This is a genomic window from Mesobaculum littorinae (genome assembly GCF_004011175.1).
In the GTDB taxonomy this organism is placed as follows: domain Bacteria; phylum Pseudomonadota; class Alphaproteobacteria; order Rhodobacterales; family Rhodobacteraceae; genus Tranquillimonas; species Tranquillimonas littorinae.
The window spans coordinates 505334-561432 of sequence record NZ_RQXX01000001.1; the positions used below are offsets into that span (position 1 = coordinate 505334).

At 67.9% G+C, this 56099-nt stretch carries 51 protein-coding genes (1 of these 51 cut by a window edge); 33 read left to right on the plus strand and 18 right to left on the minus strand.

The window, feature by feature from the left end:
- From ctrA to EKE94_RS19030, 4 genes are all read left to right on the plus strand, one after another.
- A protein-coding gene (ctrA, locus tag EKE94_RS02355) for a response regulator transcription factor CtrA (RefSeq protein ID WP_127904987.1) crosses the window boundary here: on the plus strand, positions 1-514 show its 3' portion. 203 nt of this gene lie to the left of the window's left edge; 514 of the gene's 717 nt are visible here — the last part of the coding sequence; its start codon lies beyond the left edge, outside the window; it ends in the stop codon at positions 512-514.
- Between the two features lie 146 nt (positions 515-660).
- Positions 661-2937, plus strand: coding sequence for an NAD-dependent DNA ligase LigA (ligA, locus tag EKE94_RS02360; protein ID WP_127904988.1), 2277 nt, complete (start codon positions 661-663; stop codon positions 2935-2937).
- A complete protein-coding gene (recG, locus tag EKE94_RS02365; protein ID WP_127904989.1) occupies positions 2934-5021 on the plus strand; it encodes an ATP-dependent DNA helicase RecG in 2088 nt (695 codons plus the stop codon). Before ligA ends, recG begins: the two co-directional genes overlap by 4 nt.
- Before the next feature lie 91 nt (positions 5022-5112).
- Entirely contained in the window at positions 5113-5235 is a 123-nt protein-coding gene (locus EKE94_RS19030) for a hypothetical protein (RefSeq protein ID WP_268878268.1), read from the plus strand.
- A 203-nt stretch (positions 5236-5438) separates the two neighbouring features.
- On the opposite strand, the gene EKE94_RS02370 is transcribed toward EKE94_RS19030, so the two are convergent.
- Positions 5439-5900 carry an iron-sulfur cluster assembly scaffold protein gene (locus tag EKE94_RS02370; RefSeq protein ID WP_127904990.1) on the minus strand — a complete coding sequence of 154 codons (462 nt, stop codon included), beginning with the start codon at positions 5898-5900 and terminating at the stop codon, positions 5439-5441.
- A 64-nt stretch (positions 5901-5964) separates the two neighbouring features.
- Here EKE94_RS02370 and hisI point away from each other — a divergent pair, with 64 nt between their 5' ends.
- Positions 5965-6324, plus strand: a complete 360-nt coding sequence (gene hisI, locus EKE94_RS02375) for a phosphoribosyl-AMP cyclohydrolase (RefSeq protein ID WP_127904991.1) — start codon at positions 5965-5967, stop codon at positions 6322-6324.
- Positions 6325-6327: 3 nt separating this feature from the next.
- On the opposite strand, the gene gluQRS is transcribed toward hisI, so the two are convergent.
- The 6 genes from gluQRS to gyrA all read right to left on the minus strand — a co-directional run bounded on the left by gluQRS (position 6328) and on the right by gyrA (position 13713).
- The gene (gluQRS, locus tag EKE94_RS02380) at positions 6328-7215 is read right to left on the minus strand and encodes a tRNA glutamyl-Q(34) synthetase GluQRS (protein WP_127904992.1); all 888 of its coding nucleotides are present in this window, start codon (positions 7213-7215) and stop codon (positions 6328-6330) included.
- Positions 7212-7829: a class I SAM-dependent DNA methyltransferase gene (locus EKE94_RS02385; RefSeq protein WP_127904993.1), complete on the minus strand. Its 618-nt coding sequence runs from the start codon at positions 7827-7829 to the stop codon at positions 7212-7214. The genes gluQRS and EKE94_RS02385 overlap by 4 nt, the downstream gene beginning before the upstream one ends.
- A 98-nt stretch (positions 7830-7927) precedes the next feature.
- Entirely contained in the window at positions 7928-9292 is a 1365-nt protein-coding gene (trmFO, locus tag EKE94_RS02390; RefSeq protein WP_127904994.1) for a methylenetetrahydrofolate--tRNA-(uracil(54)-C(5))-methyltransferase (FADH(2)-oxidizing) TrmFO, read from the minus strand.
- Positions 9293-9392: 100 nt separating this feature from the next.
- Positions 9393-9785, minus strand: coding sequence for a hypothetical protein (locus EKE94_RS02395; RefSeq protein WP_127904995.1), 393 nt, complete (start codon positions 9783-9785; stop codon positions 9393-9395).
- 72 nt (positions 9786-9857) lie between these two features.
- Positions 9858-10694, minus strand: coding sequence for a LysR family transcriptional regulator (locus EKE94_RS02400; RefSeq protein ID WP_127904996.1), 837 nt, complete (start codon positions 10692-10694; stop codon positions 9858-9860).
- A 187-nt stretch (positions 10695-10881) separates the two neighbouring features.
- Positions 10882-13713 (minus strand): DNA gyrase subunit A, encoded by a 2832-nt coding sequence (gene gyrA, locus EKE94_RS02405; RefSeq protein WP_206615000.1) that lies wholly within the window; start codon positions 13711-13713, stop codon positions 10882-10884.
- A 198-nt stretch (positions 13714-13911) separates the two neighbouring features.
- Here gyrA and EKE94_RS02410 point away from each other — a divergent pair, with 198 nt between their 5' ends.
- Positions 13912-14175 carry an usg protein gene (locus tag EKE94_RS02410; RefSeq protein ID WP_127904998.1) on the plus strand — a complete coding sequence of 88 codons (264 nt, stop codon included), beginning with the start codon at positions 13912-13914 and terminating at the stop codon, positions 14173-14175.
- 111 nt (positions 14176-14286) lie between these two features.
- On the opposite strand, the gene speE is transcribed toward EKE94_RS02410, so the two are convergent.
- Positions 14287-15156: a polyamine aminopropyltransferase gene (speE, locus tag EKE94_RS02415; RefSeq protein ID WP_127904999.1), complete on the minus strand. Its 870-nt coding sequence runs from the start codon at positions 15154-15156 to the stop codon at positions 14287-14289.
- A gap of 139 nt (positions 15157-15295) precedes the next feature.
- On the opposite strand from speE, the gene EKE94_RS02420 reads away from it, so the two are divergent.
- Entirely contained in the window at positions 15296-16021 is a 726-nt protein-coding gene (locus EKE94_RS02420; RefSeq protein WP_127905000.1) for a dienelactone hydrolase family protein, read from the plus strand.
- A gap of 44 nt (positions 16022-16065) precedes the next feature.
- Here the strand turns inward: EKE94_RS02420 and speD are convergent, their stop codons facing one another.
- Together speD and EKE94_RS02430 are read right to left on the minus strand one after the other, a co-directional pair.
- Positions 16066-16575, minus strand: a complete 510-nt coding sequence (gene speD / locus EKE94_RS02425) for an adenosylmethionine decarboxylase (protein ID WP_127905001.1) — start codon at positions 16573-16575, stop codon at positions 16066-16068.
- 190 nt (positions 16576-16765) lie between these two features.
- A complete protein-coding gene (locus tag EKE94_RS02430; RefSeq protein ID WP_127905002.1) occupies positions 16766-16993 on the minus strand; it encodes a DUF1127 domain-containing protein in 228 nt (75 codons plus the stop codon).
- A 92-nt stretch (positions 16994-17085) separates the two neighbouring features.
- Between EKE94_RS02430 and EKE94_RS02435 the strand changes: the two genes are divergently transcribed.
- From EKE94_RS02435 to EKE94_RS02455, 5 genes are all read left to right on the plus strand, one after another.
- A complete protein-coding gene (locus EKE94_RS02435) occupies positions 17086-18483 on the plus strand; it encodes an aminotransferase-like domain-containing protein (RefSeq protein ID WP_127905003.1) in 1398 nt (465 codons plus the stop codon).
- Positions 18484-18668: 185 nt separating this feature from the next.
- On the plus strand, positions 18669-19130 hold the full coding sequence (gene rplM, locus EKE94_RS02440; protein WP_127905004.1) for a 50S ribosomal protein L13: 462 nt from the start codon (positions 18669-18671) through the stop codon (positions 19128-19130).
- Between the two features lie 2 nt (positions 19131-19132).
- Entirely contained in the window at positions 19133-19636 is a 504-nt protein-coding gene (gene rpsI, locus EKE94_RS02445; protein ID WP_127905005.1) for a 30S ribosomal protein S9, read from the plus strand.
- 183 nt (positions 19637-19819) lie between these two features.
- The gene (locus EKE94_RS02450) at positions 19820-20920 is read left to right on the plus strand and encodes a rhamnan synthesis F family protein (RefSeq protein WP_127905006.1); all 1101 of its coding nucleotides are present in this window, start codon (positions 19820-19822) and stop codon (positions 20918-20920) included.
- 49 nt (positions 20921-20969) lie between these two features.
- Positions 20970-21296 carry a tryptophan synthase subunit beta gene (locus EKE94_RS02455; protein ID WP_127905007.1) on the plus strand — a complete coding sequence of 109 codons (327 nt, stop codon included), beginning with the start codon at positions 20970-20972 and terminating at the stop codon, positions 21294-21296.
- A gap of 58 nt (positions 21297-21354) precedes the next feature.
- Here EKE94_RS02455 and mnmH read toward each other — a convergent pair whose 3' ends face one another.
- Positions 21355-22413 carry a tRNA 2-selenouridine(34) synthase MnmH gene (gene mnmH / locus EKE94_RS02460; RefSeq protein ID WP_127905008.1) on the minus strand — a complete coding sequence of 353 codons (1059 nt, stop codon included), beginning with the start codon at positions 22411-22413 and terminating at the stop codon, positions 21355-21357.
- Between the two features lie 311 nt (positions 22414-22724).
- On the opposite strand from mnmH, the gene EKE94_RS02465 reads away from it, so the two are divergent.
- The 7 genes from EKE94_RS02465 (at position 22725) to selD (ending at position 31710) form a co-directional block, all read left to right on the plus strand.
- Positions 22725-23645: a DMT family transporter gene (locus EKE94_RS02465; protein WP_235855866.1), complete on the plus strand. Its 921-nt coding sequence runs from the start codon at positions 22725-22727 to the stop codon at positions 23643-23645.
- Entirely contained in the window at positions 23623-24570 is a 948-nt protein-coding gene (locus EKE94_RS02470) for a lysophospholipid acyltransferase family protein (RefSeq protein WP_127905009.1), read from the plus strand. Before EKE94_RS02465 ends, EKE94_RS02470 begins: the two co-directional genes overlap by 23 nt.
- A gap of 139 nt (positions 24571-24709) precedes the next feature.
- Positions 24710-25363, plus strand: a complete 654-nt coding sequence (locus tag EKE94_RS02475; protein WP_127905010.1) for an ABC transporter ATP-binding protein — start codon at positions 24710-24712, stop codon at positions 25361-25363.
- Positions 25360-27927 carry an ABC transporter permease gene (locus EKE94_RS02480; protein ID WP_127905011.1) on the plus strand — a complete coding sequence of 856 codons (2568 nt, stop codon included), beginning with the start codon at positions 25360-25362 and terminating at the stop codon, positions 27925-27927. The genes EKE94_RS02475 and EKE94_RS02480 overlap by 4 nt, the downstream gene beginning before the upstream one ends.
- Positions 27911-28972 (plus strand): lipocalin-like domain-containing protein, encoded by a 1062-nt coding sequence (locus EKE94_RS02485; RefSeq protein ID WP_407940858.1) that lies wholly within the window; start codon positions 27911-27913, stop codon positions 28970-28972. Before EKE94_RS02480 ends, EKE94_RS02485 begins: the two co-directional genes overlap by 17 nt.
- Positions 28965-29510: a PNPOx family protein gene (locus EKE94_RS02490; RefSeq protein ID WP_127905012.1), complete on the plus strand. Its 546-nt coding sequence runs from the start codon at positions 28965-28967 to the stop codon at positions 29508-29510. The genes EKE94_RS02485 and EKE94_RS02490 overlap by 8 nt, the downstream gene beginning before the upstream one ends.
- A gap of 4 nt (positions 29511-29514) precedes the next feature.
- The gene (gene selD, locus EKE94_RS02495; protein WP_127905013.1) at positions 29515-31710 is read left to right on the plus strand and encodes a selenide, water dikinase SelD; all 2196 of its coding nucleotides are present in this window, start codon (positions 29515-29517) and stop codon (positions 31708-31710) included.
- A 95-nt stretch (positions 31711-31805) separates the two neighbouring features.
- On the opposite strand, the gene purF is transcribed toward selD, so the two are convergent.
- Entirely contained in the window at positions 31806-33359 is a 1554-nt protein-coding gene (purF, locus tag EKE94_RS02500) for an amidophosphoribosyltransferase (protein ID WP_235855868.1), read from the minus strand.
- 121 nt (positions 33360-33480) lie between these two features.
- Positions 33481-34176, minus strand: coding sequence for a TIGR04283 family arsenosugar biosynthesis glycosyltransferase (locus tag EKE94_RS02505; protein WP_127905014.1), 696 nt, complete (start codon positions 34174-34176; stop codon positions 33481-33483).
- Between the two features lie 95 nt (positions 34177-34271).
- On the opposite strand from EKE94_RS02505, the gene ygfZ reads away from it, so the two are divergent.
- The gene (ygfZ, locus tag EKE94_RS02510; RefSeq protein WP_127905015.1) at positions 34272-35087 is read left to right on the plus strand and encodes a CAF17-like 4Fe-4S cluster assembly/insertion protein YgfZ; all 816 of its coding nucleotides are present in this window, start codon (positions 34272-34274) and stop codon (positions 35085-35087) included.
- A 181-nt stretch (positions 35088-35268) separates the two neighbouring features.
- On the opposite strand, the gene efp is transcribed toward ygfZ, so the two are convergent.
- The gene (gene efp / locus EKE94_RS02515) at positions 35269-35832 is read right to left on the minus strand and encodes an elongation factor P (protein ID WP_127905016.1); all 564 of its coding nucleotides are present in this window, start codon (positions 35830-35832) and stop codon (positions 35269-35271) included.
- Between the two features lie 218 nt (positions 35833-36050).
- On the opposite strand from efp, the gene EKE94_RS02520 reads away from it, so the two are divergent.
- Positions 36051-36368: a DUF6280 family protein gene (locus EKE94_RS02520; protein WP_127905017.1), complete on the plus strand. Its 318-nt coding sequence runs from the start codon at positions 36051-36053 to the stop codon at positions 36366-36368.
- A gap of 194 nt (positions 36369-36562) precedes the next feature.
- Here the strand turns inward: EKE94_RS02520 and EKE94_RS02525 are convergent, their stop codons facing one another.
- Positions 36563-36994, minus strand: a complete 432-nt coding sequence (locus EKE94_RS02525) for an Lrp/AsnC family transcriptional regulator (RefSeq protein WP_127905018.1) — start codon at positions 36992-36994, stop codon at positions 36563-36565.
- A gap of 251 nt (positions 36995-37245) precedes the next feature.
- On the opposite strand from EKE94_RS02525, the gene EKE94_RS02530 reads away from it, so the two are divergent.
- The 3 genes from EKE94_RS02530 (at position 37246) to EKE94_RS02540 (ending at position 42070) form a co-directional block, all read left to right on the plus strand.
- The gene (locus tag EKE94_RS02530) at positions 37246-38388 is read left to right on the plus strand and encodes a type III PLP-dependent enzyme (protein ID WP_127905448.1); all 1143 of its coding nucleotides are present in this window, start codon (positions 37246-37248) and stop codon (positions 38386-38388) included.
- Positions 38389-38604: 216 nt separating this feature from the next.
- Complete coding sequence (locus EKE94_RS02535; protein WP_127905019.1) at positions 38605-40911, plus strand: xanthine dehydrogenase family protein molybdopterin-binding subunit; 2307 nt, start codon at positions 38605-38607, stop codon at positions 40909-40911.
- Between the two features lie 115 nt (positions 40912-41026).
- A complete protein-coding gene (locus EKE94_RS02540) occupies positions 41027-42070 on the plus strand; it encodes a DUF2235 domain-containing protein (protein WP_407940867.1) in 1044 nt (347 codons plus the stop codon).
- Positions 42071-42292: 222 nt separating this feature from the next.
- On the opposite strand, the gene metF is transcribed toward EKE94_RS02540, so the two are convergent.
- Complete coding sequence (gene metF / locus EKE94_RS02545) at positions 42293-43153, minus strand: methylenetetrahydrofolate reductase [NAD(P)H] (RefSeq protein WP_127905021.1); 861 nt, start codon at positions 43151-43153, stop codon at positions 42293-42295.
- Positions 43154-43261: 108 nt separating this feature from the next.
- On the opposite strand from metF, the gene EKE94_RS02550 reads away from it, so the two are divergent.
- Positions 43262-44179, plus strand: a complete 918-nt coding sequence (locus tag EKE94_RS02550) for a LysR family transcriptional regulator (protein ID WP_127905022.1) — start codon at positions 43262-43264, stop codon at positions 44177-44179.
- Positions 44180-44236: 57 nt separating this feature from the next.
- Positions 44237-45022 carry an inositol monophosphatase family protein gene (locus tag EKE94_RS02555; RefSeq protein WP_127905023.1) on the plus strand — a complete coding sequence of 262 codons (786 nt, stop codon included), beginning with the start codon at positions 44237-44239 and terminating at the stop codon, positions 45020-45022.
- A gap of 272 nt (positions 45023-45294) precedes the next feature.
- Here EKE94_RS02555 and EKE94_RS02560 read toward each other — a convergent pair whose 3' ends face one another.
- Positions 45295-46530 (minus strand): lytic murein transglycosylase, encoded by a 1236-nt coding sequence (locus tag EKE94_RS02560; protein WP_127905024.1) that lies wholly within the window; start codon positions 46528-46530, stop codon positions 45295-45297.
- A gap of 328 nt (positions 46531-46858) precedes the next feature.
- Here EKE94_RS02560 and EKE94_RS02565 point away from each other — a divergent pair, with 328 nt between their 5' ends.
- The 4 genes from EKE94_RS02565 to EKE94_RS02580 all read left to right on the plus strand — a co-directional run bounded on the left by EKE94_RS02565 (position 46859) and on the right by EKE94_RS02580 (position 52214).
- Entirely contained in the window at positions 46859-47428 is a 570-nt protein-coding gene (locus tag EKE94_RS02565; protein WP_127905025.1) for a copper chaperone PCu(A)C, read from the plus strand.
- 433 nt (positions 47429-47861) lie between these two features.
- Positions 47862-49652 carry an ABC transporter transmembrane domain-containing protein gene (locus EKE94_RS02570; RefSeq protein WP_127905026.1) on the plus strand — a complete coding sequence of 597 codons (1791 nt, stop codon included), beginning with the start codon at positions 47862-47864 and terminating at the stop codon, positions 49650-49652.
- A gap of 149 nt (positions 49653-49801) precedes the next feature.
- Positions 49802-50170 carry a cupin domain-containing protein gene (locus EKE94_RS02575; protein ID WP_127905027.1) on the plus strand — a complete coding sequence of 123 codons (369 nt, stop codon included), beginning with the start codon at positions 49802-49804 and terminating at the stop codon, positions 50168-50170.
- Positions 50171-50318: 148 nt separating this feature from the next.
- Positions 50319-52214, plus strand: coding sequence for an acyl-CoA synthetase (locus tag EKE94_RS02580; protein ID WP_127905028.1), 1896 nt, complete (start codon positions 50319-50321; stop codon positions 52212-52214).
- Positions 52215-52261: 47 nt separating this feature from the next.
- On the opposite strand, the gene EKE94_RS02585 is transcribed toward EKE94_RS02580, so the two are convergent.
- The gene (locus EKE94_RS02585; RefSeq protein ID WP_127905029.1) at positions 52262-52564 is read right to left on the minus strand and encodes a DUF6476 family protein; all 303 of its coding nucleotides are present in this window, start codon (positions 52562-52564) and stop codon (positions 52262-52264) included.
- Between EKE94_RS02585 and EKE94_RS02590 the strand changes: the two genes are divergently transcribed.
- The 3 genes from EKE94_RS02590 (at position 52554) to EKE94_RS02600 (ending at position 55787) form a co-directional block, all read left to right on the plus strand.
- Complete coding sequence (locus EKE94_RS02590) at positions 52554-53594, plus strand: RluA family pseudouridine synthase (RefSeq protein ID WP_164870798.1); 1041 nt, start codon at positions 52554-52556, stop codon at positions 53592-53594. The genes EKE94_RS02585 and EKE94_RS02590 overlap by 11 nt on opposite strands.
- A gap of 204 nt (positions 53595-53798) precedes the next feature.
- A complete protein-coding gene (gene rpoH / locus EKE94_RS02595; protein WP_127905031.1) occupies positions 53799-54698 on the plus strand; it encodes an RNA polymerase sigma factor RpoH in 900 nt (299 codons plus the stop codon).
- An 84-nt stretch (positions 54699-54782) separates the two neighbouring features.
- A complete protein-coding gene (locus EKE94_RS02600; RefSeq protein WP_127905032.1) occupies positions 54783-55787 on the plus strand; it encodes a Gfo/Idh/MocA family protein in 1005 nt (334 codons plus the stop codon).
- The last annotated feature ends 312 nt before the right edge of the window (positions 55788-56099 follow it).

Genomic DNA, 56099 nt, shown 5'->3' on the forward strand with positions numbered 1-56099 from the left:
GGCGCGTATCGATACGCCGATCCTTATCCTGTCGGGCATTGACGACACCGAGAACAAGATCAAGGGGTTCGGGTTCGGCGCCGACGACTACATGACCAAGCCCTTCCACCGCGAAGAGTTGGTCGCCAGGATCCACGCGATCATTCGCCGGTCCAAGGGCCATGCCCAGTCGATGATCCATACCGGCAAGGTGACCGTCAACCTCGATGCCAAAACGGTCGAGGTCGAAGGTCAGCCGGTGCACCTGACCGGCAAGGAATACCAGATGTTCGAGCTGCTTTCCCTGCGCAAGGGGACGACGCTCACCAAGGAGATGTTCCTCAACCACCTCTACGGCGGCATGGACGAGCCCGAGCTCAAGATCATCGACGTGTTCATCTGCAAGCTGCGCAAGAAGCTGACCCAGGCGACCGGCGGCGACAGCTACATCGAAACGGTCTGGGGCCGCGGCTACGTGCTGCGCGATCCCGAGGCGGTGCCGGCGGCAGCCCCGAAGATTGCCGCGACGGGCTGACCGCTCCGACGCGGTGGCCAGTGAAAGAGCATCCTGCCACCTGATCCGGAATCACGCTGGGTCAGGTCGCAGGACGCGGTCGGGTGGATCTGGATTCCCGACCCTCGTCCGCCTATCACTTCGTAAAGGTGAAGGCGGAGTAGAAGATGGCAGAAGAGACGCCGGTCGAGGCGCTGACGGCAGAGGCGGCGCAGGCTGAGCTTGTGCGCCTTGGTGAAGAGCTTGCGCGCGCCAACCTCGCCTATCATCGGGATGATACGCCCGAGATAGATGACGCCACTTACGATGCCCTGAAGCGCCGCAACGCGGCTATCGAGGCGCGCTTCCCGGACCTGAAACAACCCGGATCGCCATCGGACCAGGTCGGTGCGGCGCCGGCCGAGGGGTTTGCAAAGGTCACCCATGCGGTTCGCATGCTGTCGCTTGCTAATGCCTTCGACCCCGAGGATCTGGAAGAGTTCGTTCGTGGGGTCCGCAAGTATCTGGGTATTTCCGAAGACTCGAAATTGCCGTTCACGGCCGAACCCAAGATCGACGGATTGTCACTGTCGCTTCTCTATGAAAACCGCCAGCTTGTCCGGGCCGCGACACGGGGAGACGGGGCCGTCGGCGAAAACGTCACGGCGAATGCCGCGACGATCGAAGAAATTCCGGAACAGTTGGATGACGCGCCCGACCGGCTGGAAGTGCGCGGTGAAGTCTACATGTCGCATGCCGATTTCGAGGCGCTGAACGCCCGGCAGGCTGCGCGGGCGGGGCGAAGTTTCGCCAACCCGCGCAATGCCGCGGCCGGATCGCTCCGCCAGCTCGACCCCGAGATCACGCGAAGCAGGCCGCTCAAGTTCTTCGCCTACGCCTGGGGGGAGACCTCCGAGCCCTTGTCTGAAACGCAGTCCGGTGCCGTGGCGCGGCTACGTAAGATAGGGTTTCAGACCAACCCCTTGACCGAGCTCTGCGAAGATGCCGCCCAAATGCTCGACGCCTACCACCGGATCGAGACCCAGCGCGCGACGCTCGACTATGACATCGATGGCGTCGTCTACAAGGTCGACGAGCTTGCGTTGCAGCACAGGCTGGGCTTCCGTTCGACCACGCCCCGTTGGGCGATTGCGCACAAGTTTCCCGCCGAACTGGCCTGGACATGGCTGGAGCGGATCGAAATCCAGGTGGGTAGGACCGGCGCGCTCAGCCCCGTGGCGCGCCTGTCCCCGTTGACCGTCGGTGGGGTCGTCGTGTCGAATGCGACATTGCACAACGAAGACTATATCGCCGGGCGGGATGCCAAGGGCGGTGAGATCCGCGGCGGCAAGGACATCCGCGAAGGGGACTGGGTTCAGGTCTATCGCGCTGGCGACGTGATCCCGAAGATCGCCGATGTCGACCTGTCCCGCCGTCCGCCCAAGGCGCAGCCCTACAAGTTCCCGCAGGTCTGCCCCGAATGCGGGTCGGACGCGGTCAGGGAAGAGGGTGATGCGGTGCGGCGTTGCTCAGGAGGCCTTATCTGTCCCGCACAAGCCGTTGAAAAAATGCGTCATTTCGTGTCTAGGTCTGCCTTTGATATCGAAGGGCTTGGCGCAAAACAGGTGGCGCAGTTCTACACGTTGGGCTGGCTTCGCACCCCGCAGGACATCTTTACGCTCGCGGCCCGGGATGCGGCGGGCGAAAAGGCGCTGCAGGAGATCGCCCCCCTTCTCGACCGGTTGGAACGCGAGGAGCATAGCGACGCGCATGCCCGGCTGGCTGATGCGCTGGGACTTGAAACCTTCGACGCTCAGACGGCCCGCAAGGCCTATGAGCAGCGTAGTCGCACGCCCCTGGAAGATCAGCACGGGTGGGGCGAAAAGAGTGCCAAGAACCTCTTCCAAGCTATTGAAGGGAAGAGAAATATACCCCTGGACCGGGTTATTTTCGCCCTTGGCATCCGGCATGTCGGGGAAAGCGGTGCCGCGCTTTTGGCTGGGCATTATGGCACGTGGCAGGCTTTTGAGGATGCTATGCACATGGCGAGCCCCGATGCAGAGGGGGCGGCCAAAGAGGCGTGGGACGATCTCGTGTCGATCGACGGTGTCGGCAGCGTGATGGCTGGCGCGATCGTCACGACTTTCGCGCAGCAGGCCGAACGTGCGTCGATCGACGGCCTCGTTGCGCAACTCGATATTCAGCCCTTTGCACGGCGCGTGGTGCAGGACAGTCCGGTGGCCGGGCAAACCGTCGTCTTTACCGGCACGCTTGAGAAGATGACGCGCGCCGAGGCCAAGGCCCGGGCGGAGGCCCTGGGGGCAAAGGTTTCCGGCAGCGTTTCGGCCAAGACCGACCTTCTGATCGCGGGCCCCGGCGCCGGCTCCAAGGCAAAGAAAGCCGCCGAGCTTGGTGTCAGAACGATCGACGAAGATGGCTGGTTGGCGCTGATCGGGGCCCTATGAGCCGCCCTGAGGTCCTTTTTCCATTATTCTCCAGCCTGACCCGTCTGGACGGGATCGGGCCGAAGACGGCGCAGGCGCTTGCGCCGATGGGAATCGAAACGCCGCGCGATCTGCTGTTCACCTTGCCCTATAGCGGGATCGATCGCCGGCGACGGGCCTCGATCCAGGGGGCTGGGGCGGGCGAGATCGTCACCGTTGAGGTGGAGGTAATCCACCATGTCGCTCCTCGCTCCAAAGGACGTCCGTGGCGAGTTGAGGTTCGAGATGCAAGCGCAAGATTTCACTTGGTATTCTTCCATGCGCGCGACGCGTGGCTGACGTCGAACCTTCCCGTCGGATCGCGTCGCCTGATCTCGGGCAAGGTCGAGATGTTCGATGGAAGCCCCCAGATCGCGCATCCCGACCACATTATTGCGCCGGAGGTCGGCGACCGTATCCCCGCCTTCGAACCTGTCTATCCACTGACCTCCGGGGTCACGCTGCGGATGATGACGCGGGCCGTCCAGTCTGGCCTGACCGATGTGCCGGACCTAGAGGAGTGGATCGACCCATCCCTGATGTCGCGCGAGGGCTGGCCCGGATGGGCGCCGGCCTTGCAGGCAGCCCATGCGCCCGTTGGACAGGAGGATTTGGCTCCGACGGCGCCTGCACGGCAGCGGTTGGCTTATGATGAGCTTTTGGCGCATCAACTGACTCTTGCTCTGGCGCGGCAAGCCCGCGGGCAGGCGCGGGGACAAAGTTCATCTGGTAATGGGAACATGCGTACTAAGGTGCTGAGGTCGCTGCCTTATAGGCCAACCGCAGCCCAGGCGCGGGCGATGTCAGAGATCGACGCCGACCTTCTGTTGCCAGAGCGCATGAACCGGCTCCTGCAAGGTGATGTAGGATCAGGAAAAACCTTGGTCGCGTTCATGGCGCTACTGACCGTGGTCGAGGCTGGTGGGCAGGGCGTCCTGATGGCCCCGACGGAGATCCTGGCGCGTCAGCATCTGGAGGGGCTCGCCCCCTTGGCGGATAGCGCCGGCGTGCGTCTCGATTGTCTGACCGGACGCGACAAAGGGGTGGACCGCGATCGCAAACTAGCCGATCTGGCGGAGGGGCGGACGCATATCCTCGTGGGGACCCACGCCGTATTTCAGAAGGATGTCGCGTTCCGGGACCTTCGCCTTGCCGTGATAGACGAACAGCATCGCTTCGGGGTGCGTCAGCGGCTGGAGCTTGGGCGGAAGGGGGCGCGCGCGGATATCCTTGTGATGACGGCCACGCCCATCCCGCGCTCCCTCGCGCTCGCGCAATATGGCGACATGGACGTGTCGGTGCTGGACGAAAAGCCGCCCGGGCGGACGCCGGTCAAGACCGCGTTGGTGTCGACCGCGCGGATCGAGGAGGTCGTCACGCACCTCCGGACGGCGGTGGCCGATGGGCGGCAGGCCTACTGGGTCTGCCCGCTGGTCGATGAGAGCGAGACTAGCGACCTGACCTCAGCGACCGAACGGTTCCAGCACCTGCGCGCTGCCTTGGGCGATGCGCAGGTGGGGCTGGTTCACGGCCAGATGCCGACCGCCGACAAGGACGCGGCGATGGCGGATTTCGTCGCTGGGCGTACCAAGGTTCTGGTGGCGACGACGGTGATCGAGGTCGGTGTGAACGTGCCCGAAGCCTCGATCATGGTGGTGGAGCGGGCCGAGATCTTCGGTCTGGCTCAGCTGCACCAGTTGCGCGGGCGCGTCGGGCGGGGGGCGGCGGTCAGTACCTGCCTGCTGATGTATCAGTCCCCGCTCAGCGAGAGTGGCCGCAGGCGGCTGGAGATCCTGCGCGATACCGAAGACGGCTTTCGCATCGCCGAAGAGGATCTGGCGATGCGTAGTGCAGGCGACGTGATCGGCGTGGCACAGTCGGGCCTGCCACGGTTCCGGATCGCGGATCTCGAACGGCAGGCGGCCCTGATGGCGCTGGCCCAGAGCGATGCGCGCAAGCTGTTGCACGACGATCCCACGCTGGAGGGCAAACGCGGAAAGGCCGCGCGCGTCCTGCTGTGGTTGATGGAGCAAGACAAGGCGATTCAGCTTCTGCGGGTCGGCTGACTCGTTTCGTTCTCACATGTTCTTAAAAAGTTCTTTACACGAAGAACAAATTATGAGAACAAATGAGCAACCAGACGAAAGGAGCCTTCGGATGTTGCATCAGATCCTCGATACCCTTGACCGGTCCCGCGCCACCTTGGCGCAGGATTTCGCCGGCGCCATCGCCTTGGCCGGGCTTCTTCTTGCTGCGCTTTATCTTCCGGGACTGGTCTGACAGCCCCGGGTCCCTGTTTCTGCCTGCGGTCTGGTTCGGCCCGGTGGCGCTCGCTCTTCTGCCTGTGAGCGGCGCCCATTCCTCTGATCCCCCGGTGTCGTTGCCTCGACGCCGGGTGGGTCGAACGTAACAAGACGCGCACCCTCCGCCGCCATCCAATCGGATGTGCGGCGGTTTTTTCTGTCGAAACGTAGAGTTAGGGGTCAGCCTTGCTGCGCGGTATCGCGGTTGCGGGCCTCGTCCATCGCCTCGGCGGTGGCTTCGATCGCGAGAAGGATCGAAGCGTGGCGGTTCTTGTAGTCCCGCGCGGGTTCAAGGACGGCCAGCCCGTCGAACGGGGCAGATGGGGCTTCACCTTCTGCCTTCAACATGGCGCGCAACTCATCACGAGCACGCAGGATTTCCTCCTCAGACCGGCCGATGGCGTTCGCCGCCACGACCGAGGCCGAAGCCTGGCCCAAGGCGCAGGCCTTGATGTCGGCACCCCAGTCCGCGATCCGGCCATCGGGTTGCAACGCAACGTCTACCGTCACGGTCGATCCGCAGAGCGGCGAGCGTTTCTTGACCGTGGCATCGGGCGCCTCCAGCCTGCGGGTTTTCGGCAGATCCGCCGCCAGCGTCAGGATCCGCTCGGAGTAGAGTTTGATGAGGTCGCTGTCGGCCATGGCTTCCGCTTTCCGTTGCACCGACCTAGATAGGCCCCGCACCCCGACTTGGAAAGGTGATGACATGAGCTTTGATCCCGAAACCCTGACCTACGACAAGGCCGGCCTGATCCCCTGCATCGCGCAGGAGGTAGGTACGGGTGAAGTCCTGATGATGGCGTGGATGAACGCGGCCTCGATCCGCCGCACCCTGGAAACCGGCCGCATGACCTATTGGTCGCGGTCACGGGGGGCGTTCTGGGCCAAGGGAGAGACCAGCGGGCATGTGCAGACCTTGGTCGAGTTGCGCATCGATTGCGACCGCGATTGCCTGCTGGCCTTTGTCGAGCAGGTGGGCCCGGCCTGCCATACGGGGCGGAAATCCTGCTTTTACACCTCGGTTCGCGACGGGGCCGAGGTCGAGGTTATGGCGCCCATGGGCTAGGCCTCAGGCCAGCCCGACCATCGCGCGGATGTCCTGCGGGGTCGCGCCCTCGTCGCGATAGCGGGCTATGGCGCGGGCATCCTCGCGCTTGGCCAGGCGGCGTCCGGTGTCGTCGCGGATCAGGCGGTGGTGGTGGTAACGGGGCTGGGGCAGGCCCAGCACCCGCTGCAGGACGACATGGATCGCGGTCGCGTCGAACAGATCCTGCCCGCGCGTCACCTCGGTCACGCCCTGATGGGCGTCGTCCAGCACGACCGAGAGGTGGTAGGAGGTGCCCATGCCGCGCCGGGCCAGCACCACGTCACCGATACGATCGGGCAGGGTGGCCGCGTCGATCCGCACTCGCCCGGTTTCGCCCGCGGGGCCCGTACCGGTTTCCTCGAACCACAGGTCTCCGTCGGGCGCGGCGATTTGCAGCGCGCGATCCATCCGCAGCCGCAGCGCGGCATCCACGGGGAATGGGCGGGTGCCCTGCTGCGAATCGCGATGGCGGCAGGTGCCGGGATAGACCACGCCGTCGGGCCCGATCACCGGCGCCACGCCCTCTTGCGGGGCCGAGGCGGCGTCGAGGATATCGCGCCTGTTGCACCGGCATTCGAAGATCAGCCCCACCTTCCACAGGTGTTTCAGGACAGCTGTATAGGCGGGCAGGCGCGTCGACTGGCACAGGACGGGGCGCGGCCAATCCAGCCCGAGCCAGGCAAGATCCGTGTCGATCTGATCCCGCCACTGCGGCTTTGCGCGGGACTGGTCGATATCCTCGATCCGCAGCAGAAAGGTTCCGCCTTGCCGGGTGGCGCGATCATGCGCCAACAGGGCGGAAAAGGCGTGGCCCAGGTGCAGCGGCCCCGTCGGCGACGGGGCGAAACGCGTCGTTAAGCCGGACGTCACTGGCGTTCGAAGACGTAGATCATCGCCCGCAGGCCCAGCCCGGGAAGGTGTGCGCCCATCTCTTGCCGCAGCGGCGCGATGTCGCGATCCCCGATCAGGCGGTCGATCTCGCCCGTGTATTCCGGGTCGGCTAGCGTGTGGTCGTTGTAGGACAGCAGCAAAAGCCCGCCGGGTGCCAGCGCCTGCACCAGCCGCCCTAGGGCCGAGGCCGGGGCGGCACCCTTCGATATCGCGCCGCAGGCGACGATCGCGTCGTAAGTGCCTGTGCGTCCGGGCAAACGGGCGCCCGCCTTGCTGGTCCAGAGGTTGCGGTAAATCCCGCGGGCGCGGGCATGGCTCAGCATCTCTTCGGACAGGTCGCAGCCGTCGATGGTGCGAAAGCCGGCTTTAGACAATGCCGCCCCCGACAGGCCCGTGCCACACCCGAAGTCGAGTACGGGCGCGGCCCGATCGCGCAGATACTCCTTAAGAGTCGACGCCATCCGCAGCGGGGTGGCATAGCCCTGGCGCGTCAGCTCGGCCTCGTAGTCCGCGGCCCAGTCGTCGTAGAGCTTTCGGGTCTCGTCGACAGAGCCGAGCGTATAGGCACGAGAGAGGAAATCGGGCTTGGACATGTCATGACGCTAACCCGCTTTCCGAAACTTAAAAAGACATTTCGCAAGGACCTTTGAAGAGAGCCGCAGGTCCTTGAAACTCTTGGTCTTCCTTGGGGTCAGGCAGGTGCGGGATCGGCCGGGGCAGGCTGCGGTGTAAGCCACGCCTGCCAATCGGCCTTGGCCCTGTCGGTATATGCCTTGTAGCGATCCTTGCGACCCCGGCGGCCGCCCTTGGCGTCGACGGGGGGGAAGAGACCGAAGTTCACGTTCATCGGCTGGAACGTCTTGGCATCGGCGCCGCCGGTGATGTGGGTCAGCAGGGCGCCCATCGCCGTCGTCTCGGGCACCGGGGGCAGCTCGGCCCCGGCGATCTCGGCCGCGGCCAGACGGCCCGCCAGAAGCCCCATCGCGGCGGATTCGACATAGCCCTCGACACCGGTGATCTGCCCGGCAAAGCGCAGGTTCGGCCGCGCCCGCAGCCGCATCTGCGCATCGAGCAGGCGGGGCGAGTTCAGGAAGGTGTTGCGGTGAATGCCGCCCAACCGGGCAAACCGCGCCTCGTGCAGGCCGGGGATCATCCGCAGCACCTCGGCCTGGGCGCCATAACGCATCTTGGTCTGGAACCCGACGATGTTGTAAAGCGTGCCCAGCTTGTTGTCGCGGCGCAGCTGCACCACGGCATAGGCCTTGTCCTCGGGCCGGTGCGCGTTGGTCAGGCCCACGGGCTTCATCGGGCCGTGGCGCAGGGTTTCGCGTCCGCGGGCGGCCATCACCTCGATCGGCAGGCAGCCGTCGAAATAGCCCGCCGTCTCGCCTTCGTGGAACTGGGTGGTGTCCGACGCGATCAGCGCGTCGATGAAGGCCTCGTACTGGTCGCGCGTCATCGGGCAGTTGATGTAGGCGCGGCGCTCGTCTTCGGTGTCACCCTTGTCATAGCGCGACTGCTCCCACGCCACCGACATGTCGATGCTGTCGGCGTGCACGATGGGGGCGATCGCGTCGAAGAAGGCAAGCGCCTCGGCCCCCGTCGCCGCGGCGATGGCCTGCCCCAGCGCGGGCGAGGTCAGCGGCCCGGTGGCAAAGATCCAGTGCCCGTCCTCGGGCAGGTGATCGATTTCGCCCGCCTCGACACGGATGCGCGGGTGCGCGTGCAGGCGTTCCGTCACGGCACGGGCAAAGGGATCGCGATCGACCGCCAGTGCGCCGCCCGCCGGCAGGCGATGCGCGTCGGCCATCGCCATGACCAGGCCGCCCGCGGCGCGCATTTCCCAATGCAGCAGCCCGACGGCATTCTGTTCGTCGTCGTCCGAGCGGAACGAGTTCGAACAGACCATCTCGGCCAGATCCCCGGTCTTGTGCGCAAAGGTACTGGTTTCGGGGCGCATTTCGTGCAGGACCACGTCCAGTCCGGCCTCGGCGGCCTGCCACGCGGCTTCGGAGCCGGCCATGCCGCCGCCGACGATATGTAGAACATCACTCATGCCGCCCATGTAACTCCGCGCGCCGGGCTTGGGAAGGACCCGCGACGTCATGCCTGCGCCTACTGACCGGCGCATCCGGCATGGCAGGAAAGCGAAAGGGTCAGAGGAACCCCCGGCGGCGCGGATTGCCGCGCGGATCCGTCCAGGACATCAGGAACAGGGTGCAGAGCGCGAGTATGGCAAGGCCGAGGCCGCGCGCGGTGTCGCCACCGAAATCGGGGGCCACCACCGTTGCGCCGGCATATATCGCGGCGCTGATGCCGGCTGCCACACGCGGCCTGCGGTTCAGCAGCAAAAGCAGGCCCGACAGCACCAGGATGCCGTGCAGCACCAGTGTCGCGGTGGACAGATCGGCATGCAGCGGGGCGCCGTACGTCGTCATCGCGTCGGCGGTGATCTCGGGCAGAACGACCGCGTCGGCCGCCTCGCTCATGATCAGGAAGGACGCACCTATCCTGACCGCGCCCCGCAGGCGCGACGATAGATAAAGCATTGCTCGGCCTCAGTTTTTTTATAGGCTGTTGGCCAAGTGTCCCATGCCGGCCCCGAGTCGCGCAAGCCCCGATCAGCGGCTGCGCGCGGTCTCGAAGGCAGATGTGATCCAGCCCGTCACGGCGGCGAGCGCCGGGTCGCCTCGGCGGCTTTCATGGTAGCACAGCCAAAAGGGCACCTCGGTCGGGGGCTCGTTGGTATCAACGGGCACAAGCTCGGGCCGGCTGTCGCCCAGAAGCGCGGGCAAGGGTCCGGCGAGGGCCGAGGTGATGATCGCCTGCGCCACGAAGTCCAGACCGTCGAGCCGCAGGATCGGCGGCCGGCCAAAGTGGCGTTCGGCCGATTGCATCAGGGCAGTATCGTCCATCCCCGCTTCCAGTCCCACCCAGTCCTCGGACGGCGGGGCGCCGCGCAACGCGTAAAACCCAATCCGAAGCGCGCCGATCCCCCGGGTCAGAAGTCGCCCCTTGTCCGGCAGCCGTGGCGTGATCAGAAGATCGTTTTCCCCCAGCGCGTTCGATGTGCGGTGATGCGAGATGGTCAGCCGCACCCCGGGCAGCACCTCTTGAAGCTGGGACAGGCTGGGCAGGAGGATCAGCGAGGTCATGATCGGCGGACAGCCCAGCCGCAGCGGAACGGGGACGTCGTGGCGCGCCGCGCGGGTGGTGTTCATCGCGGTCGTCAGCTGACTTTCGAAGGACAGCGCCGCCTCTATCAGTGGCGCCATGTCCGGGTTCGAGGTCCAGCCCTCTGGGGTCTTGAGAAAGGGAGACGCGCCCAAAACTTCCGTCAGCTTGTCGATCCGGCGCGACACCGTTCCGACATTTGCCCCGAGCAACCGCGCCGCCCCGGACATCGTGCCCGTCTTGTGAACGGCAACGAGATAGCGCAGATCGTCCCACCGCTCCATCCGCGGCTCCCTTCAGATCACGGCCCCCTGGAGCTAAGTGTACCTGCGATCTGCAACCTCGCAATTGCAATTTCTTCGGGCGGGGCGCCTTTGTGGTTCAACTCTGATTGACCTGAACGGCGACGCGCCCCGCAGGGGATCCCCGGGGGCGCGTCGGATAGTGTCATTCGGGGCGGGGCCGGGCGCGTCAGTCGGCGTCAGTCTCCGCGCCGGATCCGGTGGCGTCGGGACCCGCGTTGTCGGGGCCCGCGTCGTCGGGGCCGGGCTGCGAGCCCTCGTCCTCGGGGCCGTCTTCGTCACCCTGGTCCGCGATCCACGCGACCGACACGACCTCTTCGCCTGCGCCGGTGTTGAACACACGCACGCCGCCCGCTCCGCGCGAGCGGAACGAGATGCCGTCGACCGGCACCCGGATCGACTGCCCGCGCGACGTGGCAAGCATGATCTGGTCGCCGGTTTCGACCGGGAAGCTGGCGACCAGGCGGCCGCCGCGCATCGCCGCATCCATCGCCCGCACGCCCTGGCCGCCGCGTCCGCGCACGGGGTAGTCGTGGCTCGACGACAGCTTGCCCGCGCCGCCGGTCGTGACGGTCAGGATCAGGTCCTCGGCCGCCGACATCTCGACATACCGGCGCTGGTCGAAGTCCTGCGCCGCCTCGGCGCCGCTGTCGTCGTCCTCATCGGGGTCGCTGTCGTCGGACAGCCCGGCCACGGCGCGGCGCTGCTTGAGGTAGGCGGCGCGTTCCTCGCTGGTCGCGTCGAAGTGGCGGATCACGGCCATCGACACGACGGTGTCGTCGCCGTTCAGCCGGATGCCGCGCACGCCGGTGGAGTCGCGCCCGCGGAAGATGCGCACGTCGGTCACCGGAAAGCGGATCGCCCGGCCATTGGCCGTCACCAGCATGACGTCGAAGCTGTCGTCGGCGATGCGCGCATTCACCAGGCTGACGCCCTCGGGCAGCTTCATCGCGATCTTGCCGTTGCGCATGACGTTGGTGAAGTCCGACAGCTGGTTGCGCCGCACGTCGCCCGCCGAGGTGGCGAAGACGATCTGCAGTTCGTTCCAGTCGGCCTCGTCGCGGTCGACGGGCATGATCGCGGCGATACCGGTCCCGGTTTCAAGGCCGTCGATCACGTTCGACAGGGCCCGCCCGCGCGAGGCGCGGCTGCCCTGAGGCACACGCCACGTCTTCAGCTTGTAGACCATGCCAGTGTTGGTGAAGAACAGAAGCGGCGTGTGCGTGTTGGCGACGAACAGCGTCGTGACGACGTCGTCTTCCTTGAGCCCGCCGCCCGCCGACAGGCCCTTGCCGCCGCGCTTTTGCGACCGGAACTCGGCCAGTGGCGTGCGCTTGATGTACCCGCCCTGGGTGACGGTGACGACCATGTCCTCCCGCTCGATCAGGTCCTCGTCCATCATGTCGCCGGCCCAGTCGACGATCTCGGTCCTGCGCGGCACGGCGAAAAGGGTACGCACTTCGGTCAGCTCGTTCGAGATGATTTCCATCACCCGTTCGCGCGACCGCAGAATATCTAGGTAATCCTTGATCTTGGCAGCAAGCTCTTCAAGTTCGTCGGTAACTTCCTTGACGCCGATCTGGGTCAGGCGCTGCAGCCGCAATTCAAGTATGGCGCGGGCCTGGATCTCGGACAGGTTATAGGTCCCGTCCTCGTTCACGGTGTGGCTGGGGTCGTCGATCAGCCGGATGTAGTCGGCGATCTCGTAGGCCGGCCAGCGCCGCTCCATCAGGCGGTGCCGCGCTTCGGCCGCATCCGCCGACGAGCGGATCGTCGCGACGACCTCGTCGACATTTGATACCGCGACGGCAAGGCCGCACAGGATATGGCTGCGCTCGCGTGCCTTGCGCAGGTCGTAGGCGGTGCGGCGGGTTACGACCTCTTCACGGAAGGTTATGAAATGCGTCAGGAAATCGCGCAGGGTCAGCTGTTCAGGGCGGCCGCCGTAAAGCGCCAGCATGTTGCAGCCGAAAGTGGTCTGCATCGGCGTGAAGCGGAAGAGCTGGTTCAGCACCACCTCGGCGGTCGCGTCCTTCTTTAGCTCGACCACGACGCGGACACCGACCCGGTCGGATTCGTCCTGCACCGACGAGATGCCCTCAAGCTTCTTCTCGCGCGCGAGATCTGCGATGCGTTCGACGAGGTTGGCCTTGTTGACCTGATAGGGCACCTCGTCGATGACGATGGCCTGCCGGTCGCGGCGAATATCCTCGATATGCGTGCGGGCGCGGATGGTGACGCTGCCGCGCCCCTCGAGATAGGCCTTCCGCGCGCCCGATCGGCCGAGGATCAGGCCGCCCGTCGGGAAATCGGGCGCGGGCACGTACTCCATCAGCTGATGGCTATCCAGATCGGGGTCGGCGATCAGGGCCAGCGTTGCGTCGATGACCTCGCCCAGATTATGCGGCGGGATGTTGGTGGCCATGCCGACGGCGATGCCACCCGCGCCGTTGACCAGCATATTCGGGAACCGTGCGGGCAGGACGGCGGGTTCGCGGTCCTTGCCGTCGTAGTTGTCCTGAAAGTCGACGGTTTCCTTTTCGATGTCGGCAAGCAGGAACTGCGCCGGGCGGTCCATCCGAACCTCGGTGTAACGCATCGCCGCGGCGCTATCGCCGTCCATCGAGCCGAAGTTGCCCTGACCGTCCAGCAGCGGCAGCGACATCGAGAAGTCCTGAGCCATCCGCACCAGTGCGTCATAGATCGCGGAGTCGCCGTGCGGGTGGTACTTGCCCATGGTGTCGCCGACCGGTCGGGCGGATTTGCGGTAGGACTTGTCGTGCGTGTTGCCGGTTTCGTGCATCGCATAGAGAATGCGCCGGTGAACCGGCTTCAGACCGTCGCGCAGGTCGGGAATGGCGCGGCTGATGATGACCGACATCGCGTAGTCGAGAAACGACGCGCGCATCTCGTCCGCGATCGAGATCGACGGACCACGCGGACCTGAACCCTCTGGGCTCATTTCCTGTTCGTTTTCGGGGGGTTCGGGGATGTCGCTCACGAGATCGGACGCTCCGCCTGTTATCTCTATATGTTGTTGGACCGACTATAGCGCAAGCCGGATATTGCGTGCAATGGCCGCCCCCGTGTTAGATGAGCAGCCGACGTAACGGAGTGATAACACCCTGTTTCCGTTGCAAACTATCGTCGATGTGTCAGTCTTTTGAAAACGGGTCAACCAACCGGGGCAGCGCGCGACATGTCGGAAACCGAGATGCTTCTCAAGGGCTATGGCGTCACCCTGGCCGAATTCTTCTACCGTATGCCGGATTACCGCAGCGTGCTGAACAGTTTCGTCTGGCAGGACTACGATCAGGCGCCGGACCATCCGCGGCTGTTCGGGTTCGTGGAGTTCTGGCAGGCGGAAATGGACGGGCCGCTGCATTCCGTCCGGTTCACGCACCGCAAGCTGATTGCGCCGGGGCAGTGGCGTCACGTCACGGGAGAGTTCACCCTGCACTGAGGGGGAAAGCGGACGTGCCTCGCGGCGCCGCATGATTGTCAGGTCGGCGCGCGAGCGCGCCGACGATGCCTCCGGCGGGAGTATTTTGGAAGAGAAGAAGGGGGGGCGTCTTCAGGGGATGAGGCGCGAGATGTAAGGGGGCAGGGCGAAGGCGGCTTGGTGTATTGCGGGCGTGTAGTAGTCCGTGGCGATGCTGCTGGCCTCGAAGCGCGCCTGCAGGGTCGACAGGTCGGCATGTCTTGCCGTGCCGTTCGTGCCCCAGCCGAAGGCCATCGGTCCGCCGGCATAGGTGGGGACCGTGGCGAGATAGCAGCTTGCATCCGAGAACAGCGCCTGGAAGGCGCGCATGGTGCCGGTCAGCTCGTCGCCCTGAAGGAAGGGAACCCCATTCTGCGTGACGATGATCCCGTCCTCGGTCAGCGCGCGGGCGGCGTGGCCGTAAAAACCTTCTGTGAAGAGGACTTCGCCCGGACCAGCGGGATCGGTCGAATCGACTATGATGACATCGAAGCGATCCGTGGTGTCGCGCATGAAGATTGCGCCGTCGGCGATCTGCAGGTCGAGGCGCGGATCGTCGAAGGCGCCGTCGGAAATGCCGAGCAGATAGGCCTTCGAGAAGTCCACGACGCCGGCGTCGATTTCGACCATGGTGACATGAGACACGCTGTCGTGTTTCAGGACTTCCTTGGCCATGCCCCCGTCGCCGCCGCCGATGATCAGCACCCGCCGCGCCGCCCCGTGGGCGAGGATCGGCACATGGGTCAGCATCTCGTGATAGATGAAATTGTCGCGCTCAGTCACCTGGACCACGTCGTCGAGCGTCAGGATCCGCCCGAAGGTCGGGTTCTCGAAGACCCTCAGGCGCTGGTGATCCGTCTGGCTGTCGTAGTGCACAATCGTTTCGCGCAGGGCTTGCGCGTGGTCGGCGTGCAGTTTCTCGATCGTCCAGCCGGGGGTCTTGGGTTGCGGGGTATCGGTCATGTGCGGGCTCCTCGGTAGGGCGACGTTTGGGTGCGCTGCGGGTTTCGCAAACCCCGGGCGAACTGTCCACTCAAGCTGTGGCGCGGTGGACAGCGACCGCGCGCGCCCTCTCTTTCTGCCAGGATACGGAGGGACGCGTATGATCTTGAACGACGAGTGCATCTATGATGGCGAGGATCGCCGGCTGATCGGGCGGCTGGTCCGGGACGACAGCTTTGAGGGGGCTCGCCCCGCGGTGCTGATCGTGCCTGCCTTCTTCGGGGTCGCTCCCTTCGAGATTGGGCAGGCCGAGGATCTGGCCGCCGAAGGTCATGTCGTGCTGGTTGCCGACTATTACGGCGAGGGGCATCGCGCGGCCGATCAGGACGAGGCGATGGGGCTGATGAAGGAGCTGGATGGCGCGCGCGAGGTGCTGCTGGACCGGGTGGCACGTGGCCTGGCAGTTCTGCAGGGGCAGCCGGACGTCGATACGGCCCGTGTCGCGGTCGTGGGGTACTGCTTTGGAGGCAAGGCGGTGCTAGATCTGGCACGCAGCGGCGCGGATTTTGCCGCCGCGGTGTCGATCCATGGCGTCTACGATCCGCCGCCATGGGACACGCAGGAGATATTGCCCGCTGTCCTCGTCCTGCATGGCTGGAGCGATGCGCTAGGCCGGCCAGAGGCGGTCACGGCGCTAGCGGAGGAGCTGACCGAGGCGAAAGCCGACTGGCATCTCGTGGCCTACGGCCATGCCGGGCATGGCTTTTCCATGCCGCCGAAGGAGGCGCGGCCGCCCAATGCCGATGATCGCGCCGCTGCAAGGGCGCGGCGTGCGCTTCTCGGGTTCCTGCAGGAGAGATTGGGGGATGCGGCAGGCCGTCCGTGACGGGCTGCCGGATGGCCGGGGCTGGGCGCCCCGGCTGAAATGCTTCATGCGGCCGAGATCGCGGGCGCGTCGACCAGACCATCGCCGCGCAGCAATTCCTTGACCCGCACGTCGGCGGTATCGAACGCCGCGCTCAGCACGTCGACGGCCCGCCAGGGTTCGGCATCGCCGCACATGAAGACGTCGAAGGCGCCATAGCCGATCTCGGGCCAAGTATGGACCGAGATGTGGGACTCGGCCAGCACGGCCACGCCGGATACGCCCTGCGGCGAGAACTTGTGCGTGTGGATATGCAGCAGCGTCGCGCCACAGGTCGTCACGCAGTCGCGAAAGGCCTGCTGAATGCGCGCCTCATCGTCCAGACCGGTGCCGTTCACCACCTCGATGATTAGGTGGGTGCCGGCAAAGACCCGGCCGTCTCGCCGGATGAAATGGTCGTCGCGCGTTTCGTCGAAAACGTCACGGGTGAGCGCAGCATCAGTGCTGCGGGAATCTTCCGCATGGGCGCCAGTCTCCAGACCGTACCCCAGTTGGAAGAGGTTGGCGCCGTCCATGGCACTGCCCCTTCTAGCCAGTAGTTCGTTCCGTGGGTCCTTAGCGCCCCCCCGATGTGATATCGGGGTTGGGATCGGCCCGCTCGTGAAGGGGCACCTATGGCCTCGGGGTCGCTGGCGCAAGACCGTTTTTCTGCATTTTAGCTAAACAGGCGGACAAGGGTTCCTGTGCACCACGTGGCAGGCGGAGTTACGCCTGCCACATCGGCTTGGCGCATTCCCTGCGCCTGTCGTCCGATGTCAGGCCCAGATCGGTGATCGCACTATCGGGGAGGGTTTCCAGGTGGCGCCGCATGCGGTGACGGGCGTCCCACGCCAGGAACACGCTGATCGGCCATGGCGCCACATCGCGGCTGCGGCCCCGGGGGGCAAAGCCCAGACGGGGCAGGGGGGCGAACAGGGACGACCGGGCGGACATGGGATGACTCCTTAATTGTATCAGTACAATATCTGTGCTATCTGCTTTCCAATGTGATACAATCGCCGTCCCATGGCGGAAAGGTCTATATTGTGTTGAGTACAATTTGGGTGCCGGATCTGACGGAACGGTCGGGGCCAAAATACGCGGCCCTTGCGACGGCGATCCGCGAGGCGGTTTCGCAAGAGGTTCTGGCCCCGGGGGTTCGGCTTCCTCCGGTACGCGATCTTGCCTACCGGCTGGGGATCACGCCCGGCACGGTGGCGCGGGCCTACAGTCTGATGACCGAAGAGGGGGTGCTGCGCGGCGAGACAGGGCGCGGCACCTTCGTGGCATCGCGGCAGGAGATCGTCGATCCGCCCTTCCTGGTCTCCGAGGCCCGGCCACGGGCGATCAACCTGCGCAGTTCTGTGGTGCCCGAGGTTGGGCAGTCGGCGGCGGTGCAGGACGTCCTGAAGGGGATAGGCGGGGACGACCTTGCGCTGTTGGACTATCCGCAGCGGCGCGATGACGGGCCCGCCGCGGACGCGTTCCTTGCGTGGATCTCGAAGATCGAACATGGCCCCGCCACGGCCCAGGACGTGGTGCTGAGCCAGGGCGCGCAGCATGGTGTCCTGATCGCGCTTCAGACGCTCGTGGGTGGCGCACGCCGTGTCGTCTTTACCGAGGAGCTTGCATATCCAGGGTTCCGCCATGCCGCTGCGCTGGCCGGAGCGCTGGTGGTGGGGGTCCCCATGGATCGTGAGGGGCCGGATCCCGCGGCGCTGGCTGCGCTCTGCCGCAAGCATGGACCCGCGGTGCTTTGTACCAGTGCCGAGGCCCATAATCCCACGACCGTCTTCACCACGCCGCGGCGGCGGGCCGAGATCGTCGAGGTCGCGCGACGTTTCGATCTGCACATCATAGACGACGACTGCTTTTCGGTCGGGCAGCCACAGGCCCCGACCTATCGCGCGCTTGCGCCCGAGCGGGGGTGGTATGTCGCGTCGTTCTCCAAATCCTTTTCCCCGGCCTTGCGCTTTGGCGGCGTGGTCGCGCCGACGGGATGGGCGCCGCGGGCGGTCGCCACCGCCCAGCAGCAGATCATGGGCCTGTCTCGTCTGGTCGTGGTGCTGTGTCAGCGCCTGATGGAAAGCGGGCAGGTCGACCTGATGCGCGATCGGGTGCGACAGGCGACCGCCGGGCGGGTGGCGCTGGCACGCGAGATCCTTGGCGCCTCGGCCGCGGGCGAGGGGATCGCCGCCCGCGATGGCGTGCCGTTTCTGTGGATGTCGATGCCGCGGGGCTGGCGCGCCTCGAGCTTCGAGCGTGCCGCCGAGGAGCGCGGCATCCTGCTGCGTCCCGCCGACCTCTTTGCGCTCGTCGACGGGCGTGCGCCCAACGCCGTGCGGCTGGCGCTGAACGCCTCGATGGCGCAGGAGGTCTATGTCGGGGCACTGGAAACCCTGGCCTCGCTGCTTAACCATCCGCCGTCGGAGGTGGAGGTCTGAGGGCCATCGTCGCGCCGAATTGATGGGGTATAATGATACCTTATTTTCAAGCTACTGTTTTCATGCGTTTTTATCGGGCATGTGCGACTTGACCGGCGCGCAGGAATGGGTAGAACTCGCCCATCCTGCGGCGGGCCGGTTCCGGTCACGTCGCCACGCGAATTCTTTCGACAGGACCGGACGCAATGAAGACCTATACAGCGACCCCGGCTGAGATCGAGAAAAGCTGGATCCTGATCGATGCCGAAGGCATCGTTCTGGGCCGCCTCGCCTCGATCATCGCCACCCGCCTGCGCGGCAAGCATAAGCCGAGCTTCACGCCCTCGATGGACATGGGCGACAACGTCATCGTCATCAACGCCGACAAGGTGCAGCTGACGGGGCGCAAGCGCGACAAGCCGAACTACTGGCACACCGGCTACCCGGGCGGCATCAAGTCCCGCACCACGGGCCAGATCCTTGAAGGCGCGCACCCCGAACGCGTGGTGATGCAGGCCGTCAAGCGCATGCTGCCCGGCAACAAGCTGAGCCGCCAGCTGATGACCAACCTGCGCGTCTATGCCGGCGAGCAGCATCCGCACGAGGCGCAGCAGCCCACCGTTCTGGACGTCAAGTCCAGGAACGCCAAGAACACCCGGGAGGCCTGATCATGGCTGATGAAATCAAGTCGCTCGACGACCTCAACGAAGCCGTTTCGGGCAACATCGGCGGCGTGCAGGGCTCTGCCGGCGAGACGCTTGCCCCACGCGAACCCGTGCGCGACGACCTGGGCCGGTCCTACGCCACCGGCAAGCGGAAGGACGCGGTCGCCCGTGTCTGGATCAAGCCCGGCTCGGGCAAGGTCACGGTGAACGGCAAAGAGGTCACGGCCTACTTCGCACGTCCCGTTCTGCAGATGATCCTGAAGCAGCCGTTCCAGATCGCCAATGTCGAAGGCCAGTTCGACGTGGTCGCCACCGTCAAGGGCGGTGGTCTGTCGGGTCAGGCCGGTGCGGTCAAGCACGGCATCTCGAAGGCGCTGCAGCTTTACGATCCCAGCCTGCGCAGCCCGCTGAAGGCCGCCGGCTTCCTGACCCGCGACAGCCGCGTCGTGGAGCGGAAGAAGTACGGCCGCGCCAAGGCCCGCCGCAGCTTCCAGTTCTCGAAGCGCTGATCTGCCTTGCGCCGGGGCTATCCCCGGCCGATGATACCAAGGGTCGCCCATCGGGGCGGCCCTTTTTCGTTCCGGGTGGCGCAGTCCGGGCGGGGCGGCTCGGACGGACTGGGGCCGCTTTGGTATCAAGAGGCCGCCGCGACCGCGCTTGTGGTCCGGCGGGCTTTGCGGCAGGGCATGTGCATGAGACGACCCGAAGCTTGGAAGATACGCCGCGAAATCGCGCGGCTGGGACCGAAGGCGGCCGGACTGGCCGAACGACTGTTCGCCGGCCGTCGCCTGGCGCGCTACGACGCGGCGCGTCCCGGCAACCTTGTGCAGACAGACGGTGCCGTCGCGCTGGGGCCGGATCAGGGGCCGGGCCCGAAGATCGCGCTGCTGCTGATCTACCAGCCCGCGGGGCTGGCGCCCTCGGTCCTGCAGACCTGCCGCCATCTGGCCGCGCAGGGCTACGCCCCCCTGGTCATCTCGAACGGGTCGCTGAAGGACGCCGATCGTGCCGCGTTGGGCCCCGCCGCGTGGCGCATCGTCGAGCGGCAGAATTTCGGCTATGATTTCGGTGGTTACCGCGATGGCATCTGGTTGCTCGATCACCTTGGGATCGCGCCGTCGCGCCTGATCCTGATGAACGACAGCGTCTGGTTCCCGGTTTTCCCCGGTGCCGACCTGATCCGACGGATGGAGGCGGCGGACGCCGATTTCGTCGGAGTCGTGGAGCTACCGCGCAAGCGTCGGCGCGCCGTGTTCTACCCCTCGTACTTCCTGCTTCTGAATACGGGCGCGCTGCGCCACGCGGCGTTTGCCCGATACTGGACGGCCTACCGACAAAGCTCGAACAAGGCCGTGACGGTGAAACGCGGAGAAAAGGGGCTGCCGCACGCGCTCTTCCGCGCAGGTCTGCGTGGCCACGGCATGATCGGCCAGGCGGATTACGAGACCGCGCTCGCCCGCCTGTCGGACGAAGAGGTCGGCATCCAGTTCGACCACGCCCATATCCCCGACCCTGATCTCGCGCGCCGGCACGCCGATCTGGCGGCGCAGCCCCGCGACGGGGCTTGGATCGATGCGGCGCGCGATTTGCTGCGCGCGGCCGGGCGGCGCAAGCCCTACCTGTCGACCCTGCCGCTTTTGGGGCTGACACATCTGGGATATCCGATGGTCAAGAAACACCGTCTGTTCGGACGCAGCGAAAAACGGCGCATCATCGTGGCCGCGGCGGATTCCGGCCTGCTTCCCGGGATCGACCCGACTATGCTGGCCGAGATGCGGGAGTCGGACGCTTGAATTGCGCCACAGCCCGCCCATCTGCAAGGGTGAGGCCATCGGAACCATCATGAAAATCACCCCGCCAGATCGCGAAGAGCGTCGGCTGCGTCGCCAGTTCACGGTGATGCAGCGTGCGGTGCCGCCCAGCCGGCACCTTGTGCGCCCGCTTCTGGCGCCGAACCGCTGGCCCGTCCGGGTGCCGATCGCTTTGACGCTGATCGTGGGCGGGCTTCTGTCGTTCCTGCCGATCCTCGGGCTTTGGATGTTGCCGCTGGGGCTGATGCTGTTGGCGCTCGACGCTCCCTTCCTGCGGCCCGTGATCGCCCGCAACGCCATCCGCCTGCGCCACTGGATCAAGCGCAAGCGCCGCAACTGGCGTCGTTCGCACAGCTGACCGGGCCCGGCGCGGCCCTGACGCGTCCCCACCGGTTCCGCGGCCCAAGGCGGGTCCCCTATATCCGGGGCAGAGCCTCGGCAATCCGGTCCGCCAGACGTCCGATGTCGTCGGGGTGCAGGTCCGGCGTCTCGAGGATCTGGGTCTTGCCCGTTTCGCCGCCGCCCTGCCGCTGGCGCCCGTAGCGGGGATCGTAGTGATGCACGATCAATTCCTCGGCCAGCATCGCGAAATCTTTGACCGCGATCAGGCCCTGCCAGCGGGCGACACGCTCGGCCCCCTGCAGGGGCTTCAGCGCCTCGATCAGCAAGGCCAGGCGATCGGGGCGGGCGATCAGGTCGGCATAGGCGTCCAGCAGGTAGCGCACGCGGGCCGGCACGGGGGCGGCAATCGCCAGGCGCGGCGCGGGGCGCATCGCGTGCCACAGCGCCGGCGGCACGATCAGCCCACCGATCTTCGACGATTCCGCTTCGATCACCACGGGGCGCGCGGGGTCGAGGCGCGCGACCTCGGCCGCAAGCTGCGATTCGAAGCCTTTCTGCGAGGGCTGCGCCTCCGCCCCCCATCCGCCCAGGATCGACCCGCGGTGCCGGGCGAGACCTTCGAGGTCGATCACCTGCACACCCCGGTCACGCAGCGCGGCCAGCACGTCGGTCTTTGCCGTGCCGGTATTGCCGTCCAGCAGGACCACCCGCGACGCCAGCGGCGTGTCGTAAAGCAGGGTCTTCACCGCGCGGCGATAGCTGCGATAGCCGCCGTCGACCAGTTCGACCCGCCAGCCGATCTGCGACAGGATCGACGCGAAGGACCCCGATCTCTGCCCGCCGCGCCAGCAATAGACCAGCGGCCGCCAGCCGCCGGACTTGTCGGCCAGCGGCCCCTCGATATGGGCCGCGGCGTTGCGGGCAACGAGGGCGGCGCCGATCTTGCGCGCCTTGAATGGAGCCTCCTGCGTGTAGATAGTCCCGACGCGTGCACGCTCGGCGTCCGACAGGACCGGCAGGCTGATCGCGCCGGGGATCCTGTCCTCGGCGTATTCCGACGGTGCGCGCACGTCGATGATCGTGTCGTAGTCCGGCGTCAGGAATTCGGAGAGGGATGAGAAGGTGCGGGCCATTCTCGCTGTCTACCCCCGGCAGGCCGCGGGGGGAAGCGGGGCATTGAGCCGGGGGGACCGATCTGAGAAGACTGGTACGGCTGGCAGCGCCGTCGCTCTGTCCGCCGCTTGCGTGACTGGTCCGGCCCGCCGGATACCGCGCGCGCCACCCGTCCGATACCGCGGCCGACCCGGCGCGCGACTGCCCGAACGCCCTACCGCCCGACCGAAGGAGCCCCGCCCATGCCCGTGTCACCAGCCCCACACCGCCTGACGGTGTCCGCGCCATCGCCGATGCGCCCTGTCTGGCGCATCCGCGCAGGGGGCGGCCGGTGAGCGCCCTCGACAGGCTCGGGCCCGAGGCGCGCGGCATCTTCTTCATGATCTGCGCGATGATCTCGATGAGCACGATGGACGCGACGGCCAAGCTTTTGTCGTCGCAGGTCGACACGGTGATGGTGCTCTGGGCGCGGTACCTGGGGCAGACGCTTTTCGTGCTGGTGCTCGTCGGGCCGCGGCTGCGGCAGGTGGTGCGCACCCGCTATCCGAAACTGCAGTTCCTGCGGTCGGTCTTCGTGGTTTCGGCGACCACCTTCTTCTTTTTCGGGATCCGGTCGCTGGGGCTGGCCGAATCCACCGCGATCGTCGACCTGAACCCGGTTCTGGTGACGCTGGGCGCGGCACTTTTCCTGGGCGAGGGGATTGGGCTGCGCCGCCTCCTGGGGGTGCTGGCCGCGCTGGTCGGTGCGCTCATCGTGATCCGCCCTGGGTCCGAGGTGTTCCAACCCGCCTCGATCCTGCCGCTCTGCGCCGCGTTCTCCTTCGCGGGCTATGCGCTGGTCACCCGCTTCGTGGGGCTGGACGAGGATGTCTGGACGTCGCTTTTCTATTCGGCGCTGTTCGGGACGTTGATCCTGACGGTGGCGGTGCCCTTCTTCTGGACGCCACCCGGGTTTGCGGCGGCCTGCGGCATGGTGCTGATCGGCGGGATCGGGCTGACCGGCCAGATGTTCCTGATCCGCGCCTACTCGGCCGCCGAAGCCGGGCTGATCGCACCGTTCTCCTACGTGCAGGTGCTGGCAGCGGCGTTCTGGGGCGTCGTGCTGTTCGGCGATTTCCCGGATGCGGCGACCTGGGTGGGCATGGTTGTGATCGTGGGGTCCGGGATCTATATCTGGCACCGCGAAACCCGGGCGGCGCGCGATCTCGTCGCCCAGAAGGCACGGGCGGATGCCGAAGCAACGCAATTCTAGGACCGATTACCTGACCGACCTGGTGGCGCGCGGGCTTCTGCGCGCGGTCATGCTGCTGCCCTACGGCGCGCGGGTGCGCACCATGGGCTGGTTGGCCGCGCATGTCCTGGCCCCCGCGGCGGGCTGGCGTAAACGCATCCGTGCGAACCTGTCCCATGTCCTGCCGGATCTGCCGCGGGACGAGGTGCGGCGCCTGACCCGCGCCGTGCCCGACAACGTGGGCCGCACGCTGATCGAGGTCTATTCAGGCCCCGAGCTGGCCGCCCGCGCCCGCGTCACACCGCTGAGCGGCCCGGGGCTGCCCGCGCTCGATGCTGCACTGGCCGCGGGGCGGCCGGTGCTTGTTGTTACCGCCCATACCGGAAACTTCGCCGCCTTGCGTCCTGCGCTTGAAACGCGGGGGCTGAAGATCGCCGCGCTTTATCGGCCGATGGAGATTGCGCAGTTCAACCGGCACTACCGCGACGCGCTTGCGGGGATGGGCGAGCCGCTGTTTCCGACCACCCGCAAGGGGCTTGCCGGGTTCCTCAAGCACCTGAGGTCGGGCGGCGCGGGGTTCGTCCTGACGGATATCCACGCGGCGGGCGGGGCGCGTCTCGATTTCTTCGGCAAGCCCGCGCCGTCACCCCTGTCGGCGGCAAAATGGGCGCTGCAATACGATGCGCTGATGCTGCCGGTGTTCTCGCGTCGGTTGCCGGACGGTCTGTCCTTCGAAATGCGGGTCGATGCGCCGATCGCACCCGCCACACCCGAAGAGATGACCGCCGAGGTCAATCGCCGTCTTGAGGCCTTTGTGCGGCAGGACCTGGCACAGTGGTTCTGGATCCATCGCCGCTGGAAGCCCGAGCGCCACGCCCGCCCCGACTCCGCAGCTGGCCCCGCAACCGCCCCCGCAGCTCGCCGCGCAGGCCGCGACGACGTCTGAGCGCCTGTGCGCGCGACCGGCGGGCAACCGGTGTCCTTCCTCCGTGCGCGGCATTGCCACCCCTGCGGCACCGCGGCCCCTTTCCGGCGGCGGGCGGGGTGCTAGGGTCCTCGTCACGCCCCTGATCCGCGGAGCCGCCATGCTGGTCGTCGACGACATCCGAAAGTCCTTTCCCGGCGCCGAGGCTCCGGTGGACGTGCTGCGCGGGGTCAGCCTGAGGCTTGACCGGGGCGAGACGCTGGCGCTGGTCGGGGAAAGCGGATCGGGGAAAAGCACGCTGCTACACCTCGTCGCCGGGCTCGACCGGGTGGACGCGGGGCGGATCGCGATCGACGGCGCCGATCTTGCGCAGATGGGCGACGCGGGGCGTGCGCGGCTGCGCCGTTCGGCCGTGGGGCTGGTCTTTCAGCAGTTCAACCTTATCCCGTCGCTCAAGGTGGCCGACAACATCGCCTTTCAGGCGCGGCTGGCCGGGCGGCACGACACCGCCTGGACCGCCGAGTTGACCGAGCGGCTGGGCCTCACCGCCCACACTGCGAAATACCCCGAGGAGCTTTCCGGCGGGCAACAGCAACGGGTGGCGATCGGGCGCACGCTGGCGGCGCGTCCTGCGCTGGTGCTGGCGGACGAGCCGACCGGCAACCTCGATTCCGATACCGGCGCGCGGGTGCTGGCGCTGATGCTCGACCTCGTGGCCGAGACGGAGGCGGGGCTCTTGATGGTCACGCACTCCGAGCGCGTCGCTTCGGCCATGGGGCGGCGTGTCACGCTCGAGGCGGGGCAGGCGATATGAACCGCGCCGCCCTGATGGCGCTGGTGTCGCACTGGCGGCGCCGGCCGCTACAGCTGCTGACGCTGGTTCTGGGGCTGGCCACGGCGACGGCGCTCTGGTCCGGCGTGCAGGCGATCAATGCCGAGGCGCGCGACAGCTACGATGCCGCGGCGCAGACCGTCGCCGGAGCCGGCGCGGCGCGGCTGGTCGCCCGTGGCGGGCAGGGCATCACCCGCGAGGATTTCGCCGTCCTGCGCCGCGCGGGCTGGCCGGTGACCCCGGTGATCGAGGGCAGGATCGACACCCCCGCGGGGCCAATGCGGGTAACCGGGATCGATCCCTTCACGCTTGGCCCGGGAATGCTGGGCGGTGCGGAGAGCTCCGAGGCGACCGAGATCGCCTATGATCCAGCGTTCCTGACCCCTCCGGGCCTGATCCTCGCCGCGCCCGAGACGGCGCGTGCGCTGGAGGGCGGGACCGGCGAGGGCACGGCCTCCTCGGACGCCACCCCCGACAAGGTGCTGCGGGAAGCAGAGGGCCCTGAGCGCGCGGAGCTGCCGCCGGTGCGCGCGGTCGCGGGGCTGGCGCCGGGCACGCTGGTCGTCGACCTTTCGGTCGCCGCCCGGCTTTTGGGAAACGCCGCGCCCACCGCTCTGATCCTGACGGGGCCGGTTCCTGACTTGGAAGACCACGCTGACGACGACCGGGGCGCGATCGGTGGCCCGATCGGGGGGCGTAACGGGGAGCCGGTCGGCGGGCCTGGCGGGGACACATTAGCGGATCTGGCGCCCGGTCTGCGGCTGCAGACGCCGCAGGGGAACGCGGACATCTCGCGCCTGACCGACAGCTTTCACCTCAACCTCACGGCCTTCGGGCTGCTGGCGTTTGCCGTGGGGCTGTTCATCGTGCGTGGCGCGGTTGGCTTGGCGTTCGAGCAGCGACGCGGGGTGTTTCGCACCTTGCGCGCGCTGGGTCTGCCGTTGCGCCGCCTTTTGGTCCTGCTGCTGGCCGAGCTTCTGATCCTCGCGGTCTTCGCGGGACTTCTGGGCGTGGCGCTGGGCTGGCTTCTGGCCTCGGCGCTGCTGCCAGACGTGGCCGCCACGCTGCGCGGGCTTTACGGGGCCGAGGTGGCGGGCACGCTGACCCTGTCGCCCGCGTGGTGGCTGTCGGGCCTCGGGGTGGCGGTGGCAGGCACGCTCTTGGCGGCGGGCGCCTCGCTCTGGCAGGTGGCGCGGCTGCCGGTTCTGGCACCCGCCCAGCCGCGCGCCTGGGCGATGGCCGGCGTGCGGGGGGCGTGGCTGCAGGCGGCGGGGGCCCTGGCGCTTCTCGTCCTGGCGCTGGGCCTTGGCCTCTGGGGGCGCGGACTGGTCGCGGGGTTCGCGATGCTGGGGGCGCTGATGCTGGGGGCGGCGCTGTGCCTGCCGCTGATCCTCCGCGGTGCGCTGCGGCTGGGCGCGCGAGGGGCCCGGGGGCCCGTGGCGCAGTGGTTCTGGGCGGACACGGGCCAGCAGGTGCCGGGGCTCAGCCTCGCGCTCATGGCATTGCTTCTGGCTCTGGCGGCCAATATCGGCGTGGGCACGATGGTGGCGAGTTTCCGGCTGACCTTCACCGGATGGCTCGACCAGCGGCTGGCGGCCGAACTCTACGTGTCGTCCACCGATCCTGCCGAGGCCGGGGCAATGCGCGACTGGCTCGCTCCGCGCACGCGGGCGATCCTGCCCATCGTCAGCACCGGGGTGACGCTGGGCGGCCGCCCGGGCGAGCTTTACGGGGTGGCCGATGATGCCACCTATCGCGACAACTGGCCGATCCTGACGGGCTTGTCCGACCTCTGGGACCAGGTGGCCGCGGGGCAGGGGGTGGTCATCAACGAACAGCTTTCGCGTGCGCAGGAGCTGGCCCCCGGCGATACCCTGCCTGTGGCGGGAGAGGACTGGCAGGTCGCGGGCGTCTACAGCGACTATGGCAACCCCTTGCCGCAGGTGCTGATGGGGATGGACGCATTCGCCACACGCTACCCCGATATCACGCCCGCGCGGTTCGGCCTGCGCCTGCCGCCGGGGGATGCACCAGCCCTCGCCGACGCGCTGCGGGACCGCTACGGGTCGGGGGTCGAGATCGTCGACCAGCGTGCGCTGAAGGCCGAGTCGCTGCGGATCTTCGAGCGGACCTTTACCGTGACGGGCGCGCTCAACGTGCTTACCCTGTCGGTTGCGGGCTTCGCGATCCTGACGTCGCTGCTGACGCTCGCGGGCATGCGCCTGCCGCAGCTGGCCCCTGTCTGGGCGCTGGGTCTGACCCGGCGGCGGCTTGCGATGCTGGAGCTTGGGCGCGCGGTGATGCTGGCGGCGCTGACCGCGCTGGCCGCGTTGCCGCTGGGCCTTGCCTTGGCCTATGTCCTGCTGGCCGTTATCAATGTCGAGGCGTTCGGATGGCGCCTGCCGATGCACCTCTTCCCGCTCGACTGGCTGCGCCTTTTCGCGCTGGCCTGCCTGGCCGGCGCGGTGGCGAGCCTCTGGCCCGCGCGGCGGATCGCCACCCTGCCGCCCGGAGAGCTGCTGAAGGTGTTTGCCAGTGAGCGTTGACCGCCGCCTTGTCCTGACGGGCCTGCTGACGCTTCCGGTCACGGCGCGGGCGCAGGGTTTTGCCGGGCTCGGCACCGGGGCGAGGGGGTACGCCATGCCGCGCCCCGGGCCCTTCGACTTTCCCGCCGACCACGGGCCACACCCCGAGTTCCGGATCGAGTGGTGGTACGTCACCGCCAACCTGCGCGACGCCGCGGGGCGCGACTGCGGCGTGCAATGGACGCTCTTCCGCTCGGCCCTCGCGCCGCCGGGGGCGGGGCCCGAGGGGCCGTGGGCCGCGCAGCAGGCCTGGATGGGCCACGCCGCGGTGACGACGCCCGAGGTCCATCTTTCTGCCGAGAGGCTGGCGCGTGGCGGCACCGGGCAGGCGGGCGCGTCGGTTCAGCCCTTCGGCGCCTGGATCGACGACTGGCGGCTGACCGGGCCCACGCCCGATCGGGTCGAGATGGTGGCGCGCGGCGACGCGTTCTCTTACGCCCTGACGCTTGCCGCCGACGGCCCGGTGGTGCCGCAGGGCGAGGGCGGCTATTCGGTGAAGTCCGCCGCCGGGCAGGCCAGTCGCTATTACTCGCAGCCCTTCTACCGGGCCGAGGGGCAGCTGCGTCTGGGCGACGCGGCGGTGCAGCAGGTATCGGGCACCGCGTGGCTGGACAGGGAGTGGTCGTCGCAACCCCTGGCCGAGGATCAGTCGGGCTGGGACTGGTTTTCGCTGAACTTCGACAGCGGCGAGAAGTTGATGGCCTTCCGCCTGCGCGGGGAGGGGGCGCCCTTTGTCTCGGCCACGTGGATCGCGGCCGACGGTACGCCCACCCCCTATGGCGGCACGGCCCTGCGGATCGCCCCGCTACGCGAGGCGGCGGTGGCCGGACGGCAGGTGCCGGTTGCATGGTCGCTGGCCCTGCCGGAAAAGGGGGTCGACATCCGGGTCGAGGCGGTGAACGACGCGGCCTGGATGACGACGGCCGTAGCCTACTGGGAAGGCCCGATGCGGATTAGCGGCAGCCATGGCGGCCGGGGCTATCTGGAGATGACGGGATATGACTGATCTTGCCGGCCACTTCGCGACCGCGTGGCGGATGCTGGACGAAGGCGCGGCAGACCCGCATGCCCCCGCGCATCTGCTGACGCTCGCCACCAATGGCGCCGGGTTCCCTGAGGCACGGATGGTCGCGCTGCGCGGCGCCGACCGCGCGGCCGGGGTGATCGAGATCGAAACCGACGCGGCCACGGCCAAGGTCGCCCAGCTGCTGGCAGATCCGCGCGCCACCGCGCTGGCGTGGGATCCGGCCCGGTCGGTGCAGCTCCGCCTGCGGCTGCGGGTAACGGTCGTGACCGGTCCCGACCTTCACGCGCGGTGGGAGGCGATGCCCGCGCACCGGCGGCTGAACTATGGCGGCGCGCCGCCGCCCGGCACGCCGCTGCCGGAGCCCGAGGCCTACGCGAAACACCCTGAGCGGGCGCGTCTGGCGCTGCTGCGCGGGCAGGTTGAAGAGCTCGAGCTGCTGGACCTGTCGGGGGAGATGCACCTGCGGGCGCTCTGGCGCGCCGAAGACGGCTTTGCCGGCGGCTGGATCGCCCCCTAGCCCCATGCGCGAGGATTTTCCGAAGACCCGCGATCTGGTGCTGGTGGGCGGCGGCCACGCCCACGCCCTGCTGCTCAGGCGCTGGGGCATGGACCCGCTGCCCGGCGCCCGTCTGACGCTGATCGACCCCGCGCCCGTGACCTCCTACACCGGCATGCTGCCGGGCTTCGTGGCGGGGCACTACAGCCGCGCAACGCTTGAAATCGACCTCGTCCGGCTGGCCCGCCACGCCGGCGCCCGCCTGATCCTGGGGCGGGCGGACGCGCTCGAAGCCGGGCGCGTGCATGTCGCGGGACGTGGGTGGGTGGCTTTCGACGTGGCCTCGCTCGATATCGGGATCCACGGAGAGATGACCGGGATCCCGGGTTTTGCCGAACATGGCCACGCAGCCAAGCCGCTCGACCGTTTCGCTGCCGCCTGGGCGGCGCATCGCGATGCGCTGGGCGCGCGTCCCGGGCTGGCCGCGGCGGGGGCCGCGGTGATCGGCGGCGGGGTCGCGGGGGTCGAGCTTGCCCTGGCCATCGCCCATGGCGGCGAACGGGCGGCGGGCCGGCCGCTTCCCGTCACGCTGATCGATCGTGACCGCGCCCTGACGGGCGCCAGTCCCGGCGCCGCGCGCGCCCTCCGGGCCCGGCTGGCGGCGGCCGGGATCACGGTGATCGAGGGCACGCTCGTGGCCGGTATCTCGGGCGACGAGGTGACGCTCGGTGACAACCGCCGTGTCGCCTCGGCCTTCACCGTCGCGGCGGCGGGGGCCCGGCCGCATGCGTGGCTCGAGCGGACGGGGCTGGCGTTGCACGAGGGGTTCGTCGCCGTCGACGCGCAGCTGCGCAGCCTGTCCGACCCGCAGATATTCGCGGCGGGCGACTGTGCACATCTGACCCACGCACCGCGACCCAAGGCGGGGGTCTACGCGGTGCGCGCCGCGCCGGTGCTGTTTCACAACCTGCGCGCCGCGCTGGGGGCGGGCAGACCCCGGCGGTTCCGGCCTCAGGCGCGCTACCTCAAGCTCGTGTCAACCGGCGGGCGCGGGGCGGTGGCCGATCGTGGCGGCTGGGGGACCGGCATCGCCGCACCGTTGCTCTGGCGCTGGAAGGACCGGATCGACCGCCACTTCATGGAGCGACTTTCCGACCTCAGCCCGATGCCGCGTCCGCGCGTGCCCGCCCGCGCCGCCCAGGGGTTGGCCGAGGCGGTGGGCGACCGTGCGCCCTGCGGCGGCTGCGGCGCGAAGGTCGGGCAGATGACGCTGGCCTCGGCGCTCGGCTCCGGCGGCGTGACGCGCGCGGATGTCGAGCTGGGCGTCGGCGACGATGCCGCCGTGCTGCGCATGGGAGACACGCGGCAGGTGCTGACCACGGATCATCTGCGCGCTGTGACCGACGATCCTTATGTCATGTCCCGCCTCGCCGCGCTGCACGCGATGGGCGACGTCTGGGCGATGGGGGCCGCGCCGCAGGCCGTGCTGCCCGTGCTGACGCTTCCCGCCCTCTCGCCGCGCCTTCAGGCCCGAACGCTGACCGAGATCATGGCTGCGGCACACGAGGTCTTCGATGCCGAGGGCGCCCAGATCGTCGGCGGGCACACCGCGACCGGGACAGAGCTGTCCATAGGCTTCACCGTAACCGGGCTGCTTGACCGGCCCGCCATCGGACTCGCCGGAGCGCGGCCGGGCGATGCGCTGATCCTGACCAAGCCGCTGGGCTCGGGCACGATCCTGGCCGCCGAGATGGCGCTGCAGGCCCGCGGGCCCGACGTGGCTGCCGCCTGGGCCGAAATGCAGCGCGGGCAGGGGGCGGCGGCCGACATCCTGGGACAGGCGCATGCGATGACCGACGTGACCGGGTTCGGGCTGGCCGGGCACCTGACGGGGATGCTGCGGGCCTCGGGCGTGGCGGCGCGGATCGACCTAGGGGCGGTGCCCCTGATGCCGGGCGCGGCCGAGCTCGCGGCGCGCGGTGTCCGGTCCACCCTCTACTCGGCGAACCGGGCCTCGCTGCCCGAACTCGTCATGCCCTACACGCTGCCCGATACGCCTGCGGCGCACCTGCTCTTCGATCCGCAGACGGCCGGCGGGCTCTTGGCGGCGGTGGCGCCTGAAACGGCCGACGACCTTCTGTCCCGCCTGGGTGCGACCGGGTATCCCGCCGCCCGCATCGGCGTGATCGTCGCCGGCACGCCGGAGCTGACCTTTGGTTGAGCGATCATGGCCGGCGGGGCGGCCACTCGCTGGTGGATGCATCAGCCGTGGTCCGGCATGCGGTCCGGGGGCCAAGACGGCGCCCGGGACCCATCCTATTCGGCGGCGGTCTTCAGCTGGAAACCGCCTTCGATCCGGTCCGAGGGCGCGACGGGGTAGTCGCCCGAGAAGCAGGCGTCGCAGTATTGCGGCCGCGCCGGATCGCGCCCGCCAGCTTCGCCGACCGCGCGATAAAGCCCGTCGAGAGAGATGAAGCGGAGGGAATCGACGCCCAGGTGTTCGCGCATTTCCTCTTCGCTCATGTGGCTGGCCAGCAGCTTCTCCCGCTCGGGCGTGTCGACGCCGTAAAAGCACGGCCACGAGGTCGGCGGCGAGGCGATGCGGAAATGCACCTCGGCGGCGCCGGCATCGAAGATCATCTCCTTGATCTTCCGGCTGGTCGTGCCGCGCACGACACTGTCATCGACAAGGATCACCCGCTTGCCGCGGATCAGAGCGCGGTTGACGTTCAGCTTCAGCCGCACGCCCATGTTGCGGATCTGCTCCGTCGGCTCGATGAAGGTCCGGCCCATGTACTGGTTGCGGATGATCCCCATCGCGTAGGGAATGCCGGATTCCTGGCTGAAACCGATGGCCGCGGGCGTGCCGCTGTCGGGCACCGGGCAGACGATATCTGCGTCGACCGGCGCCTCGCGCGCAAGCTCGACGCCGATCTGGCGGCGCGTCTCGTAGACCGACCGCCCGCCGAGGATCGAATCGGGACGCGAGAAATATACATGTTCGAAGATGCAGAACCGCGACTGCGTGGGGGCGAAGGGGCGGTGGCTGGTGACCTCGCCATGTTCGATCACCACCATCTCGCCCGGCTCGACCTCGCGCACGAACTCGGCGCCGATGATGTCGAGCGCGCAGGTTTCAGAGCTGAGCGCCCATGCCCCGTCGCCCAGCTGGCCCAGGACCAGCGGGCGTACGCCCAGCGGGTCGCGCACGCCGATCAGCTTGGTCCGGGTCATCGCGACGACGGAAAAGGCGCCCTCGACCCGTCGCAGGGCGTCCATCATCCGGTCCGGCACCTTGCGCTGCAGCGAGCGGGCCATGAGGTGGATGATGCACTCGCTGTCCGACGCCGACTGGAAGATCGAGCCGCGTTCGATCAGTTCGCGCCGCAGGGCGTCGGCGTTGGTGATGTTGCCGTTATGGGCGATGGCCGCGCCGCCGAGGCTGAATTCCCCGAAGAAGGGCTGGACGTCGCGCAGCTGGGTCTGCCCCTTGGAGCCGGAGGTCGAGTACCGCACGTGGCCGATCGACAACTCGCCCGGCAGCGTCTCCATCAGCGATGCCTTGGTGAAGTTGTCGCGGACGTAGCCGAAGCGGCGGGCCGAGTTGAAGCCCTGTTCGGGGTCGTGGCTGACGATGCCGCCGGCCTCTTGCCCGCGGTGCTGCAGGGCATGCAGGCCAAGGGCGACGAAGTTCGCGGCCTCGGCCACCCCGATGACGCCGAAGACGCCGCATTCCTCGTGCAGCGTATCGTCGTCGAACGGGTGGGCCGGGAGATGCGCATCGGCTGACCGAAGGTCGGCCGCCTTGCGATCCAGGGGAGCGCGGGAGCGGTGGCAGGTGGACATGGCTTGGAAGGTCTCCGAATCCATCGGGGCCGGTCGCGGCTTCCTTAACGGCCCGGGCCGGCGTTGTCACGAAACGATCACGTGCGGCACGGGGCAAATTTCCGCGATATCGCCGGGCCCGACGGGCCGCACCGGGGTAGCGTGGTCAGCGAGGCGGGCGCGGGGCGTAGGCGCGCGCCAGCTCGTCGGAATCGGCCCCGGCGAGGTAGCGCGCCAGAAGGCCTAGGTTGCGACCGCCGCGCCGCAGCCAGCCTTCGGCCAGGTAGCGCTCGGCCGAGGTGGTGATGGTGGCGTCCAGCGGCGAAAGGCGGCCGCGAAGGGCGCGGGCCAGGGCCACGTCTTCCATCAGCGGCAGGTCGGGCACGCCGCCCGCCCGGGCCAGCACGTCGCGCGCGATCAGCAGCCCCTGGTCGCCGTAGGGCAGGCCTAGCCGCGCCGCCCGCAGGTTCGCCCAGCCCGCGACCAGCCGCGGCGGCAGGCCGGTGGCGCGGAAGGCCAGGCGGAAATACCCTGCACGCTCGGGGCTTTGCCCCATGTGGCGGGCGACGCTGTCGGTCCAGCCCCGCGGCAGGTGGCAATCGGCGTGCAGGATCAGCAGCCAGTCGCCCCGGGCCGCCGCCACGCCGCGCGCGATCTGGCCACCGCGTCCCGCCGGGCCCGGCACCCAGGCGGCGCCCAGATCCTCGGCCACGCGGCGTGTCGCGTCGGTCGATCCGCCGTCGGCGACCACCATCTCGCGCACCAGACCCTCTGACACGCCCTCGACCAGAGGGACCGAGGCAGCGGCCAGCGCGTCGGCTGCATTGAGGGTGGGGATCACGATCGACAGGGGGGCGGGCATGGCGGCTCTCGCGTCGGGGCAGGCGGGCAGGGCGGGTGACGTGACCGGCCCGCACCCCTATCTAAGGGACGCACCACAGAATGGGGAGCCCGACGATGACCTTGCCCGCAGAAGACCCCGCGACCGTCAACGCGACGCAGACCGCCACCACCGACCCTCGCTCCGAGGCGCGCAGCATTCTTGCGCTTGGCGGGCCCGACCGCCGGGCGTTCCTGCAGGATCTGGTGACGAACAAGGTGCCGGGTCCCGAGGACGGGCTTGTCTATGCCGCGCTCTTGACGCCGCAGGGCAAGTACCTGGCCGATTTCTTCCTCTTCGACCGGGACGAGACGCTGTACCTCGATACCTCGGCCGCGCTGGTCGCGGGGCTGACGCAGCGGCTGACGCTGTATCGGCTGAGGCGCAAGGTCACGATCGAGCCCTCGGGTCTTTCCGTTGCGCGCGGCACCGGCACGGCGCCCGAGGGGGCGTTTGCCGACCCGCGTCATCCGGACCTGGGCTGGCGGGCCTATGGCGACGCGGCCACCCTGCCCGAAGAGGACGCGACCGACTGGGACGCGCTGCGGGTCACGCATTGCATCCCGGCCACCGGGATCGAGCTGATCCCCGACGAGACCTTTCCGCTGGAGGCGGGGTTCGAACGCCTGAACGGGGTCGATTTCCGAAAGGGCTGTTATGTCGGGCAGGAGGTGACGGCGCGGATGAAGCACAAGACCGAGCTGCGCAAGGGGCTGGCCACGGTCGACGTCTCGGGCGAGGCGCCCGTCGGCACCCCGATCCTTGCGAGCGACCGCGCGGCGGGGGCGCTTTACACGCAGGCAGGGGGGCGCGGGATTGCCTATCTTCGCTTCGACCGGGCGGAAGGGGCAGAGCTGTCTGCGGGCGCCGCACGGGTGACGTGGGCCGGCTGAGCCCATGGAAACACGGCCCGGCCGCAGCAGTGGGGCGGTCGGACCGAAACGCGAGTCGGGTAAGGGGCCACCGGGATAGTCGGGCCGGCAGGCACTGGCAGTCTGCCGCGAGGCCAGTGTGAAACGCAAAAAGGGGCGACGCATGGCGCCGCCCCCTCGCATATCGTCGCTTCGCGGACGGTCAGGCGCGTTCGGAGTATTCCATGGTCTCGGTGTTCACCACGATGTCCTCGTCCTGGCCCACGAAGGGCGGCACCATGACCTTGACCCCGTTGTCCAGCAGGGCGGGCTTGAAGCTGTTGGCGGCGGTCTGGCCCTTCACGACCGGCTCGGTCTCGACGACCTTGCAAGTGACCTTTTGCGGCAGCGTCGCGTTCAGCGCCTCGTCGCCGTAATATTCGATGGTGATCGTCATCCCGTCCTGAAGGAAGGGACGGCGTTCGCCGAGGATGTCCGCGGGCAGGGCGATCTGGTCGAAGGTCTCGGCATCCATGAAGGTCAGCATGCCGTCGCTTTCGAACAGGAACTGCTGGTCCTTCTGGTCAAGGCGCACACGCTCGACCTTGTCGGCCGAGCGGAAGCGTTCGTTCAGCTTCGAGCCGTTGCGCAGGTTGCGCAGTTCGACCTGGGCAAAGGCGCCGCCCTTGCCGGGCTTCACATGGTCGACCTTCACCGCCGCCCAAAGGCCGCCGTTGTGCTCCAGCACGTTACCGGGGCGGATCTCGTTACCGTTGATCTTGGGCATTGGGCAAAACCGTGTCGAAAGGTTGATGGATTGGCGCGCGCCTCTATATCTGGCGGATCAGACGCTGACAAGGCGGACGGTCTAGCGATGCCTTCGGGCTAGCCATGCAGTGAGCGCATAGGGGGCATTCCGAAAGAGAAGACCAGAATCGGCGCAGGATTTTGCATAAGGGACGCCACGCCGAAAAATGCAAGAGCAATAGACCAAAGGACGACGAGATGTCAGATTTCGTTGACGGCACTGCTTTCAACCACGAACAGGGCAACCGGGCACGCAAGCTCTTTGCCGCCGTGGTGCTGGCCGCGCTCGATGATGCCATCGCCGACGACAAGAAGTACGGCAACGGACCCGAACAGATCGCCCGCTGGGCGCGGTCGCGTGACGGTCGCGAGGTTCTGTCCTGCGCCGGTATCGATCCCAACGAGCGGGTCGTTTCCGGGCTGATGGAGTTCGTATCGAAAGGTGTCCGCACCTCGGTCGCGCTGTCGCGCGAGGAAAGCGAACGCCGCCACGCCGCCCAGGCGGAAGCCGCCTGAGCCACTCCGACGCCCGCCTGTCGCGCCGCGTCGGCTTTTGAGAAAAGCGCGTCCCCTCGGGGACGCGCTTTTTCTTTGTCTGGCAGTTCCATGCTGCTGGGGCTGGGGTATCTGGGGGCGTGCGCGACGCGCCGTGCGTGCCACACCCTTCGCGTCATTCTGCCCCGTCAGCCGGGCCGGGCGGGTCGGTGCCGTCAGACGGCGCGGTCGAACTTCGTCGCCAGATGAATCATGCTTTCCGAAGATCGCACGCCGGTGATCGTGCCGATCCGGTCCAGCACGCCGTCCAGCTCCTGCGTCGTCTCGGCGGTGACCGACAGGATCAGGTCGACGCGCCCGGTGGTGGTGTGCACCGTTTCGATCTCGGGCATGGGCTTCAGCCGCTGCAGGATGCCCGGCGTGGTCCGCGGTTCGACCTGCAGCAGCACGGTGGCGCGGATCCGGCGCAGGGTCAGGGCCTGCCCCAACTTCACAGTGTATCCGGCGATCACGCCTGTCCGTTCCATCCGCTCGATACGGGCCTGCACGGTGGACCGCGCCACCTTGAACCGCCGCGCCAGCCTTGATGTCGAGGTCGAGCTGTCGGCGGCCAGCGCCGCGAGGATCTTCTGATCGAGTTCGTCCATGTCCATCCCTTCGGCGCCGTCCCGCCACACATGACAATATGACCAAGACTTTCGTCAATTCAACGACGAAATCGGACAATTCAACCCTTTCCAACGGTGAGATTCGCCGCCATATGCGCTTCACTTACTTTCAGGAACAAAGGGCGGCCCGCCGGGTCAGCACCTGGCCTGGTTCGCGACACGCGCAAGCGTCTCCCGACCCGTAAAGCCGGGGCAAGAGGTGGCTGCCATTCATGGCTGGAGGCAAGTTCATGGGGCTTTCGAAAACGATCTGGGCTACCCCGTCCGAGTACCTTGCAAAGGAAGAGCCGGAGAACCCGGTCCTGTTCTTTTCGCCCGCGACGCTGCAGGCGACCGCGCGGCGGTTTCTCGACGGTTTTCCGGGCCTCGTGACCTATGCCGTCAAGTCGAACCCCGACGAGATGGTGATCGCCAACCTCGTGGCCGCGGGGATCCGCGGCTTCGACGTGGCCTCGATTTTCGAAATCGACCTGATCCGGCGCGTCGCCCCCGGCGCAGCGATGCACTACAACAACCCCGTCCGGTCGCGCGGCGAGATTGCCGAGGCGGTTGAACTGGGCGTGCGCTCCTTCTCGGTCGACAGCCGGTCCGAGCTTGCCAAGCTGGTCGAACTGGTGCCTGCCGGGTCGGAAATCTCGGTGCGGTTCAAGCTGCCCGTCGCCGGCGCCGCCTATGACTTCGGCGCAAAGTTCGGCGCGACGTCCGAGCTCGCGACCGAGCTTCTGGCGATGGTGGCCCAGGCGGGGCTCGTGCCCTCGCTGACCTTCCACCCCGGAACCCAGTGCACCGATCCCATGGCGTGGGACGCCTACCTGCGCGCCGCGGCCGAGATCGCGCATCGCGCCGACGTGCGCATCGCCCGGCTGAACGTCGGCGGCGGCTTTCCCGCGCATCGCCTGATTGACGTCGCGCCCGAGGTCGAAACGATCTTTGACCTGATCGACCGCGTGACCGGCGAAGCCTTCGGCGAAGATCGCCCTGCGCTGATCTGCGAACCCGGGCGGGGTCTTGTCGCCGAAAGCTTCACGCTGGCGACCCGGGTGCGGGCGATCCGCGACGATGCGCACGTGTTCCTGAACGACGGGGTCTATGGCGGACTGGCCGAACTGCCGCTGATCGGCATCATCGACCGGACCGAGGTGCGCGATGCGCATGGCCAGCGTCGCGACGGCGCCCCGCGCGGGCGCATCGTCTTCGGCCCCACCTGCGACAGCGTGGATCGCCTGCCGGGCGAACTGGCGCTGCCGGGCGACATGGAAGAGGGCGATTTCGTCGTCTTCCATGGCATGGGCGCCTATTCGACGGCGACCGTGACGCGGTTCAACGGCTTCGGCGTGCTCGACATCGCCACGGTGATGCGGCTGACCGACTGACGTCTGCTCGCCTTTGGGCTCACCTCATGAACGGCGCGTGATCCGGCCCGGGTCGCGCGCCGTTTCGTTTGGGGACTCACGTGGGCCAGGGGGCCGTGTCCTGCGGCGGTCGGCGGGGCCGGCGGGGCTGGACAGCGCGTGGCGCGCGGTTACTCTGCGCCTCAAGGGACGGCGTGCAGCTTCGGATGCCGCGCCGCGCACAAGGGAGAGAGAGCCATGGAAAAGTTCGGAAAGTCGCAATCCGTCACGCGGAAGGAGGACGTGCGGCTGCTGACCGGCGCGGGGCGTTACGTGGACGATATCGCGCCCGAAGGTGCGCTGTTTGCCGTCTTCCTCCGGTCGCCCGTGGCGCATGCCCGCTTGACCGGCATCGATGCCGCCGACGCGCGCGAGATGCCCGGCGTGCAGATGGTCATGACCGCCGCCGAGGTCGACGAGATGGGCGCCGACAACACCGTCGCCTTCGTTCCCGGCACCAATGCCGACGGTACCCCGGGCGCTCAGCCGCCGCGCCCCTTCCTGGCGACCGATCGCCTGCGCTTCGTGGGTGAACCCGTGGCAATGGTCGTGGCCGAGACGCTGGCGCAGGCCAAGGACGCGGCCGAGGCGATCATGCTGGAAACCGATGATCTGGATCCTCATATTGCGCTGGCGCCGGGCGGCGAGGCGCTGCACGACGAGGCGCCCGACAACATCGCGCTCGATTTCGCGCTTGGCGAGAAAGAGGCGACCGACGCGGCCTTTGCCAAGGCCGCCCACACGGTCAAGCTGACGTTGGACGATCACCGGGTGATCGTGAACTCGATGGAGCCGCGCGGCTGCTTTGCCGAGATGGACGGCGACCGGCTGCACCTGTGCTTCGGCGGGCAGGGCGTCTGGGCGATCAAGGCCCAGCTGGTCCGCGCCCTGAAGATGCCCGAGGATGCGATCCGCGTCTCGACCCCGGATGTGGGTGGCGGCTTCGGCATGAAGGGGTTTGCCTACCCCGAGTATTTCCCCGTCGCCCTGGCCGCCCGCGCGCTGGGACGTCCGGTGCGGTGGATGTCCGACCGCACCGAGGCGATGCTCAGCGACAATGGCGGCCGCGACCTGGTGAGCGAGGCCGAGATGGCCTTTGACGCCGATCACAAGCTTCTGGGCTACCGGGTGCACAACACCTTCAACCTGGGCGCCTATTGTTCGAATTTCGGCCAGCTGATCCAGACGATGCTGTTCTCGCGCGTACTGATGGGGACGTATGAGTGCCAGGCCGCGCATCTGACGGCCCAGGCGATCTTCACCAACACCGCGCCGGTCGATGCCTACCGTGGCGCGGGCCGGCCCGAGGCGATCTATGTGGTCGAGCGGATGATGGACTACGCCGCGCGCGAACTGGGCGTGGATCCGTGGGACCTGCGGCGCAAGAACTTCATTCCCGCGGACCGTTTCCCCTATACGTCGGTCACCGGCGAAACCTACGACGTGGGCGATTTCACCCGGGTCCTGGACCGGGCAGAGGTACTGAGCGACCGCGAGGGATTTGCCGCCCGCCGCGCCGCGTCCGAAGCACAGGGCAAGCTGCGCGGCCTTGGCGTGGCCTATTACATCGAATCGATCCTCGGCTCGCCGGAAGAGGATTCGACGGTCGAGTTCAACGAGGACGGCACCGTCACGCTCTATTCCGGAACCCAGTCGAACGGGCAGGGGCACGAGACGGTCTATGCCCAGTTCCTGTCCGACCAGACCGGCATCCCGGCCGAGCTGATCGAGGTGGTTCAGGGCGACAGCGACCGTATCAAGAAGGGCGGCGGCACCGGCGGGTCGCGCTCGGTCACCGTGCAGAACAACGCCACGCTCGCCGCCGTGGGCACCATGGTCGAACGCTACAGCGCGTTCCTGGCCGACGAGATGGGCGTCGACCCCGCGCAGGTCAGCTTCGACGACGAACGCTTCCGAGCCGAGGGGTCGAACGTCAGCCCGACCTTTCTCGAGGCGGCCGGGATGGCACGCGCGGCGGGGCGCAGCGATCTGTTGCGGATCACCGAAACCGCGACGCTGCCGGCGCGGTCCTATCCCAACGGCGCCCATGTCGCCGAGATCGAGATCGACCGCGCTACGGGTGTGTTAACCGTTGCCCGCTATACCGTGGTGGATGATTTCGGAAACCTCATAAATCCGATGCTGGCCGAAGGGCAGGTGCATGGGGGCGTGGCGCAGGGGCTGGGGCAGGCGGTGCTGGAGCATGCGATCTATGACGAAACCGGTCAGCCGCTGACCGCGACCTTCATGGACTACGGCATGCCGCGCGCCGACAACCTGCCGATGATCGACTTTACGCCGCTGCCGGTGCCGTCGACCGCGAACCCGATGGGCATGAAGGGCTGCGGCGAGGCGGGAACCGTGGGCGCCTTGCCCGCGCTCGGCAATGCCGTGATGGACGCGCTCTGGCCCTTGGGCGTGCGGCGGGCCGACATGCCCTTCACGCCGCTTCGGATCTGGCAGATGCTGGAGGCCGCGGATGGTACACAGGTGGCAGCGGAATAAACAGGCGCGTCCGGCCCCCGGACGGGGCCGGGATCCGACCGCCAAGGCCGCCGGTGGTCTTCCTCGACGGGCGCGGCTTCTGGCATTGTGGCCGGTCCGCTGCCTCTTCGGGGGGATTTGGGGCCTGCGCGCGCGCCTCAGGGCGGGCCGCGCCGGTCCCGCCCTGGCGCGGGTGCGTCGGCCGGTGGACCACGTCATCATCCTCGACGGCACGTTGTCGACCCTGACACGCGGCCAGGAAACAAACGCGGGGCTTACCTACAAGCTCCTGCGCGACCGCATGCCGACGGCGCGGCTTGCCCTGCGCTACGAACCCGGCATCCAGTGGCAGGACTGGCGCGGGTCGATGGACGTGATCCAGGGGCGGGGCATCAACCGCCAGATCCGTCGGGCCTACGGCGCCCTGGCCTCGCGCTGGCGGCCGGGGGATCGCATCTACCTCTTCGGTTATTCCCGCGGCGCCTACGCGGTGCGGTCGCTGGCGGGGATCATCGACAGCGTGGGCCTCCTGCGACCCGAGCATGCCACCGAACGCTGGGTCGAGCAGGCCTACCGCCACTACCGTGCCGCCCCGAACAGCCCCACCGCGCGGGCGTTCCGCCGCAGCTACTGTCACGATGACGTGCCGATCGAGATGATCGGGGTCTGGGATACGGTCAAGGCGCTGGGGCTGAGGCTGCCGATCATCTGGCGCTGGAGCGAGGGGGCGCATGCCTTTCACAGCCACGATCTGGGGCTGTCGGTTCGGCGCGGCTACCACGCGCTGGCGCTGGACGAGACGCGCGATGCCTATGCTCCGGTGCTCTGGACCACGCCGCCGGGGTTTGCGGGCGAAATCGTGCAGATGTGGTTCCCCGGCACGCATGGCGACGTGGGTGGACAGCTCGGCGGCGACGACCGGGCGCGCCCGCTGTCGAACCTGCCCCTGACATGGATGCTCGACCGGGCCGAGGCCGCGGGGCTGGACCTGCCGCCCGGCTGGCGCGCCCGCTTTCCGGTCGACGCCACCGCCCCGTCGGTCGGCACGTTGCGCGGCTGGGGCAAGTTCTTCCTTGCCCGCCATGCCCGCGTCGTCGGATGCGACCCCTCAGAGGCGATCCATCCCGCCGCAGAGGCCCCTCAACCCATTGCCTCGGGCACCCTCACCGCCGACGTCTGATCCAGACACCGCGCCCGTGATCGCCGAAAGGCCCGCGCACACGGCTTTACTCTCCCCAACCTCGCCCATCCGGGCGCGCGCCCCTGCTTCTTCTCTTCAAAAATACTCTCGCCGAAGGCGATCCCACCGTATGCCTCCCCGCGCGACCCGCGCTCCTCTCGCGCGCCGGCCGCCTGAGATCCCACCGCACCCCCCGGTTCCCCCAATGACCGACGCCGAGCGTCAGGCCACCCGTTCCAGCGCCTGCGCCGGCACGATCCCCATCGCCCGCACCACGTCGCGGGTCAGCTCTGGCGCATTCAGGGTGTAGAAGTGGAAATCCTCCACGCCCTCGTCGCGCAGATCCGACACCAGCTCGGCGGCGATGGCGGTGGCCAGCAGGCGCTCGGTCCCGTCGCGCTGCGCGTTGGCAAAGGCTTGCGCGACCCAGGGCGGCACCGGCGTGCCCGCACGCTCGGCAAAACGGCGGACGCCGTCCCAATTGGCGATCGGCAGGATGCCCGGGATCACCGGCCGGTCGATCCCCGCGCGCTGGCAGGCGTCGCGGAACCGCAGGAATGTCTCGGCCTCGAAGAAGAACTGGGTGATCGCCGACCCGGCTCCGGCTTCGAACTTGCGCTTCAGCCAGGCGATGTCGGCCCCGTCAAAGGCCGCCTCGGGGTGCGGATCGGGATAGGCGCCGACGCGGATGTGGAAATCGCCCGTCTCGGCCAACGCCTCGATCAGCGCGGTACTGTCGGCAAAGCCGTCGGGATGGGCCGTGAACCCCGCGCTGCCCTTGGGTGCATCGCCCCGCAAGGCCACGATCTGGCGCAGCCCGGCCTTGGCATAGCGGCGGGCGACGGCCAGCGTTTCCCTGCGCGTGGCGCCCACGCAGGTCAGGTGCGCGGCGACCTCCAGCCCCCAGTTTCGGCGGATCGTCTCGACCGCGTCATGGGTCAGGTCGCGCGTGGTGCCGCCCGCGCCATATGTCACCGACACGAAGTCGGGGCCGAGCGGGGCCAGCGTGCGCACCGTCTCCCACAGCCGGAACGAGGCGTCGAGCGAGCGGGGCGGGAAGAATTCGAACGAAATCCGTGTCATCGGGCGCAGGTCCTTGTGCAGCGTGGCGTCTTGAAGCTTGGGGGCAGATGTGGCACCTGATCGCTGCTGAGACAAATTCATAATCCTAAAGAAGGTCATGAGTTCGACATGCATATCGAGTTCCGGCACCTCAAGACCATCAAGGCGATCCACGACACCGGGGGACTGGCGCGGGCGGCCGAGCGGCTGCACATCACGCAGTCGGCGCTCAGCCATCAGGTAAAGGGCCTGGAAGATCAGGCGGGGGTCGAGCTGTTCGTGCGCCGGACAAAGCCTCTCAAGCTTTCGGCGGCGGGCCTGCGGCTTTTGAAGCTGGCAGAACGCATCCTGCCCGAGATCGCGGCGCTCGAGGATGAGTTCTCGGGCCTTCGCTCGGGGCGGGCGGGGCGCATGCATATCGCCATCGAATGCCACGCCTGCTTCGAATGGCTGTTTCCGGTGCTCGAGAAGTTCCGCCATGCCTGGCCGGAGGTTGATGTCGACATTCGTCCGGGCCTGGCCTTCGGCGCGTTGCCCGCCCTGCAGCGCGAAGAGGTTGACCTGGTGATCTCCTCCGATCCCGAAACGCTCGACTGTGTCGAGTTCACGCCGCTTTTCGACTACGAGCCGCGGTTCGTCGCCGCGGCAAAGCACCCCCTGGCCGACAAGCCCTTTGTCGAGGCCGAGGATTTCCGTGACGAGACGCTGATCACCTATCCCGTGGACCGGGCGCGGCTCGACGTCTTCAGCCAGCTTCTGACGCCGGCCAAGGTCGAACCCCGGGGCGTGCGGCAGGTCGAGTTGACGGCGGTCATCCTGCTGCTCGTGGCGTCGCAGAGGGGGGTCGCGGTGCTGCCCGACTGGGTGTTGCGGGACCTGCGGTCGCAGTCCGACTACATCAGCCGCCCGATCACCGCGCAGGGGCTGACGCGCAGGCTTTACGCCGCGACGCGCGCGGACGAGACGGCACAGCCCTTCGTCGCGCACCTGTTGCGGCTGGCCCGGACCGAGCCGCTGAAGTTGCGCGCCGCTGCCGCTTTGCCTTGAGCTACGGGCCGCGCGGCCGTATAGAGCCCCTTCGTCGGAACATCGGAGCCTCACCGGATGCAGGGCAGCGCCAATCTCAACGTCATGATCAAGGCCGCGCGCAAGGCGGGTCGGTCCCTGGTCAAGGATTTCCGCGAGGTCGAGAACCTTCAGGTCTCGTCCAAGGGTGCGGGAGACTTCGTAAGCCGCGCCGATATCGCGGCCGAGAACATCGTGCGCGAGACGTTGATGGAGGCGCGCCCGAACTATGGCTGGTGCGCCGAGGAATCGGCCGAGGTCGAGGGCAAGGACCCGACGCGCCGCTGGATCGTCGACCCGCTGGACGGCACCACCAACTTCCTGCACGGGTTGCCGCACTGGTGCGTGTCGATCGCGCTTGAGCACAAGGGCGAGATCGTGTCGGCCGTCGTCTACGACCCCGCCAAGGACGAGATGTTCGTCGCCGAAAAGGGTGGCGGTGCCTTCATGAACGAAAGTCGCCTGCGGGTGTCGGGCCGGTCGCGGATGATCGAGTGCATCTTTGCCACGGGTCTGCCCTTCGGAGGCCGATCGGACCTGCCCGCGACGCTGAAGGACCTTGGCCGGCTGCTGCCCGCCACAGCCGGTGTGCGCCGCTGGGGGGCTGCGGCGCTCGACCTCGCCTATGTGGCGGCGGGCCGCTACGACGGGTTCTGGGAACGGCGCCTGAATGCCTGGGACATGGCCGCGGGCCTTCTGATCGTGCGCGAAGCCGGCGGTTTCGTCCAGTCGATCGACCCCGAGCATAACCCGGTCGAAACCGGTGCGGTGATCGCGGCGAACGAAGCTGTGTTCGAGAACTTCGCCAAGGTCATCCGCGGGTAACTCCCCCGGCCCGGGCAGGCCCGGACCGCATGGCCATCCTTCGGGGCCCAGGTGCCCCTAAGGACGTCGTGCCGATCCGCGCGAGGTTGGATATCTTCCGGCCGGGGTGACCCTGCGCGCCGAAGATCCTCGTCTGCGAACGGGCTTCGGAACGGTCCCACATCTCGCGACAGCTTGCTTGCGGCAAGGTAACGTCCTCCGCTGACCGGCGGGTAAGCGGGGCGGGCGGCAGCGGGGCGGGCGCTTGCCGTATCGGCGCGCCCGCCGCGGTGTCAGCCCAGCCGCGACAGCAGCGCGGTCGAGGGCTCTCCGGTCGGCGCCATTCCGTTGGCCTGCTGGAAGGCGCGGATCGCCGCCTGCGTGTCGGGGCCGATCACGCCGTCCGCCCCGCCCGTATCATAGCCGCGCGCGGTCAGGCGTTGCTGCAGGCGGATGCGGTCGTCCTTGCGCAGACCGTAGCGGTCGGGCGGAAAGCTCGCCTGGATCGGGCCGCCGCCACGGATCCGGTCGGCAAGATGGCCGATCCCGATCACGTAGTTCGTCGAGTTGTTGTAGCGCCGGATCACCCCGAAATTCGAGAAGGTCAGGAAGCCGGGGCCCGAAGATTCGGGCACCAGAAGCGTCGCCTGACCGCCCCCCGACAGCCCGCCGCCGGCGGCGCGCGTCACGCCCAGCCCGGACCAGTCCGCCAGCGACCGGGTGCTGCCCGACAGCCCCATTGCGCCGGCGGGCACGCGCACCTCGTAACCCCAGGGCACGCCCCGGCTCCAGCCCATGCGCGCGAGGTAGTTCGCGGTCGAGGCCAGCGCGTCGGTGGGGTCGTCCGACCAAATGTCGCGCCGCCCGTCGCCGCCGAAATCCACCGCGTAGGCCTGGTAGGAGGTCGGGATGAACTGGGTGTGGCCCATGGCGCCGGCCCAGCTTCCGGTCAGGCCGGAAGGCGTGGTGTCGCCGCGGTCGAGGATCTGCAGCGCCGCGATCAGCTGTTTTTCGAAGAACGCGCCGCGCCGCCCGTCATAGGCCAGCGTCGCCAGTGCCGAGATCGTGGGAATGTCGCCGCGCCGCGCGCCGTAGCGGCTTTCCAGCCCCCAGATCGCGGTGACGATGGCGGGATCGACGCCGTAGCGCGACTCGATCCCGCCCAGCAGCGCACGGTGCCGGGCGAACATCGACCGCCCGGTCGCCACCCGTTCGTCCGAGGCCGCGATGGCGAGGTAATCCTCGAGCGTGCGGTTGAATTCGGTCTGGTTGCGGTCCCGCTCGACCACGCCGGGCAGAAAGCCCGCGGCGGGCAGCGCACGGTTCAGCGTGGCGCCCGAGATGCCGGCTGCCGCGGCGCGCGGGCGGAAACCCGCGATCCAGGTGTCGAAGCCCGGATTCGCCACGGCGCGCATTGCCGGTTCGTCGGCCGGGGCGGTGCCCGGCCCGGCGCCGTAGCCCCCGCCGCCGCACCCCGAAAGTAGCGCCGCGCCCAATCCAAAGGTAAAGATCCGCCGATCCGCCTGCATGCCTGTCTCCTGCCATATCTTCGCGCCACGGCCGGGTCTTCTGCCGGCGTCGTGGCGTGCCGCGTTCTGTCGTTGCCCGAAAGCCTATCCGACGGCGGCGCGGCGCGAAAGCGGCGGCAATGGCGGTGGGCGGGATTGGGCGGGTCTGCGCCCCGTGCACGGCAGGGACAGAAGGCGCGTGCGAGGGGGGGCGGGCTGCGGGCGCCCAACACGGCGTCTTCACTACCGGAGCCCCGCCTAGGCACGTCCGGCAAGGACCCCTCGACTCTCGGTCCAAGCGCCCCCATCTCCCGGGGGACCCCGATGGTTGCTGCAAGGAGCCCCGATCATGCAACGCCCCGCCCTCTTTTTCCCATCCGCCATCGCTGCCACGGTCCTTCTGGCGGTGCCGGTCGCTGCGCAGGACATGGCGGTTCACGACGCCTGGATCACCGAGCCCGCGCCGATGGCCCGGGCGCTCGCCGCCTACATGACCCTCGACAACGCGGGAGACGCGGCGGTGACAGTCACCGGCTTCGATGCCCCGGGATTTGCCGGCGTGGATCTGCACGAAAGCCGCGAGGTCGATGGCGTGACCACCATGGCCCCCGTCGAGTCGCTTGAGGTCCCCGCCGGGGGGACGGTGGTTCTGGCCCCGGGCGGCTATCATGTCATGCTGATGGGGCCGGACGAGATGCCGTCTTTGGGTGATGACGTGCCGCTGACCCTGACGCTCGGCGACGGCACGAGCCTAGAGGTCATGGCCGACGTCCGCGCCCGCCCGGGGCGCGGCGGGGGCGGGGCCATGGGGCACGACGCTATCGATCACGGCGCCATGGACCACGATCATAAGGACCACGGCACGGTGGACCATGGCGCGATGGATCATGGGGAAGGGGAGCACCGGACCACGGAGTGAGGGCCGCGCTGCCTCGCACCAGTGGACTGCGCGTGCGGGCGGCAACATGGCCCCGGATCGCCGTGAACAGCCGCGACGGGGACGGCTGGACACCCACGTCCCCGCCCGCCGCTGCTGCGCTTTGCCGGTAGCGCCATGCCGGCCCTCGTGACGATGGAAGCCTGCGGGACGTCGTCCCCCGGCGGGGCGTCTTTAGCGGGGGGCCCCGAGCACGGTCGGACCTGTCGCGGATCGGCGCGACTGGGCTAATCCGGTCGCTCATTCCGTCGCACGCATACGCGGCATCGCCCCCGGCCTCTACCGGGCTGCGGGGGCGACCGGACGGGCGTGTTTGCCCCGGACGGACCATTCGCCGCGGCAGCGATCCCGGGAGGCGGCCTTGCTCCTCCGGGGCCCGGAGGCTAACAGACCCCCGCAGCAAAGAGGGTGAGACATGGCCGAGGATCGGGCAGCCGCCGCCGAACGTGGCAGGTCGAAACGGATCGGGGCGCTGGGGCAACTCTGGCCGTTTCTGGCACCGTATCGCGGGCTGGTTGTGGGGGCGCTTCTGGCGCTGGCCCTGACCGCCTGCATCTCTCTCATCCTGCCGCTGGCCGTGCGCCGCGTGGTCGACGGGTTCGAAACCTCGGCCGCCGCGCTTCTGGACAAGTATTTCATGGCCGCGCTGGCGATCGCCGGTCTTCTCGCTCTGGGCACGGGGCTGCGCTATTACCTCGTCACCCGGCTGGGCGAACGCGTCGTGGCCGATATCCGCAAGGCCGTCTTCGACCGGGTCATCGGGATGAGCCCGGTCTTCTACGAACGCCTGATGACGGGCGAGGTGCTTAGCCGGATCACCACCGACACCACGCTGATCCTGTCGGTGATCGGCTCGTCCGTGTCGGTCGCGCTGCGCAACGTGCTGCTGCTGATCGGCGGGCTTGGGGCGCTGTTCTTCACCTCGGCCAAGCTGACGCTTCTGGTGCTGCTGATCGTGCCCGCGGTGATCGTGCCGATCATCGTTCTCGGACGCCGTCTGCGGGTGTTGTCGCGGCGCAACCAGGACTGGGTCGCCGCGTCCTCTGCCAACGCGTCCGAGGCGCTGACTTCGGTGCAGGCGGTGCAGGCCTTCACCCACGAGGGGCTGAGCCGCGATGCCTTCGCGCAGGTGACCGAGACCAGCTTTCAGTCGGCCAAGACGCGGATCGGGGTGCGCGCGGCGATGACCGTGATCGTCATCGCGCTGATCTTTTCCGGTATCGTCGGCGTGCTCTGGATCGGCGCCCGCGACGTGCGCGCCGACCTGATGAGCGTGGGCGAGTTGGTGCAGTTCGTGATCTACGCGGTGATGGTCGCAGGGGCCGCCGCGGCGCTGTCCGAGATCTGGGGCGAGCTGCAGCGCGCCGCTGGCGCAACCGAGCGTCTGGCCGAGCTTCTGGCGGTCGAGGACAGCGTGACGGATCCCGACGCGCCCGTGTCCCTGCCCGCGCCGGTGCGGGGCGAGATCGCGTTCGAGGACGTGGCGTTCTCATACCCCGCGCGGCCCGATCTGCCTGCGCTGGACGGGATTTCGCTGCGCGTGGCGCCGGGCGAGACGGTGGCGCTGGTGGGCCCGTCGGGGGCCGGGAAGACCACGATCATCCAGCTTCTGCTGCGGTTCTACGATCCGCAATCCGGCGCGGTTCGGCTGGACGGCGTCGACCTGCGCGACATGACGCGGGCCGAGTTCCGCCGCGCCCTGGCGCTGGTGCCGCAGGACCCGGTGATTTTTGCCGACACGGCGCGCGAGAACATCCGCTTTGGTCGGCCCGAAGCCACGGATGCCGAGGTCGAGGCCGCCGCCCGCGCCGCCGCCGCGCATGATTTCCTGGCCCGGTTGCCGGATGGTTACGACACCTATGTGGGCGAGCGCGGGGTGATGCTGTCGGGCGGGCAGAAGCAGCGCGTGGCCATCGCCCGCGCCATCCTGCGTGACGCTCCGGTGATGCTGCTGGACGAAGCGACCAGCGCGCTCGATGCCGAAAGCGAAGGTGCGGTACAGCGCGCGGTCGACGAGCTGAGCGTGGGGCGCACGATGATCGTCGTGGCGCATCGCCTCGCGACGGTGAAGAAGGCCGACCGCATCCTGGTCTTCGACGGCGGGCGCATCGTCGCCGAGGGCACGCATGACAGTCTCGTCAACGAGGGTGGCCTGTACGCCCGGCTGGCGCGGCTTCAATTCACCGACGGGATGGCGGCCGAGTAGCGCAACTGCCCGATGTCGCCCCCGGGCGTGTCCGCGCCCTTGTCACGACGGTCCCCGTCGCGACATGTCGAGCGGACTGTGCTTATAGTCTCCGGGATCCGGTCCCGGCCTTCACCGGGGCCAGACACAAGACACCGAGGAGACAGTCCATGAGCTACGCACCCGTCGATCTTGCAGCGAAATTCGATCTCTTTTCCGAGCAATGGCGGCCGAAAGTCGTCGCCGAGATGAATGATTATCAGTTCAAGCTTGCCCGGCTGGAAGGCGAGTTCGTCTGGCACAGCCACCCCGACACCGACGAGACGTTCCTCGTGATCGAAGGCGCGCTGCGCATCGAGTTCCGCGACGGGGCCGTCGAGCTTGGCGCGGGCGACATGTTCGTCGTCCCGAAGGGCAAGGAACACCGGCCCGTTGCGGCCGCCGAGGCCAAGGTATTGCTGATCGAGCCGCGCGGCGTGGTGAACACCGGAGACGCGGACCCCCAGGCCCAAACCGCCCCGGGCGACGTCTGGATCTGATTGGCCCGGCACCGCGGCGCGATAAAGACGCAACCGGAACGCGACCATGCCGCGGCGCCGGATCGCCGCGTCATTCTTGCGCCGTGGCGCATGATCTCGCAAGCTTGGTCCGGACCGGTCGGACATCGACCGTGGGAGGAGGATTGAGATGAGCGTATTCGCTTCGCGCGCCGACAGGGACGCGATCGAGGCCGAGCACCCTTGGCCCGCACAGGACGCGCCGCGCACTGTCTACGAACGCCTGAGCCGCACCGCCGACGCCCATGGCTGGCGCGACGCGATTACCTTTCAGCTTCTCTCGGGGCCGCAGGACAAGGCCGAGACGCTTACCTGGAGCGAACTTCACGGTCGCGTCACCCAGACCGCCAACCTGTTTCGCAGCCTCGGCGTGGGCGAAGGCGACGTTGTCGCCTGTCTGATGCCCAACTGCAACGAGACGGCGCAGGCGATCCTGGGCGGCATGACGGCAGGGATCGTCAACCCGATCAATCCGCTTCTCGACCCCGAACACATCGCCGGTATCCTGCGGCACACCAACGCCAAGGTGCTGGTGACGCTGAAGTCCTTTCCCAAGTCCGACGTCGCGCAAAAGGCGGCCGAGGCGCTGCGCCATGCGCCCAACGTGGAAACCGTGCTCGAGGTCGATCTGACACGCTACCTCACGCCGCCGAAGTCATGGATCGTGCCGTTGATCCGGCCCAAGACCAAGGTGCGCCACCGGGCCCGCGTGCTCGACTTCACGGCCGAGCGGGACCGCCAGAAGGCCGACGCGTTGGACTTCGAGGACCGGCCCGACGACCGCGTCGCGGCCTATTTCCACACCGGCGGCACCACGGGGCTGCCCAAGGTCGCGCAGCATCGCAACGGCGGGCTGATCTACAACGGCTGGATCGGGGAAAGACTGCTGTTCGGCGAAGAGGACACGATCATGTGCCCTCTGCCGCTGTTCCACGTCTTCGCCTGTCAGGTGATCCTGCTGGCGATGATCACCAGCGGCGCCCACGGGGTGTTCCCCACCCCAGCGGGCTATCGTGGCGATGGCGTCTTCGACAATTTCTGGAAGCTCATCGAGCGCTGGCGCGTGACATTCATCATCGCCGTGCCGACCGCGATTTCGGCCCTGATGCAGCGGCCGGTCGACGCGGACGTCTCGAGCGTCAAGATCGCGTTCTCGGGCTCGTCCCCGCTTCCGGTCGAGCTGTTTCGCAGGTTCGAAAAGGCCACCGGCGTCAACATCGTTGAAGGGTACGGGTTGACCGAGGCGACCTGCCTCGTCTCCTGCAACCCGGTCGACGGGGAAAAGCGTATCGGATCGGTGGGCATTCCCTTCCCGCACACCAAGGTGACAATCCGAAAGCCAGGCCCCGACGGCGTGCGCGAATGCGGCGTGGACGAGGTGGGCGAAATCTGCGTGGCCTCGCCCGGCGTCTATCCCGGGGTCTATACCGAGGAAGAGAAGAACGGCGACATGTATCACCGGCAGGTCTACCTGCGCACCGGCGATCTGGGGCGCGTGGATGCCGACGGTTACCTGTGGATCACCGGGCGCGCCAAGGACCTGATCATCCGCGGCGGCCACAACATCGACCCGGCCGAGATCGAAGAGGCGTTGTCGGCGCATGATGCCGTCGCCGTCGTGGGCGCCATCGGTCAGCCCGACGCCCACGCGGGCGAGCTGCCCTGCGCCTATGTCGAGCTGTGCGCCGGCAGTACCGCCACACCGGACGAGCTGATGGCCTTCGCCCGCGACCGCATCCACGAACGCGCGGCCTATCCGAAGTATATCGAGGTGCTGGACGAGCTTCCGAAGACAGCCGTGGGCAAGGTGTTCAAGCCCGATCTGCGCCGCCGCGCCATTGCCCGTGTCTACAACGAGGCGCTGGAACATGCCGGCGTCGCCGCCGAGGTTTCGGAGGTTGTCGAGGATCCAAAGCGCGGGCTAGTCGCGCGGCTGCGTCCCACCGCGGACGATCTCGATCACGAGGCGCTGCGCCGGGTTCTGGGTGATTTCACCCGGCCATGGGAATTGGAGACCGACGCCTGAGCGCCACGTCACCGGGCGACCGGGGCCGGGGCCTGCTGGTCCCGGGCCTAGTCTGCGGGGGTGATGGCTATACGCTGGCGCAGGCTGCCGTCGCCGGCGTTGAGGATCAGGATCTCGTCCTCCTGGGTGACCACAGCGAACCAGTCGCGCCCGCGGGTGAAGGCGGTGGCGCGGGCGCCGTCGGGCAGGGCGATCTGCTCGGGCAGGGGAATCGCGTCGGGATCGGGGAAGCGCGTGACAAACAGGTAGATCAGGACTAAGAGCCCCAGCACCATCGTTCCGGTCAGCGCCGTGACGAGCCACCGCAGCCATGTCAGATGCCGGTCAACCCCGGGGGATGTGTCGTCCATGCCGCCTTCGCCTCTTCGCGTCACGCTCGGGGAAGATCCTCCCGCGCGCCTTGATAAGGCCTTGGCCCGCGACGTGCCAGAGGCGGCGCATCTCAGCCGGTCAAGGCTGGCCCGGCTGATCGCCGAGGGGGCCGTGCTGCGTGCCGGCGTGGCCGTGACCGATGCCAAGGCCCGGGTTGCGGCGGGCGAGGTCTTCGACATCGTCGTACCCGAGCCCGAGGATGTCGAGACGGTCGCCGAGGACATCCCCCTGACGATCCTGCACGAGGACGAGGATCTGCTGGTCGTCGACAAGCCCGCGGGCATGGTCGTCCATCCCGCACCCGGCAGTCCCGGGGGCACGCTGGTCAACGCGCTGCTGCACCATTTCGGCGGCAACCTGTCGGGGGTCGGCGGGGAACGGCGGCCGGGCATCGTGCATCGCATCGACAAGGATACCTCGGGGCTGCTGGTGGTCGCGAAAAGCGACCGGGCCCACCACGGACTGGCCGAGCAGTTTGCCGCCCATGACGTTGAACGCAGGTATCTGGCGTTGTGTCACGGCGTGCCGGACCGCGCCGATCCGAGGCTGGCGGGCACGCGCGGGATCAGCTTCGACCCCGGCGGGGTGGTGAAGATCACCACGCGGCTGGCCCGGCACCGGACCGACCGCCAGCGGCAGGCCGTCTTCTTCGACACGGGCCGCCACGCCGTCACCCGCGTCACGCTCGAGCGGGGCTTTGGCACGGCGGCGGCGCTGGTGTCCTGCCGGCTAGAAACCGGGCGCACGCACCAGATCCGCGTCCACATGGCCCATGCCGGCCATGCCCTGATCGGCGATCAGGTCTATGGCGGGCGCCGGCGCGTGTCGGCCGCGATTCTTGGTCCCGACGCCGCAGAGGCTGCGGCGGCGTTTCCCCGACAGGCCCTGCACGCTGAAACACTGGGCTTCGTGCACCCCGCGAGCGGCGAAACCTTGCGCTTTCGCGCAGAGCCTCCCGCCGATTTTCGCGCACTCGAGCAGGCGTTGCGCGGCAGGGAGGGCGCGTGAGCTCGCGCTATGCTCACGTATTGCTTACAATTTTTTGGGAAACCCCCGTTAAACCGGGGCGTTGGCGGGGCATGGCTTAACATTTCGGCAAGATTGCTGAAGCATACGTAATCAAGAACTGCGGTATTGAACTGAACCGATCAGTTCATTATTTGGAGGGTAAGCCGCTGCGCATATGGCGGGCGGAGATGGAGGGACTGCAAGATGGCTGCGACATACGCAAATCTTCCCGCACCCAGCCCGGAGCAGGGGCTTAATCGGTACCTGCAGGAAATTCGCAAGTTTCCGATGCTGGAGCCGGAAGAAGAATACATGCTGGCGAAACGGTGGGTCGAGGATCAGGACACCGAGTCGGCGCACAAGATGGTCACGTCGCACCTGCGGCTCGCGGCCAAGATCGCCATGGGCTACCGCGGCTACGGCCTGCCGCAGGCCGAGGTGATATCCGAGGCAAACGTGGGCCTGATGCAGGCGGTCAAGCGGTTCGATCCCGAAAAGGGCTTCCGCCTCGCGACCTATGCCATGTGGTGGATCCGGGCCTCGATCCAGGAGTACATCCTGCGATCCTGGAGCCTTGTGAAGCTGGGCACCACCTCGGGCCAGAAGAAGCTGTTCTTCAACCTTCGCAAGGCCAAGGCACGTATCGGCGCGCTTGAGGACGGCGATTTGCGGCCCGAGAACGTGCGCCAGATCGCGACCGACCTGGGCGTGACCGAGGACGAAGTGATCTCGATGAACCGGCGCCTGTCGGGTGGCGACGCATCCCTCAACGCCACGATCTCGAGCGACGGCGAAGGCAGCGCGCAGTGGCAGGACTGGCTGGAAGACGAAGGCGCCGACCAGGCCACCGACTACGAAGAGCGGGACGAGCTGGAGATCAGGCGCGAACTGATGACGCAGGCGATGGACGTCCTGAACGAGCGTGAGCGCGATATCCTGATGCAGCGCCGGCTGGAGGATCAGCCGGTGACGTTGGAAGAGCTTTCGGGCCGTTACGATGTCAGCCGTGAACGCATCCGCCAGATCGAGGTGCGCGCCTTCGAGAAGCTCCAGAAGCGGATGACCGACCTTGCCCGCGACCGTGGCATGGCGGTTCCGGCCTGACCTGCCGCCGCGCCCGGCCCGCCGTCGTTTGACCGCGGGCCGGCGCCTGTTATCTCTGCCCCGAACGGGACAGGGAGACGACCAATGACCGATCCGATACGCTGGGGCATCCTTGGCGCTGCAGATTTTGCGCAGCGCCACATGGGCCCCGCGATTCACCAGGCCGAAGGCGCCGTTCTGGCCGCCCTCGCGACCTCAGCCCCCGCCAAGGCACGCCCGTTTCAGGCGTTTCAGCCTGATCTGGCTGTGTTCGACGACTACGACGCCTTGTTGGCCGATCCGTCGATCGATGCCGTCTATGTGCCTTTGCCGAACCATCTGCACGTCGAGTGGACGAAAAAGGCACTGGCGGCGGGCAAGCATGTCCTGACGGAAAAACCCATCGCTCTCAAAGCCGCCGAGATCGACGAGCTGATCGCGGCGCGCGATGCCTCGGGGCGGATGGCGGCCGAAGCCTTCATGATCCTGCATCATCCGCAATGGCAGCGGGTGCGTCATCTTCTGGACGACAAGGCCGTGGGCCGCCTGATGCATGTCGATGCCAAGTTCAGCTTCGACAATCCCGACATGGCCAATATTCGCAACAAGCCCGACACCGGGGGCGGCGGCCTGCGCGACATCGGCGTCTATACCTTCGGGTCGGTGCGCTATGCCACGCATTCCGAACCCCTAGCCGTAAAGGCGCGGGTGCACTGGGAAAACGGTGTCGACGTCTACGCCCATGTCACTGCCGAATTCCCGGATTTCGGCTATGACGCCATGGTGTCGACCCGGATGTTTCCCCGGCAGGAAGTGACGTTCCACGGCAACCGCGGCGTGTTGAAGGTCGAGGTGCCGTTCAACGCCAATGTCTTCGGCGAGGCGCGACTGAGCCTTGAGACCGAAGGCAAACGCGTGCTGACCGAGCGGTTTCCCGGGGTCAATCACTACAAGCTGCAGGTCGAGAATTTCTGCACCAGCATCCGGGAGGGGGTCGCCTATCCCTGTCCGCTGGAGTTCAGCCGCGGGACGCAGCGCATGATCGACATGGTCTTCGACGCCGCAGGTCCCGCTCGCGACACCCGCCCGTCGGACCCCACCGAAAGCTGAGATACGCCGCCTGGTCAGCCCGCCCTGTCAGGGGGCGGGCCGCGGCGGCGTGGCGGTCGGATCGGTCGGGGGGGTGCCGGGTTGCGCTGCGGGCGCCATGCTTCGCAGGATCGCGCTGCGCCGCGTCGGCCGGACTACGATCAGGTAGTAGTACGCAGCAGCCGAAGCCACGAAGACCGCGCAATAAGGAAGCGCGCAGTTCAGCACGGGTACACTCGTCATAAATGAAAACCCTTTACGTTTACAACCTAAAGGGTATCACCGCTCTGTTCGGTTTGCTAGCGAAAGCGTAGCCGGGGACACGCGGCCCCC

What these genes read in the sequence shown, in the direction of transcription:
- metF (WP_127905021.1), bottom strand. Translation starts at nt 43,153, where the DNA reads ATGACACGGATTTCGTTCGAATTCTTCCCGCCCCGCTCGCTCGACGCC.
- trmFO (WP_127904994.1), bottom strand. Translation starts at nt 9,292, where the DNA reads ATGAGTGATGTTCTACATATCGTCGGCGGCGGCATGGCCGGCTCCGAA.
- EKE94_RS02430 (WP_127905002.1), bottom strand. Translation starts at nt 16,993, where the DNA reads ATGTCCGCCCGGTCGTCCCTGTTCGCCCCCCTGCCCCGTCTGGGCTTT.
- EKE94_RS19030 (WP_268878268.1), top strand. Translation starts at nt 5,113, where the DNA reads ATGTTGCATCAGATCCTCGATACCCTTGACCGGTCCCGCGCCACCTTG.
- EKE94_RS02450 (WP_127905006.1), top strand. Translation starts at nt 19,820, where the DNA reads ATGAGACGACCCGAAGCTTGGAAGATACGCCGCGAAATCGCGCGGCTG.
- EKE94_RS02580 (WP_127905028.1), top strand. Translation starts at nt 50,319, where the DNA reads ATGAGCGTATTCGCTTCGCGCGCCGACAGGGACGCGATCGAGGCCGAG.
- purF (WP_235855868.1), bottom strand. Translation starts at nt 33,359, where the DNA reads ATGGATTCGGAGACCTTCCAAGCCATGTCCACCTGCCACCGCTCCCGC.
- EKE94_RS02530 (WP_127905448.1), top strand. Translation starts at nt 37,246, where the DNA reads ATGGGGCTTTCGAAAACGATCTGGGCTACCCCGTCCGAGTACCTTGCA.
- hisI (WP_127904991.1), top strand. Translation starts at nt 5,965, where the DNA reads ATGAGCTTTGATCCCGAAACCCTGACCTACGACAAGGCCGGCCTGATC.
- EKE94_RS02395 (WP_127904995.1), bottom strand. Translation starts at nt 9,785, where the DNA reads ATGCTTTATCTATCGTCGCGCCTGCGGGGCGCGGTCAGGATAGGTGCG.
- rpoH (WP_127905031.1), top strand. Translation starts at nt 53,799, where the DNA reads ATGGCTGCGACATACGCAAATCTTCCCGCACCCAGCCCGGAGCAGGGG.
- mnmH (WP_127905008.1), bottom strand. Translation starts at nt 22,413, where the DNA reads ATGGCCCGCACCTTCTCATCCCTCTCCGAATTCCTGACGCCGGACTAC.
- EKE94_RS02570 (WP_127905026.1), top strand. Translation starts at nt 47,862, where the DNA reads ATGGCCGAGGATCGGGCAGCCGCCGCCGAACGTGGCAGGTCGAAACGG.
- EKE94_RS02600 (WP_127905032.1), top strand. Translation starts at nt 54,783, where the DNA reads ATGACCGATCCGATACGCTGGGGCATCCTTGGCGCTGCAGATTTTGCG.
- EKE94_RS02385 (WP_127904993.1), bottom strand. Translation starts at nt 7,829, where the DNA reads ATGTCCAAGCCCGATTTCCTCTCTCGTGCCTATACGCTCGGCTCTGTC.
- EKE94_RS02555 (WP_127905023.1), top strand. Translation starts at nt 44,237, where the DNA reads ATGCAGGGCAGCGCCAATCTCAACGTCATGATCAAGGCCGCGCGCAAG.
- EKE94_RS02480 (WP_127905011.1), top strand. Translation starts at nt 25,360, where the DNA reads ATGAACCGCGCCGCCCTGATGGCGCTGGTGTCGCACTGGCGGCGCCGG.
- EKE94_RS02505 (WP_127905014.1), bottom strand. Translation starts at nt 34,176, where the DNA reads ATGCCCGCCCCCCTGTCGATCGTGATCCCCACCCTCAATGCAGCCGAC.
- ligA (WP_127904988.1), top strand. Translation starts at nt 661, where the DNA reads ATGGCAGAAGAGACGCCGGTCGAGGCGCTGACGGCAGAGGCGGCGCAG.
- speE (WP_127904999.1), bottom strand. Translation starts at nt 15,156, where the DNA reads ATGACCGATACCCCGCAACCCAAGACCCCCGGCTGGACGATCGAGAAA.
- speD (WP_127905001.1), bottom strand. Translation starts at nt 16,575, where the DNA reads ATGGACGGCGCCAACCTCTTCCAACTGGGGTACGGTCTGGAGACTGGC.
- EKE94_RS02575 (WP_127905027.1), top strand. Translation starts at nt 49,802, where the DNA reads ATGAGCTACGCACCCGTCGATCTTGCAGCGAAATTCGATCTCTTTTCC.
- rpsI (WP_127905005.1), top strand. Translation starts at nt 19,133, where the DNA reads ATGGCTGATGAAATCAAGTCGCTCGACGACCTCAACGAAGCCGTTTCG.
- EKE94_RS02420 (WP_127905000.1), top strand. Translation starts at nt 15,296, where the DNA reads ATGATCTTGAACGACGAGTGCATCTATGATGGCGAGGATCGCCGGCTG.
- EKE94_RS02585 (WP_127905029.1), bottom strand. Translation starts at nt 52,564, where the DNA reads ATGGACGACACATCCCCCGGGGTTGACCGGCATCTGACATGGCTGCGG.
- EKE94_RS02470 (WP_127905009.1), top strand. Translation starts at nt 23,623, where the DNA reads ATGCCGAAGCAACGCAATTCTAGGACCGATTACCTGACCGACCTGGTG.
- EKE94_RS02565 (WP_127905025.1), top strand. Translation starts at nt 46,859, where the DNA reads ATGCAACGCCCCGCCCTCTTTTTCCCATCCGCCATCGCTGCCACGGTC.
- selD (WP_127905013.1), top strand. Translation starts at nt 29,515, where the DNA reads ATGCGCGAGGATTTTCCGAAGACCCGCGATCTGGTGCTGGTGGGCGGC.
- EKE94_RS02550 (WP_127905022.1), top strand. Translation starts at nt 43,262, where the DNA reads ATGCATATCGAGTTCCGGCACCTCAAGACCATCAAGGCGATCCACGAC.
- EKE94_RS02410 (WP_127904998.1), top strand. Translation starts at nt 13,912, where the DNA reads ATGTCGGAAACCGAGATGCTTCTCAAGGGCTATGGCGTCACCCTGGCC.
- ygfZ (WP_127905015.1), top strand. Translation starts at nt 34,272, where the DNA reads ATGACCTTGCCCGCAGAAGACCCCGCGACCGTCAACGCGACGCAGACC.
- EKE94_RS02400 (WP_127904996.1), bottom strand. Translation starts at nt 10,694, where the DNA reads ATGGAGCGGTGGGACGATCTGCGCTATCTCGTTGCCGTTCACAAGACG.
- rplM (WP_127905004.1), top strand. Translation starts at nt 18,669, where the DNA reads ATGAAGACCTATACAGCGACCCCGGCTGAGATCGAGAAAAGCTGGATC.
- efp (WP_127905016.1), bottom strand. Translation starts at nt 35,832, where the DNA reads ATGCCCAAGATCAACGGTAACGAGATCCGCCCCGGTAACGTGCTGGAG.
- EKE94_RS02475 (WP_127905010.1), top strand. Translation starts at nt 24,710, where the DNA reads ATGCTGGTCGTCGACGACATCCGAAAGTCCTTTCCCGGCGCCGAGGCT.
- EKE94_RS02525 (WP_127905018.1), bottom strand. Translation starts at nt 36,994, where the DNA reads ATGGACGAACTCGATCAGAAGATCCTCGCGGCGCTGGCCGCCGACAGC.
- EKE94_RS02490 (WP_127905012.1), top strand. Translation starts at nt 28,965, where the DNA reads ATGACTGATCTTGCCGGCCACTTCGCGACCGCGTGGCGGATGCTGGAC.
- EKE94_RS02520 (WP_127905017.1), top strand. Translation starts at nt 36,051, where the DNA reads ATGTCAGATTTCGTTGACGGCACTGCTTTCAACCACGAACAGGGCAAC.
- EKE94_RS02535 (WP_127905019.1), top strand. Translation starts at nt 38,605, where the DNA reads ATGGAAAAGTTCGGAAAGTCGCAATCCGTCACGCGGAAGGAGGACGTG.
- EKE94_RS02560 (WP_127905024.1), bottom strand. Translation starts at nt 46,530, where the DNA reads ATGCAGGCGGATCGGCGGATCTTTACCTTTGGATTGGGCGCGGCGCTA.
- EKE94_RS02455 (WP_127905007.1), top strand. Translation starts at nt 20,970, where the DNA reads ATGAAAATCACCCCGCCAGATCGCGAAGAGCGTCGGCTGCGTCGCCAG.
- recG (WP_127904989.1), top strand. Translation starts at nt 2,934, where the DNA reads ATGAGCCGCCCTGAGGTCCTTTTTCCATTATTCTCCAGCCTGACCCGT.
- EKE94_RS02370 (WP_127904990.1), bottom strand. Translation starts at nt 5,900, where the DNA reads ATGGCCGACAGCGACCTCATCAAACTCTACTCCGAGCGGATCCTGACG.